This is a genomic window from Phormidium sp. CCY1219 (genome assembly GCF_055795085.1).
The window spans coordinates 1-57,671 of record NZ_JAYFEQ010000407.1 but is presented as its reverse complement, the minus strand read 5'-3'; the positions used below and the strand labels follow the sequence as shown (position 1 = coordinate 57,671).

Annotated in this window: 40 protein-coding genes (1 of these 40 running past the window's edge); 20 read left to right on the top strand and 20 right to left on the bottom strand. The window is 48.4% G+C overall.

What is annotated here, in order from left to right; genetic code table 11:
* The 7 genes from AC0QH1_RS08980 to AC0QH1_RS08950 all read right to left on the bottom strand — a co-directional run.
* Positions 1–1,005, bottom strand: the 5' portion of a protein-coding gene (locus AC0QH1_RS08980; protein WP_324630730.1) for an ATP-binding cassette domain-containing protein. Its footprint begins 1,026 nt before the window's first position; 1,005 of the gene's 2,031 nt are visible here — the first part of the coding sequence; its start codon is at positions 1,003–1,005; the stop codon falls past the left edge of the window.
* Between the two features lie 276 nt (positions 1,006–1,281).
* A complete protein-coding gene (locus AC0QH1_RS08975; RefSeq protein ID WP_324630729.1) occupies positions 1,282–2,529 on the bottom strand; it encodes a glycosyltransferase family 4 protein in 1,248 nt (415 codons plus the stop codon).
* Positions 2,529–3,716: a glycosyltransferase family 4 protein gene (locus AC0QH1_RS08970; RefSeq protein ID WP_324630728.1), complete on the bottom strand. Its 1,188-nt coding sequence runs from the start codon at positions 3,714–3,716 to the stop codon at positions 2,529–2,531. The genes AC0QH1_RS08975 and AC0QH1_RS08970 overlap by 1 nt, the downstream gene beginning before the upstream one ends.
* 246 nt (positions 3,717–3,962) lie before the next feature.
* On the bottom strand, positions 3,963–4,979 hold the full coding sequence (locus tag AC0QH1_RS08965; RefSeq protein WP_324630727.1) for a hypothetical protein: 1,017 nt from the start codon (positions 4,977–4,979) through the stop codon (positions 3,963–3,965).
* Positions 4,980–4,984: 5 nt separating this feature from the next.
* Positions 4,985–5,854 (bottom strand): asparagine synthetase B family protein, encoded by an 870-nt coding sequence (locus AC0QH1_RS08960; protein WP_324630726.1) that lies wholly within the window; start codon positions 5,852–5,854, stop codon positions 4,985–4,987.
* A gap of 245 nt (positions 5,855–6,099) precedes the next feature.
* Positions 6,100–7,104 carry a UDP-glucose 4-epimerase GalE gene (gene galE / locus AC0QH1_RS08955; protein WP_324630725.1) on the bottom strand — a complete coding sequence of 335 codons (1,005 nt, stop codon included), beginning with the start codon at positions 7,102–7,104 and terminating at the stop codon, positions 6,100–6,102.
* A 104-nt stretch (positions 7,105–7,208) separates the two neighbouring features.
* Entirely contained in the window at positions 7,209–7,412 is a 204-nt protein-coding gene (locus AC0QH1_RS08950) for a hypothetical protein (protein WP_324630724.1), read from the bottom strand.
* A 199-nt stretch (positions 7,413–7,611) separates the two neighbouring features.
* Between AC0QH1_RS08950 and gloB the strand changes: the two genes are divergently transcribed.
* Positions 7,612–8,385 carry a hydroxyacylglutathione hydrolase gene (gloB, locus tag AC0QH1_RS08945; protein ID WP_324630723.1) on the top strand — a complete coding sequence of 258 codons (774 nt, stop codon included), beginning with the start codon at positions 7,612–7,614 and terminating at the stop codon, positions 8,383–8,385.
* Between the two features lie 275 nt (positions 8,386–8,660).
* Here gloB and AC0QH1_RS08940 read toward each other — a convergent pair whose 3' ends face one another.
* The 3 genes from AC0QH1_RS08940 to AC0QH1_RS08930 all read right to left on the bottom strand — a co-directional run bounded on the left by AC0QH1_RS08940 (position 8,661) and on the right by AC0QH1_RS08930 (position 21,223).
* Entirely contained in the window at positions 8,661–15,215 is a 6,555-nt protein-coding gene (locus AC0QH1_RS08940; protein ID WP_324630722.1) for a Calx-beta domain-containing protein, read from the bottom strand.
* 615 nt (positions 15,216–15,830) lie between these two features.
* Positions 15,831–20,993 (bottom strand): hypothetical protein, encoded by a 5,163-nt coding sequence (locus tag AC0QH1_RS08935; RefSeq protein ID WP_324630721.1) that lies wholly within the window; start codon positions 20,991–20,993, stop codon positions 15,831–15,833.
* A gap of 38 nt (positions 20,994–21,031) precedes the next feature.
* The gene (locus AC0QH1_RS08930) at positions 21,032–21,223 is read right to left on the bottom strand and encodes a hypothetical protein (RefSeq protein ID WP_324630720.1); all 192 of its coding nucleotides are present in this window, start codon (positions 21,221–21,223) and stop codon (positions 21,032–21,034) included.
* Positions 21,224–21,860: 637 nt separating this feature from the next.
* On the opposite strand from AC0QH1_RS08930, the gene AC0QH1_RS08925 reads away from it, so the two are divergent.
* Positions 21,861–22,250, top strand: a complete 390-nt coding sequence (locus AC0QH1_RS08925; protein ID WP_324630719.1) for a GFA family protein — start codon at positions 21,861–21,863, stop codon at positions 22,248–22,250.
* Positions 22,251–22,318: 68 nt separating this feature from the next.
* On the opposite strand, the gene AC0QH1_RS08920 is transcribed toward AC0QH1_RS08925, so the two are convergent.
* Together AC0QH1_RS08920 and AC0QH1_RS08915 are read right to left on the bottom strand one after the other, a co-directional pair.
* Complete coding sequence (locus AC0QH1_RS08920; protein WP_324630718.1) at positions 22,319–24,226, bottom strand: hybrid sensor histidine kinase/response regulator; 1,908 nt, start codon at positions 24,224–24,226, stop codon at positions 22,319–22,321.
* A gap of 620 nt (positions 24,227–24,846) precedes the next feature.
* The gene (locus tag AC0QH1_RS08915; RefSeq protein WP_324630717.1) at positions 24,847–25,656 is read right to left on the bottom strand and encodes an SH3 domain-containing protein; all 810 of its coding nucleotides are present in this window, start codon (positions 25,654–25,656) and stop codon (positions 24,847–24,849) included.
* Between the two features lie 956 nt (positions 25,657–26,612).
* On the opposite strand from AC0QH1_RS08915, the gene glgP reads away from it, so the two are divergent.
* Entirely contained in the window at positions 26,613–29,219 is a 2,607-nt protein-coding gene (gene glgP / locus AC0QH1_RS08910) for an alpha-glucan family phosphorylase (RefSeq protein ID WP_324630716.1), read from the top strand.
* A gap of 60 nt (positions 29,220–29,279) precedes the next feature.
* Here glgP and AC0QH1_RS08905 read toward each other — a convergent pair whose 3' ends face one another.
* Positions 29,280–30,083: a DUF429 domain-containing protein gene (locus AC0QH1_RS08905; protein WP_324630715.1), complete on the bottom strand. Its 804-nt coding sequence runs from the start codon at positions 30,081–30,083 to the stop codon at positions 29,280–29,282.
* Positions 30,084–30,172: 89 nt separating this feature from the next.
* Positions 30,173–30,757, bottom strand: a complete 585-nt coding sequence (locus AC0QH1_RS08900) for a DUF6141 family protein (RefSeq protein WP_324630714.1) — start codon at positions 30,755–30,757, stop codon at positions 30,173–30,175.
* A gap of 380 nt (positions 30,758–31,137) precedes the next feature.
* On the opposite strand from AC0QH1_RS08900, the gene trpS reads away from it, so the two are divergent.
* The 3 genes from trpS to AC0QH1_RS08885 all read left to right on the top strand — a co-directional run bounded on the left by trpS (position 31,138) and on the right by AC0QH1_RS08885 (position 33,823).
* Positions 31,138–32,148 carry a tryptophan--tRNA ligase gene (trpS, locus tag AC0QH1_RS08895; protein ID WP_324630713.1) on the top strand — a complete coding sequence of 337 codons (1,011 nt, stop codon included), beginning with the start codon at positions 31,138–31,140 and terminating at the stop codon, positions 32,146–32,148.
* Between the two features lie 171 nt (positions 32,149–32,319).
* A complete protein-coding gene (locus AC0QH1_RS08890) occupies positions 32,320–33,252 on the top strand; it encodes a methylenetetrahydrofolate reductase (RefSeq protein WP_324630712.1) in 933 nt (310 codons plus the stop codon).
* Between the two features lie 343 nt (positions 33,253–33,595).
* Positions 33,596–33,823: a hypothetical protein gene (locus AC0QH1_RS08885; RefSeq protein ID WP_324630711.1), complete on the top strand. Its 228-nt coding sequence runs from the start codon at positions 33,596–33,598 to the stop codon at positions 33,821–33,823.
* A gap of 132 nt (positions 33,824–33,955) precedes the next feature.
* Here the strand turns inward: AC0QH1_RS08885 and AC0QH1_RS08880 are convergent, their stop codons facing one another.
* A complete protein-coding gene (locus AC0QH1_RS08880; protein WP_324630710.1) occupies positions 33,956–34,402 on the bottom strand; it encodes an IS630 family transposase in 447 nt (148 codons plus the stop codon).
* A 239-nt stretch (positions 34,403–34,641) separates the two neighbouring features.
* Positions 34,642–35,166: a pentapeptide repeat-containing protein gene (locus AC0QH1_RS08875; RefSeq protein WP_324630709.1), complete on the bottom strand. Its 525-nt coding sequence runs from the start codon at positions 35,164–35,166 to the stop codon at positions 34,642–34,644.
* A gap of 329 nt (positions 35,167–35,495) precedes the next feature.
* Between AC0QH1_RS08875 and AC0QH1_RS08870 the strand changes: the two genes are divergently transcribed.
* From AC0QH1_RS08870 to recA, 13 genes are all read left to right on the top strand, one after another.
* Positions 35,496–35,702 (top strand): hypothetical protein, encoded by a 207-nt coding sequence (locus tag AC0QH1_RS08870; RefSeq protein ID WP_324630708.1) that lies wholly within the window; start codon positions 35,496–35,498, stop codon positions 35,700–35,702.
* A 221-nt stretch (positions 35,703–35,923) separates the two neighbouring features.
* Positions 35,924–36,964: a cysteine hydrolase family protein gene (locus AC0QH1_RS08865; protein ID WP_324630707.1), complete on the top strand. Its 1,041-nt coding sequence runs from the start codon at positions 35,924–35,926 to the stop codon at positions 36,962–36,964.
* A gap of 515 nt (positions 36,965–37,479) precedes the next feature.
* Positions 37,480–38,010, top strand: a complete 531-nt coding sequence (locus AC0QH1_RS08860) for a DUF2808 domain-containing protein (protein ID WP_324630706.1) — start codon at positions 37,480–37,482, stop codon at positions 38,008–38,010.
* A gap of 183 nt (positions 38,011–38,193) precedes the next feature.
* Positions 38,194–38,331, top strand: coding sequence for a 50S ribosomal protein L34 (gene rpmH, locus AC0QH1_RS08855; protein WP_324630705.1), 138 nt, complete (start codon positions 38,194–38,196; stop codon positions 38,329–38,331).
* A 154-nt stretch (positions 38,332–38,485) separates the two neighbouring features.
* On the top strand, positions 38,486–38,914 hold the full coding sequence (gene rnpA / locus AC0QH1_RS08850) for a ribonuclease P protein component (protein WP_324630704.1): 429 nt from the start codon (positions 38,486–38,488) through the stop codon (positions 38,912–38,914).
* Positions 38,886–39,281: a PH domain-containing protein gene (locus AC0QH1_RS08845; RefSeq protein ID WP_324630703.1), complete on the top strand. Its 396-nt coding sequence runs from the start codon at positions 38,886–38,888 to the stop codon at positions 39,279–39,281. Before rnpA ends, AC0QH1_RS08845 begins: the two co-directional genes overlap by 29 nt.
* Before the next feature lie 162 nt (positions 39,282–39,443).
* The gene (yidC, locus tag AC0QH1_RS08840; protein ID WP_324630702.1) at positions 39,444–40,598 is read left to right on the top strand and encodes a membrane protein insertase YidC; all 1,155 of its coding nucleotides are present in this window, start codon (positions 39,444–39,446) and stop codon (positions 40,596–40,598) included.
* Positions 40,598–41,080: a Jag family protein gene (locus AC0QH1_RS08835; RefSeq protein WP_324630701.1), complete on the top strand. Its 483-nt coding sequence runs from the start codon at positions 40,598–40,600 to the stop codon at positions 41,078–41,080. Before yidC ends, AC0QH1_RS08835 begins: the two co-directional genes overlap by 1 nt.
* Before the next feature lie 139 nt (positions 41,081–41,219).
* Positions 41,220–41,735 (top strand): YceD family protein, encoded by a 516-nt coding sequence (locus AC0QH1_RS08830; protein ID WP_324630742.1) that lies wholly within the window; start codon positions 41,220–41,222, stop codon positions 41,733–41,735.
* Positions 41,736–41,810: 75 nt separating this feature from the next.
* On the top strand, positions 41,811–43,337 hold the full coding sequence (locus AC0QH1_RS08825; RefSeq protein WP_324630700.1) for an AAA family ATPase: 1,527 nt from the start codon (positions 41,811–41,813) through the stop codon (positions 43,335–43,337).
* A gap of 10 nt (positions 43,338–43,347) precedes the next feature.
* Positions 43,348–43,806: an SH3 domain-containing protein gene (locus tag AC0QH1_RS08820; RefSeq protein WP_324630699.1), complete on the top strand. Its 459-nt coding sequence runs from the start codon at positions 43,348–43,350 to the stop codon at positions 43,804–43,806.
* Positions 43,807–44,081: 275 nt separating this feature from the next.
* Positions 44,082–44,258, top strand: coding sequence for a hypothetical protein (locus tag AC0QH1_RS08815; RefSeq protein WP_324630698.1), 177 nt, complete (start codon positions 44,082–44,084; stop codon positions 44,256–44,258).
* Between the two features lie 243 nt (positions 44,259–44,501).
* The gene (recA, locus tag AC0QH1_RS08810; protein ID WP_324630697.1) at positions 44,502–45,560 is read left to right on the top strand and encodes a recombinase RecA; all 1,059 of its coding nucleotides are present in this window, start codon (positions 44,502–44,504) and stop codon (positions 45,558–45,560) included.
* Positions 45,561–45,784: 224 nt separating this feature from the next.
* Here the strand turns inward: recA and AC0QH1_RS08805 are convergent, their stop codons facing one another.
* Both AC0QH1_RS08805 and AC0QH1_RS08800 read right to left on the bottom strand, forming a co-directional pair.
* A complete protein-coding gene (locus AC0QH1_RS08805; protein WP_324630696.1) occupies positions 45,785–47,287 on the bottom strand; it encodes a hypothetical protein in 1,503 nt (500 codons plus the stop codon).
* Between the two features lie 202 nt (positions 47,288–47,489).
* The gene (locus AC0QH1_RS08800; RefSeq protein ID WP_324630695.1) at positions 47,490–47,984 is read right to left on the bottom strand and encodes a hypothetical protein; all 495 of its coding nucleotides are present in this window, start codon (positions 47,982–47,984) and stop codon (positions 47,490–47,492) included.
* A gap of 11 nt (positions 47,985–47,995) precedes the next feature.
* On the opposite strand from AC0QH1_RS08800, the gene AC0QH1_RS08795 reads away from it, so the two are divergent.
* Entirely contained in the window at positions 47,996–53,773 is a 5,778-nt protein-coding gene (locus AC0QH1_RS08795) for a tetratricopeptide repeat protein (RefSeq protein WP_324630694.1), read from the top strand.
* A gap of 393 nt (positions 53,774–54,166) precedes the next feature.
* On the opposite strand, the gene AC0QH1_RS08790 is transcribed toward AC0QH1_RS08795, so the two are convergent.
* Both AC0QH1_RS08790 and AC0QH1_RS08785 read right to left on the bottom strand, forming a co-directional pair.
* The gene (locus tag AC0QH1_RS08790) at positions 54,167–55,108 is read right to left on the bottom strand and encodes a response regulator (RefSeq protein WP_324630692.1); all 942 of its coding nucleotides are present in this window, start codon (positions 55,106–55,108) and stop codon (positions 54,167–54,169) included.
* Between the two features lie 501 nt (positions 55,109–55,609).
* Positions 55,610–57,178 (bottom strand): CHAT domain-containing protein, encoded by a 1,569-nt coding sequence (locus tag AC0QH1_RS08785; RefSeq protein ID WP_324630691.1) that lies wholly within the window; start codon positions 57,176–57,178, stop codon positions 55,610–55,612.
* Positions 57,179–57,671: the final 493 nt, after the last annotated feature.

Here is a 57,671-nt window from a genome sequence, read left to right as displayed (position 1 = left end):
CCGTAAAAATTCGCTGACAATCGTGGTACTCGGAATTGCATTCGCAAACTGACTGCGACTATTATTGAGCTGCCCGAGAATCGGCACGACTCTGGAAAGGACAAACAAATAAGTTAACAGAACGGTGGATAAAGATTCGAGGCGATCGGCAAAAACTAGCCTGCCGAAAAAAATTATCGCCAATATGACGGCGATTCCGCTTAATTCGTTGACAGGACTGATGATGGAATAGTTAATTTGCGATTTCATCTGCGCTTGTTCTCGCCCTTCAATCAGTCTGTAAATTTTTTGGTATTCCTGGTTTTCTTGACTGTTTGATTTAACCAGCCGAATCCCGTTTAACATTTCGATTAAAGAACTGGAATATTCCCGGGATTTCTCGGAAAGGAGCTGTCCGTATTTTTTAGAGCGTCGAATGATAAACTGAGACACGAAGGGCACGATTAATAACAAAACGGTTGAGACTAAAGTCAGCTCCCAAGAGATGAGTAGCAGAATCCCCACAAATATTAAAACGGTGATCGCCTGGGTCACGATCTGACCGCCAAGGCGAATGGCTCCCGCGCAACGATTCACTTCTTGGTTGACGCAGTTTATGATGTCTCCGACTTTGGTTTTCGTGTAAAAATCTATATCTATTTTTAACAGTAAGTCGATGGCGGTGCTGCGAATGTCTTTCACGAGCAACCGCGCCAGATGACCGGAGGCTAAAGAGCTAGCTACTGTTGCCGCATTCTTTAAAATAATTGCCAGGAGCACTAATCCCATCATCAACCACAGACGATACTCTGGATTTACTCCGTCAAAAATTGAGAGTGCTTGACGAATTATCGGGGGTCCTCCCTCAAATTCGACTTCTTGTCCGAGAAAGCCCAATAAAATGGGTACCAGCAGGGTCATGCCGACCCCATTGAACAATGCCCCTGACCAACCGAGTCCGATTGTCAGTACGATCCAAAATGGGCGTTGTTTGGCGTATTCAAGGAGAAACTGAGTGGGAGACATGGAAGAGTTCCTACCAGGTTAGGTTGCGGATGATATAGAAGCGATCGCGGACGGTTGCTAGATTGCTTCATCCGTAATAGTTTACCAGAAAACTGGTGTGGCTGGCTGTGCCACGCCGATCGCCGGGCTTGCTGGCGCATCCGGTTTACTTTTACTGAGTGGCTCGATTTTACCTTAAGGAGAACACCTGAGGTGTTGTTACTTTAACCATTGGCGATTTTGGGTTATCTTTCTTTAGCTGTCACTAGCATTGCCGATGGAATCAAGTGTGATTTGTTATTTTAATACCTGCGAAAGAATCTCGGACATAATCTCTGTCATTTTCTCAAAGCTATAATATTGTACGCATTTTTCCCTGGCTTTTTTTCCTTGCTCTATTGCCGAGTTCCAATGTTGGAAAATCCACTGAATTTTCTGGGCGATTTGCTCGGGACTACTCGGTTCGACGAGATAGCCCCTGTCTCCTAAAATTTCTGGAATGTCTCCGACTCGGGTCGCTAAAATCGGTTTGGCCATTGCCATGCCATCGGTGAGTTTGAGGGGAAATTGAGCCACGGCGGCGGGTTCATCTCGCTGGGGCACGACGACGATATGAGCGGCACTGACCACTTCTGGCATCAATTGAATGGGCATGGCGGGCAGTTTAATTATCCAACGCCCCCAGCGATCGAGCAGTTGATTGTCGTAGTCATCATAGGGACTCCCGCCAATAATCACCAGTCTTAAGTCTGGTTCGTTGAGGCGATCGAGTGCGATTAAAATGTCTTCTACTCCTTTGTAGGGTCTCGGGGCACCAGGAAACATTAAAACTCGATAGTCGGACAGTCCGTAGCGCTTTCGACTTGCGTCGGGATCGTAGGCACTCGGATCGAACAGGGACGTATCTTTTCCATTGGGCAAATAAACGCCGCCAAATCGATTTTGCAAAAATTTATTATGAAGCGTCACCACATCGGCTTTCGATACCCATTTTTCAATCCACTTCAAATAAAGGGGATGATCGGGATATCTCAATTGCCCGTTTTTTTTCAAAATATCCCGTGCGAATTGTTTCGGGTTTGGCGGACGATATCGCCAGCGATCGCCGCCATGCCAGCTCAATTCCCAATCATCGATATCGAGCAGCAAAGGGCGCTGGGTTCTAAACTTTTCGAGAAGTCCCAGCCCAAAACTGCTGGGTCTCAGTTTGTAGGCATAAATAATATCTCCGTTGATGCGATCGCGGAGTTGATTGGCAGCTTTGATAAATCCGGGATAGTTGCTTCCTGGTATCGTCTGAATGGGAATATCGTCAAAATAGGATAGCTCGGCAGTGTCTTTTTGAACGTTAAATCCAAGGATTTCTACGTCACAGTTTAGCCGTTTGAGAACCTGACTCAACAAGAAGGGCCGCACGGCACCGCCGCCCCATCGCCCGACTCCTCCTGTGGATAGATCGCTGACAATGATTGAAATTTTTGTGGGAGAAGTTAACCGTTTATCGTTCACAATTTTTTCCACTGTGTTTTCGCGATCGCCCTGCATTATTCATACTTTTGAAATAGGCTGCCTAACACCTTTTCAATGGCGTTCCAGCTATAGTTTTCGACGCACTTGAGGCGGGCTTTATGTCCGGCTTCTTCGGCTTCTTGTGGATGGTCTAAGACATATTCAATGGCGGTGGCGATCGCTTGCGGATTATCGGGTTCTACGATCCAGCCACATCCTTCCAAAACTTCGGGCAAATCCGAGACGTTTGAGGCAATAATCGGTTTGGCCATTGCCATCGCATCAAAGACCTTAATCGGCATTTGTCCCATTGTAGCGAAATTTTTCTGTTGCGGAATTACCGTGAGGTCGGCGGTGGCTAAAAATTCAGGCACGCGATCGAACGGTTGTAAGCCAAATGCCTGAAAGCGATCGCCAAGTTTTTCTTTCGCTCTCTTGACAAAATTGATAGAGTACCATTCCGCGTCGTTTCCCACTATCGCCAATACCACATCGGTATTCTTCACCAAACTGATTGCTTCAACTAAATCTTCTACTCCTTTATGCTTTCTCGGACTCCCACAAAACATGACGATTTTTTTACCTTCTTCAATTCCCAAATTTTCCCTAGCTTGCTTTTTATCTATTTTCTCCGGATCGAATAAATCCGTATCTTCCGCATGGCGCACCACTTCCCCGCCAAACTTTTGTTGTAAAAACCGATTGGACAAGGTGATGTCATTCGCCCATCCCGTTAGCTGTTCGCCTATCCAGTTATTCCAATAAGAAGTGGTGGTATGCGGCTGACGCGCTGATTTTTTTAAATCGTCAATTTTTTGCCCCAATGTCTTTTTTCGATAGGCTTCTTTCCGAAACCCCATTTGCCAATCATCGATATCCAAAATCACTGGTTTTTTCTCAACTGCTCTCACCCATAAACCAATACCAAAACTGGTTAACAGGGGTTTGCTTGCATACACCACATCCCCTTCTATTTTTTCGGCTACTTGTTTTAATTTTTGCGAAAGTTTAACCCCTTCTTTGAGCGTTATCCCTCTACAATCCACCCCTTTATAGTTCATATGTGAATCGCTCGCTACTGGCGTCCAAATTCCTTCCCCTAGTAGCGGCCCCACCATTTCTACTTCATATCTTCTTTGCAAGATTTTGGCAAATAAATAGCCTCGGCTCATGCAGTTGCCATAAGCGCAGGATAGATCGGGAATTACCACCGATATTTTCATAGTTCAATATACCTACAATTTCCTTATTTACTATAGTGAACTCTTTGGATGTAACTCATGGTAGCCACTCTCTCCGGTCATGCCAACCAGATCCTCTTTACCCTAAAGCGGGAATCAGATGCTCTTTTTCCGGGCAGGAGTTAGACTAGCTATCTGAGGGGGTTTTGTTCGCATTTTTCCTACTTTTAATAGCCTGATGAGTTGATTCCGATATTTTACCATACCATTCTTTTTCTCCAACGCTCCTCATCTATAATTTCCTTCAAGCACTTGTTGCAACCAAATTTCCACGGTGAATATTCGGCACAGTTTGTCCGACATATCCTCTCCTTGTAAATGGTGCTTCCAAAGCTTTACAATCTCTGGTTTCGATACATATTCCGCGTATAGAGCTGATGGATTGTTCAGCACTTCCTCAAATAAAGATAGGGAAGGCTCTTGGCGGAGCCAGTTTTGATGATCTGCATAATCGTTTGCGGTATAGCCCCCTTTTGACAAAGATTTTGATTCGATGTTCATTCCCAACCGCTTTAGTTTGTTATTCAATTTATTCTGAAACCGTTTTGAAGCCTCTGCTATTTTTCTTCCGAGGTCAGGTGGACCGATGGGAACGCCGGTGGTTTGCCAAGGTATTTTTTTGTAAAACCCTGGGAAAAATTCCAGCAGCATTATTTCATACAGTCGATTGTTCTGTTTCGTCTCATTGGGAACGGCATAAATCAATTCTTGAATAGAATTTGCTACAAATGGAAACCGATTTTCTATTCCTAGAAATTGATTCAGCTTAGCTGCTCTTATTCCAAAACTTCGATTGCGATTATCTAAGCATAAAATATGCGGATTTTTATCGATACTATTAAAATATTCACAGTAGCGTTCGATAAGCGCCTTGTTACTCTCGCCAATAATAAAGTAGTTTATTCCCAGTCTTTTTTCTAGATATTTTTTGACAAAATCCTCTGGTTTAAATAACAGGTCTCCGCCAATTACACCCCCTGCTCCCATGCCATGCAAGTTAAAATCAAACCATTGATTTTCTTGAATCGTTTGAAAAACGCTGATAAATTGTAGCTGTCTGACACTACACTCTCCATCGGTCCACCATATCCCCTTGGTGCAGTCAGTCAACCAATTCTGTGCATTAATTTCAATGGGATGAAATTTCGCACCTTTAACTTTTGCAACTCGCTGAGCAATTCTAAGGTCATCGCAACCTTTTTTGCCAAAACTTACCGCATGAATGGGGTTGAATCCCGCTGGCATTGCTGCTAAAATCGCTCGGGAGCTAGACCCCCACTCAAGGTTAATCCCACTGACTCAGCTTCAGCACTGCGACGCTCCACAGAGTCTATAAACAAGCGCCCTAATTCTGCTGCTATTTCTCGTTCATCAATTTTGCCGGTCACGGGTTCTATTTCATCCCACCACCAGTATCGCTGCTTGGAGATTGATTTTTCCCGAATATCCCACGTCAAGACTGTGGCAGCAGGCAGCAGTTCTACTCCTTCAAACCAGGTACGATCGCCGATGAAATAGCGAATAGCAAGAAACTCCTCTAGAGCCAACCGATCGATCTTTGGGGTAAAGTCGGGTAGAGCTAACATCACCTTTAGCTCAGAACTCCATACTAGGCAGCCTTTGTAAATCGTCCAGTACAGGTGCCTCCATCCGTATCTATCCGAGATCAAGTGCATTTTTTGGCCTTTGGAGTCGTAAATCACTGCTGCATAAATCCCCTCTATCTTTTTGAGGAATGAAAAGTTGTCACTTTCACTATAGAGCGCTCGCAAAATTTCTAGATCGCTGCTCGGTTTATTCTCGGCTTTTTTTCTGATTTCTGTTTGATTGTAAAATTCCCCTTCTAGCCAAATGTATATCCCATCTTTCCGATGAGGTTGTAAATCTTTTTGTAAAACATTAATATGAACCCTCGTTCCGGCGACATTCTCATCAACAAACAATTCCTCTTGTTTCCAAAAATTTTGATGAGTGAGTAGTTCTTGCATCCTTTTAAGTATCTGCCCTGCTTCAGATAAATATTCATTTTTTGTAAACCCGGCAACTCCTGGCATTCTGCGAGCCTCCTTTTTCAGTTTTTCCCTGCCAATTTTTGATGGTAAAAACGAGTTTTTCTTCAATCAATCTATCATTTCTATGCTCCTCAACGCAATTCCCTTCTGGAATCTGGTCGGCTCCTCAAGAGCTTTTATCCCTCCGTTTCATTGCAGCGTTCTTCCCTCTTTTGCCCCTTCTCTTCTATCATTTTACACTGCTCTAGGTTCCTGCCAATCACCGGATATTTGCGGATTCTGCTTGGTTCTGAGCTAACATCACTGACTCCTTCGGTTTGGGTTGGCACTGCAGGGGTTAAGATCGATTTGGCTCAGTTTTTTCCATGACGCTTTTGGTGCCACTGCCAAGCATGAGAGATGATATCTTTTAACTCAGAATATTCTGGATTCCACCCCAATATTTTGCGGGCTTTTTCGCTACTTCCCACTAACATTGGTGGGTCTCCAGGACGCCGATCGCTCACTTCTTTGTTAATCTCCTGCCCCACCACCTTTTCGGCAGTTGCTATCACCTCTTTCACGGAAAATCCGCTGCCGTTACCTAAATTCAAAAACTCCGTTTTCCCACCCTCCAACAAATATTCTAGACCCAAAATATGCGCTGAGGCTAAATCGTTCACGTGGATGTAGTCGCGAACGCAAGAACCGTCTGGGGTGGGATAATCGGTGCCGAATATGTAAATCGTATCCCGTTTTCCTAATGCCGTATGCAGCACTAGGGGAATCAAATGGGTCTCTGGATCGTGGTCTTCTCCGAGCATTCCACTGGGGTCGGCACCGGCTGCGTTAAAATAGCGGAAGCTCACGGATTTTAACCCATAGGCGGTATCGAAGTCTGCCAGCATCCGTTCCACCATTAATTTGGTCGCGCCATAGGGATTAATCGGATTTTGCGGATGTTCTTCAGTTAAGGGAATTTTTTCCGGCATTCCATAGGTGGCGCAGGTGGAAGAAAAGACCAATTTGTTCACCGAAGCCTCTACCATTGCTTCTAATAAACTCAGGGTGCCGCTGACGTTGTTGCGATAGTATTTCGCCGGATTGGTGACGGATTCTCCCACATAAGCATAAGCCGAAAAGTGCATGACGGCGGCAATGTCGTGGGTGGCAAAAAGGTTTTTCAAGAGTTCGCGATCGCTAATATCTCCTTCTATCAGCTCTACCTTTAAAACCTCTTCTACAATATCTCGATGGCCATACACTAAATTATCTAAAATAACCACCTGGTACCCGGCGCGTTTCAGTGCCAGCACTGCATGGGAGCCAATATATCCTGCTCCCCCCGTCACTAAAATCGTTGGTTTTCCCTCGCTCACCGTTTTATCCTTCCGTTTCTTAACTTTTTTCTTTGGTTCTAACTGTTCGCTGCCCTGGGGAGTTCGCCTTTAAATGGCTCTTTTCCCACCTCGAAGGTTTTATTCTAGACTATCTTAACCCGCCCTGCTTGGATCGAGTCAAAAATTCGGTTCATGTGACGTCGGTCTTCATCGGTAATCTGCTTCCCGGAGAGCATGGCAGTGGCAAGCTGGATATGCTCCTTCCGGCTAATTTCGCGGTTTTCCAATATCCGCTCGATGAGTTGATGAATGGTAAAGGTGGGTTTATTTGAGGTTGCGCGAGCCATAAAGTTTCATGTTTGGTCTCCTTTTCAATTCTATCCAGATGGGCTTGGCTTTAATTCTATCCTTAGTTCAATGGCAATTAAGTAAATTTTTGCTAAAAATATTATAAAGAGTTAATAAATTTTTGGCCAGGGTGTTCGGCTGGCAAAGCCAAGTCCCACTCAGCCATCGCAGGTATTTTACTACTACAGGAGGTTTTTAATGCAGGTTTATCGTTTACCCGCCCTTTCTGACAACTATATCTTTTTACTGCACGACCCAGAGCAAAATGTGGCGGCAGTGGTGGATCCGGCTGAGGCGGATCCGGTGCTGCGGCAATTGGACGCCCTCGGCGCTCAGTTGACGGTGATTTTCAACACCCACCATCATATGGACCATGTGGGGGGCAACCGCAAGCTGATAGAGCGCTTCCCGGATGCGATCGTCTACGGCGGCGAGGACGATCGCGGGCGGATCCCGGGTCAGCAGATTTTTTTGCGGGAGGGCGATCGCGTGGAGTTCGCCGATCGCGCCGGAGAGGTGTTCTTCGTTCCCGGGCATACCCGCGCCCATATCGCGTATTATTTCCCCCCCGCCGAAGGTGAAGAGATGGGCGATTTGTTCTGTGGCGACACTTTATTCGCCGGGGGGTGCGGTCGGTTGTTTGAAGGCACGCCGGCTCAAATGGTATCCTCTCTAACGAAGTTTCGCAAGTTACCGGATAATACCCGCATCTGGTGCGCCCACGAGTACACCCTGAAAAATCTCAAGTTTGCCTTGACGGTGGATGGGGAAAACCTCGATTTGCAACAACGCTTTGAGCAGGTGTTGGCGGCGCGGGAACGAAACGAGGCAACGGTGCCTTCTACACTCGGTGTGGAAAAACGCACCAATCCGTTTTTGCGCTGGGAGGTTCCGGCCCTCCAGAAGGCGGTGAAGAGTCAGGATCCGGTGGAAACGTTCGCCCGGGTGCGAAGTCGCAAGGATAATTTTTAAGCCTCCCTCACCGAACCCCCTCCCTAGGGGCAATCACCCAGGCATCGCTGCGGTTTTCTCGCCAAGGAGAAATCGCAGCGATCGCTTTTTTTCCTTCGCATCCAGTTGGCAATCTGCGATTATTTCGCTAACCTTGACAATTTACAGTTTTTGTGGTAAAAAAATTAACTTGTGGTGGCAAATTGCTAACTGCATGAAATCAGAGCGGATAAATTCTCGATTGCCGAGCGCGAAAGAGTTATCCCCCCGGAGTGGGGGGAAAAGTGGTGCGATCGCTATCCCACAGTGAAGAAATCATCTTGAGTGATGAGAGTGGCATCTACACCATTGAGAGCGGCTAGCACTTTGTCTCCCATGCTGAGAACCGTGGCGTTATCGCTTTGTGCGATTGCCAGTTGGTCAAAGGTCATACCCTCGCCTAAACCAATTAAATCCACGCCATCTGCAAAGTCAGTAATGACATCGGTGCCCATATCTGCTTGTAAGACAAAGCGATCGCGATCTGCGCCACCGGAGAGGATATCGGCCCCGAAGTCGCCAAATAGCCAATCCTCGCCAGCAGTACCGAACAAGAAGTCATCGTCTTTGCCACCGCGAATCACATCATCCCCTTCACCGCCATTGAGGGTATCATTGCCTTGGTTGCCGTTGAGGAAATCATTCCCTTGCTCACCAAAGATATTGTCATCGCCATTGTCGCCGCGAACTAAATCCGCGCCCAGATTGCCGTTAAGCAGATCGTCATCTTGGCCGCCATGTATAGTATCATCGCCAGCACCACCCTTTACGGTATCGTCGCCTTGATTGCCGTTGAGGAAGTCGTTGCCAGTGCCACCAAGCACAATATCCCGGGCGCGGTTGCCGAACAGAAGGTCATTGCCTTTGCGTCCGAGTAGGGCGTCGTTTTGTTTGCCCGCATGAAGGGTATCGTCTCCGGTCCCGCCATCGAGGAAGTCATTGCCTTGGTTGCCATGTAAGATATCGAACCCTGTGCCGCCGAATAAGTTATCCTCGGCACTCATACCTTTAATAAAGTCATTGCCTGCAAAGCCGTGCAGCGCTTCGGCAACAAAGGTTCCGATGAGGCGATCGCTCTCGAGAGTCCCAGTAAAAGTGCGAGTTACTGCGTTTGGGTTCGGGAAGGGAATATCGCTCTCGCTGACTTCCTCTGGCAGCAGGGGACTCGCGGGAGGTTCAGTGGGTTCGACCTCTGCGGTGGTGGTGAAGTCGAACGCCGTAGATTCGGTATCGGTGGTGTCAGTTACCTCAGCTTCCGTCTCCACTTCATCGGTGTCCGGAAGTGGGGGCAGGGAGGAAATGCCCTCTGGTTCTGTTGCAGGTATGGCGGGTTCGGTGTCGTTATCCACAATAGTGAGAGACGCAGTGGTAGAGGTTCCCAGTTCGTAGCCAGATCCGCTTTCCAGAGTAACTTCTACTGTTTCGTCCGCATCGACAATGCGATCGTCAATCGGCACCACATTCAGATTGACGCTGGTTTGTCCGGCGGCAATAAAAATCTCACTTTTTAGGGGATTGTAATCTTCCCCTTCAGTGGCACTGCCACCCACACTGTAATTCACCGTCAGACCTCCCACAGGTGCCGGGTTGCTTAACGTGAGTTCAAACGTTCCCGTGGTGGAATTTTTCTCGGTAGCATCTGTCACCGACTCGATGCTGACGGCGGTTAAGTCATTGTCTGCAACGGTGGCGCGGATATCGCCTACGCCGATTTCGTTGTAGTCGGTGTCGTCGCTGGTTACGGTGTGACTGATGGTGCTAGTGAGCTTGTCTTCGACTGCCTCATCGTCAACGGCGTTAACGGTGACGGTTTGGGGAGTATCCCAGTTGTCTGGGGTGAATGTGAGGGAGTCAGTGGCTTGAATTTGCTCATCAGTTTCGATGTCAATGGTGACATCGGCGGTGGGACGAGTGGTGAGTTCCACTTCGTAGGTATCCGGTTCGCCGCCTTCGGTGACGAAGGTGTTGCCCTCACTTTGGTCGATGAGGACGTTGGGACTGTCTTTGTCCACATTGACAATCGTGACATCGCTAGGGTCGAGTCCATCGTAGTTGGAGTCGGCGCTGCTGACAAGGGTTTCGATTTGATATTCGGTATTGCCGTCAGCAACGGCATCGTCAATGCCAGTTACGGTGACGGTTTGGGGTTGGTTCCAGTTGTCTGGGGTGAAGGTGAGGGAATTGGTAGAGAGGGTACCTTCGCTGGGTTCGGTGTTGGTGAGTTCGACGGTGACATCGGCAGTGGGTTGAGTGTCGAGAACGAAATCGAAGGTAGCAGTGGTGCCGTTTTCGTTGGTGTCGCCACTGGTGGGGGAGACGGTGACTCCGGCGGTATCGTTGTCGATGATGGTGAGGGTGGTAGTGGTGGAGTCACCGAGTTGGTAATTTTCTCCTGTCTGTAGGGTGAGTTCTACCGTTTCATCCCCCTCGGCGATCGCATCGTCAAAGGGAACCACGTCGATGGTGGCGGAGGTTTCACCGCCTTCTACAAAGATGCTACCAGAGAGTGCCTCGTAATCTTCCCCTTCGGTGGCAGTTCCGGCGACGCTGTAGTTGACCGTAACTCCGCCAGTGGGGGCTGGTTCTGTGAGATTGAGTTGGAATTGTCCTGCAGTGGGGCCGCTTTCACTGGGGTTATCGAGAGATTCGATGCGAACCGTAGTCGGTGGAACGGTTAGCTCGAAACTCTCGACAGTCCCAATGTTAAAAGAATCGGTTGCAGTAATTTCAATGGCGATTGTGCCTCGATTATCCTCAGTGGGAGTCCCGCTAAAGGTGCGGGTAGCGGGGTCGAAGTTTAACCAATCAGGTAGAGGATCGCCATTTGCCAAACTTGCGGTATAAGTCAGGCGATCGCCTGGATCGGGATCGACAAAGGTATTGGCAGGAAACGGGAAGTTAAAGGATTCCCCTTTAGGAGCAACTTGATTGGGAATGGGATTTTCTAGAGTCGGTATCGTGTTATCATCCCCGCCAATCGTTGCAGTGGGAACGAATCCGGTTACAACTGCGCCAGCAGAAGGATTACTAAGATTAACTCCAAACCGTTCATTTCCCTCTATTTCATTATCACCACTGACATTGATGGTAATTTGCTTTTCAGTTTCTCCATCTGCAAAAGTAACCGTTCCACTGGGTAGCGTTCCCCCAAAATCATTTGCGTCAGCAGGATTGTTGCCATTTCCAACTACTTCATAGCTAACTTCAACTTCACCAGTTGTATTGTCACTACGAGTGACAGTAAATGTGAAAGGTGTTGTACCGCTATCACCTTCTTGTAAGAAACTATCGGTTGCTTCAATGGACAAGAAAGCGGGATTGTCATTGTCTTCAATCAGTGCGGAAACAGTTTTTGTTTCTTCATTATCGTTAAAGGTTGCCCCAGATAGATTAGAGAGTTCTAAAGAAAATTCTTGATTCGGTTCAAAGGTTGTATCTCCAATAATTTCAACTTCGATAGTTGCGCTAGTCTCACCGCTTGGAATGGTAATCTGCCCTGAAGCGGAATTATAGTCAGAGCCAGCAGTGGCTCTGTCATCTTCTGTGGCATAAGAGACAACCACATCGCTATTTGCTGCACTGGATAAATTGAGGGAAAACTGAGCCAGACTTGTTCCTGCATCCCCTTCAGTCACCGTAATATCTGAAACACTGAGGAAAGGTACAGAGTCTAGAGTCTGAGTGCTAATCCGTTGGTCACTGAACTGAATATATTCAACGTTAGTTAGAGTATCTTTCCCCGTGCTGCTGTTAACGAGGATAACATCCCCAGGCTTTTGAATGGAAGCCTCAGATCGAGCGAAAGGATAAACGACTGTATCTGTTCCTTCCCCTCCATCAACGCGATCGTCACCTGGACTGTCATCGGGATGAATGGTATCATTTCCACCACTGGCTGAGATTCGGTCATTGCCTAACCCACCACGAATAGTGTTGTTTAGATAGTTCCCAATGATAGTATCGTTACCATCTCCAGCATCGACATCCGTATCTAATGCACCTAAAGTAATACGATCGTCGCCACTGGTGGCTGTTCCTGTGCCTTGACCACTGGTAACTGTGAAGTCAATGGTGCTTGTTTGACCACTAGATAAGATGACTTCGGCAGTTACTTGATTTTCTGTACTATCAGAGGTATCTAAACCACTCAAAGTGCCACTAAAAGTCTGTCCGAGGGCAGCATCTTGAAAGTCACTGGGGAGAATGGTTTCAACAACTGTGCCATCTAAGAGAATATTTACCTCGGAAATGTTACTTACAGAAAAGCCAGATTGGGCAAATTCGTCTGCTAGGTCTGCTGATGTTGTTCTTTCAACTGGGTCATCTCCTGAGTCAATTTCATTGAGAAGATTTAAGTCTGCTCCGCCAATTCCAAAGGCACGAACTTCTGCTACATCTTGCAGTGCATCTGCTTCGGGTCGGAAGTTCCCACCGACATTAGGTGCTCCATCGGAGAGGAAATAAGCAATGTTCTCTGCGCCAGTGGATAAGCCAGAAAAGAATTCATTGGCTTTATTCAGAGCAGCATTGTAGTTAGTTGAACCAAAAGCACTCAGGCTTTGAATTTCATTAATGGCATCATTTGGACTTAATGGATCTGTGAGGGTTGCATCATCTGAGAAAGGAATGACTGTAAAGGTACTATTAGCAGCAATACCTTCATTAATGAGGAAGTTGGTTAAATTGGTAAAGGCATCTTGAGCATTATCTAAGGCGGTACCGGATACACTTCCTGATGTATCAATGATGTAGGCAAAGTTAAATTGACCCAGCACATCTTGCCCCGCCGAGGAAAGAGTAACGGTGTAGTCAACTTCGCCATCGGTAGTGTAGGTGGGAAGCTCTAGTGAAGCGACACCGATTTGGTTTCCATTTTGGGTTAGGTCAGTTTCTTTGATTGTTTCTGGTCCATCACCATAAGGAATTTGATAATTTAATTCTATCGTGGGATTACCATTGTCTGTATCTGCCAGATCAATGGGTCGATCGAATAACTCTATGAAGGCTAGTTCTGCCCCACCTTCAGGAAATGTTTTAGAAATGAAAGGGCCAACATCTTGTGATACTATTTCGGGGATACTGAAGGTAAATCCAAGAGCATTAACATCAAATTGGAGATTAGGGGAAAGTCCAGAAACTATATTGATTTCACCCTCGAGTTTATACTCCGCATCAATTTCAAGAACATCCGATTGTTCTGAAGGAGCGGTAAAGTTAAACGATTCTCCTAAAGATTGAGTTATTGATGGCCCATCATTTAAGGACATTGTAACTTCTATATCTTCAGGATTAAACTCAAACTCTTGCTTAATAGGAAGAGTAAAGCGGGGGCCAGCACTTAAAGCCGTCCATTCAGCAGTCAAGAAATTACTAACAGGTGAAGGCAAGGGCAATTCACCACTCACAGGTGGTAGCTGAGGGATCGCTGTTGATGCTAATGTTGCCAAGTCTGCGAATATATCAAGAATTGGAGAACTTTCTGCACTAGCACTTAATGATGGGAATATACCAACATTCCCAAACCCATTTAAAGAATTATTTCCTTCACCTACACTTTGCGGTAAGGCAACACCCATTTCGAGGAAACTGAGATCGAGTCTATCTGTAAGATTTCCTTGATTATTACCACTACCAGAGCCACTACCAGAGCCACTATTAGAGCCACTACCAGAGCCACTACCAGAGCCACTATTAGAGCCACTACCAGAGCCACCGCTATTATTAAGTATGTCTTGAATTGTAAAACTAATTCCTCTGCTAGGGCTGGCACTACCCAAAGGTATTGTAAGTTTATTTGAATTAAAAACTACGTCGCCAATCTCAACTGGTCCACCACTGAAAGGAGCAGGATTATCGAATGAAGCATTTTTGATACCATACTCTCTCAATTCAACAACTAAATCGATGCCTATTTCTGGCAGATCCAATCCCGTTCCTTTAATATTAGCTGATGGATTAACTCTAAAATTAGATAATGTATTAATCGAAAAGTTACTACTAGGAGTAATTTCGGTCGGTAGTTCTACAGAAATATCAGTTGGGTAAAGTAACTCTTCTACCCTTCCAAGACCTCCTAAATTTATAAAAGGCACTAGCCCAAACGAACCATCAAACACCCAATCAAATTCTGCATATTGCGTACCTGTAACAGGAACTTTACCTACAAAGTTGCCAGATTCGTTAAAATCGGCTATGGCGAAATCTGGTCTATATTCTTTGGCATCAAATAATGGAACAATATCAGATGCAGTAAAGCCTAGAACTTGATCTATAGTCTCAACCTGCTCGATCGCAACTTCTTTCCCATCCAACAAAACCGTCGCCGTATCATCCTCAGCCTTCAACTGCGCCACATCTGACGAACCCAACTCATTCCCTCGCACAACTTCAGCAAAAATCGCCCCTTCATCCCCAGGCGCATCCCCAGGAGTCAGCAACGAATCCACATAATGACCATATTCTTCGAGAAATACCCGCGCCACCTGTTCAACAGACTCACTCAGCAACTCCTGCGCCAGATAAATCGTATTCGTTGCAGTAGCAAACGCGCCTCTCGCGCCATTAATCTCAGCAGCAGGGCGCACCTCTATCTCCGGCAAAGCCCCCAAACTGCCTCCTGCCCAAACATCCTGTAAATCCGCAATCTCAATCCCTTCGCCAAACGCAAGTTGCATCCATCCCGTGAAATTCGGGTCGCCTGCGAAGGTTTGCAATCTCTCCCGAACCACTTGCAACGCCGGTTGCAGCGCCGGATCTGCCGACAGTTCCTTGAAGAAAAGGCCGTTGGTTGCTTCAATTCGGTTATCCGTCATCACTATTCCTCGGTTGTCTACTGTGATTTCGCCGATCGCTGGCGCTGGAAATCATGGGAAGCAATGCTGTGTTTTTCACTGTCACTACCCGATGACTCTGCCATCCGTGCATCTTCTGCGTGGGCACACTTGCTGGAAGCATTGCTCTGCCAGAAGGAAGATGGCGGTGATGCTGGCGGGGATATGCGCCTGGGGAACTCTCCCTAACTACTGGGATGCGCCATTGCTTGCATTGCACCTACACATGACGCTTGTTCTTCTTTTATGATTCCACCTTACTCTCGCTTCGCTCTGTTCTCGCTCTATCGCTGGTTAGAAACACCCCACCTCTTTCTCTATCTATCGGAAGGTGCGATCGCATTTCCCGTTACCGATTTTCACCCTCATGTCTCGCGCCCTACATCGGCGGTAAGTACCTGACAGTGCCTTTTTCCGCCGTTAGGGCGGATGGTTCATTTTTGGGAAAACGATACAGCCGACTATTTTGCGCGCTCTTTGAATTGCTTTTTTGACAAGCCACGGTGACTACCACTTTTGCCATGAAAAAGCGATCGCATGACTGCGATCGCCCTGCCAAAAAATAGGGACAGAAAATCTGCCCCCAAAGTACCGTTCCTATCCCACAGTGAAGAAATCATCCTGTGCGATAAGACTGGCATCCACACCGTTGAGGGTGGCTAGCACTTCATCTCCCATGCTGATGACCGTGGTCGATCCGCTTGTGCGATGGATGGCCAGTTGGTCAAAGGTCAGACCCTCGGCCAAACCAATTAAATCCACACCATCTGCAAAGTCGGTAATCACATCGGTGCCCATATCTTCTTGTAAGACAAAGCGATCGCGATCTGCGCCACCGGCAAGCAAATCGTCACCCATTTCGCCAAATAGCCAGTCTTCGCCAGCGGTGCCGAACAAGAAGTCATCGGCTTTGCCACCGCGAATCACATCATCTCCTTCGCCGCCATTGAGGATGTCGCTGCCGCGATTGCCGTTAACGAAATCGTTGCCTTGCTCGCCAAAGATATTATCATCCCCATCGTCGCCGCTGACCTCATCCGCGCCGAGGTTGCCGTTGAGCAGGTCGCGGTCTTTGCCGCCATGTATGACATCATCGCCGTCGCCGCCTTCCACGGTATCGTCGCCTTGATTGCCGTTGAGGAAGTCGTTACCAGGTCCACCGAAGGCGATGTCGCGCGCTTTGTTCCCGAAAATGCGATCGCGCCCTTCGGCTCCAACTACGGCATCATTATCCTGACCGGCATGGAGGGTATCGTCTCCAATGCCGCCATCGAGGAAGTCGTGACCGGAGTTGCCATGTAAGACGTCATTGCCTACATTGCCGATGAGGTGGTCATTCTCACCGCTGCCTAACAGCATATCGCTGCCGGCAAAACCGTTGATGGCTTCGGCTACAGGGGTTCCCAAAAGGCGATCGCTCTCCTGTGTGCCATTCATCGTGCGAGCGACGGAATGCGGGTTGGGGAAGGGGAGATTTTCTGGCGGAAGTTCCTCTGATGCCGCCCTCGTGACGGGGACAGTGAGTTCGGGAATGTCAGGGTCAGTAAGTGTGGGGAGGGTGGATTCGCTGTCGGTGGATTCGGTATCGGTAGTGTCTGTAGCTGCATCGAGTGGAGGGATGAAAAGCTGGCTGGGGGACGCGATCGCTTCCTCACCAAAGTTAATGCTGACCGGCGCAATGTCTTCGAGTACCGAATCTGTGGCGAGAACACCCAGTCGGACATTCGCGCCGTTAATGTCGTCCCTGTCGGCAACTGTCAGTTCTCCGGTGTTATCGATGGCAATTCCTGGGGTTCCATCACCATCTACGTCGGGGTTGCCAGAGAAAATGGAGAAAGTGAGAGAATCGCCATCGGCATCGCTGGCAGGAACCGTTGCGATCGCATCACCTTCAGCCAGATTGCGATCGGCACTCAAGGAAATACTTTCCACGTTGGGCGGGAATAGATTTTCCAGTTCGGCGTTAGCGATTTGAGTAGCCAGGTTTTCATCTGTGTTATTGTTGACCACTGTCTCTGCTGTGCCGGGATTCTCACCCAAGCTTTGCAACCTATCGGCAACGTTACTTTGAGAAACCTTTTGAATTTTTGTGACTTGTGTGAGGAAGGTTTGGGGGTTGCTGGGTTCTAAATCGTCGATTTGTTCTTGTAGAGCAGCAATAATGGAGGCGACGTCATCAACTACATTACTTTGCTCGCTACTCAGGGAGATACCCGCAGAAGCAGCCGCCTGGTTAATCAGCGTTTCTAGGCTTGATTGTGCGGAAAGGTCAAAGTCAGAATTGTTCAACTGCTGCGACATTGCGTCAAAGACGGCATTTCCTAATTCGGCTAGTGATGCGGAGGACGCACTTTGTAAGAAGTCAGCAATTTGTGTGACGGCATTTTGGACACTTTCCCCACTAGCAAACACAGCAGAAGCAAGGGAATTTCCCTGATTGGCTTCTCGGATGGGAGCGAAGTTGAGGAGGTCGATTTCTTCATCAAGTCCAAAGGTGGTTTTGACCGTGTTTTCTGCCTCACTCAAGTTCTGCCCTCGCTCCATGAGGGAGCTGACTAATGTGGTGAGGGGGGTAATAACTGTGGCGCTAGCAGGGGCAGTCAGTGAGAGTTGAAAAGGTAGCCCGGTGGCAAGGGCGGTAGTTTCTGCGCCACTGTCTAACACTAGGGTTCCCTCACTGGGATCAAGTTCGCCATTTCCGTTGCTATCAAAGGATTGAATTTCGCTGCTGGGAAAGGAAAAGCTGCCATCAGAACCAGTGGTGGTGGAGATTTCATTCTGATTCAGGGTGCGGTCTTGATTTGCATCTAAAAAGACTGTGCCATTGGCGATGAAGCCATCTGCATCCGTAACCGGTTGAGCGTTCTTCCATAATCGGACCATTTCTTGTAGTTTATCCAGTCCAATGGTCTTATTAGTACCAGGAACAGGTTCGCCATTAGACCACAAATCAATGGCCTGTTGAAGCTCCCCAAGCTGGATTGTATTTTCATCCGTACTGTTATCTAGCTGAGCAACTGCCTCTACTACGCTAGTTGAGGAAGATTGATTATCGTCGTTGAGGATTTCTCCAGTGGCAAAGCGCTGTTCAATTGTTGCATTATCGGAGGGATTTGAGAGTCTAAATTGAAAAATATCCCGGTTTTGAGTTGGTCCGTGCTGTTCAATTTCCGGCGTTCGATCTCCGGTTACATTGACGGTAACGTTTTTGCTGCTTTCTCCTGGTGCAAAGGTTACTGTTCCACTGGGGAACATTCCACCAAAGTCATCCGCATTAGCCGAGAGTCTCCCATCAACAACTGCGGTCAATATGGCACCGGAAACTGTATAATCTACCGTCAGTTCTTCGGTGGTATTCCCAGTGCGGGTAACTTCAAAGGTGAAGGGAGTTGTCCCGCTATCTCCTTCTTCTTTGACTGCGTTAATGGCACTAACTGATACAGTAGGGTTGAAAAATTCTTCAAACGCCTCATTAAAGGAGGTTAAAAGTGGGTCTGGGGCTAATTCCTCTGCAAAATCCTGAAAACTATCCGGAAGCTCTTCGGGAATCAAATCCGTAAATTCTTCAGGATTGTTAAGCAGGTCAGAGAATGAAAAATCCCCATCGGCTAAAATACCATCTGGCAATTCTTGAATAAACCCATCGACTAACTCTTGGATCGGCTCTGGAACCAGGGTGCCAAGATTAAGATTATTAATATCTGCTGCGCTTAAGTTCAAAGAATCTGCTATATTGTCTACGCCGTTTTGTAACAATGAAATAGAATCTTCAATTGTCTCAATAGCATTTTCACTTGTCTCAGAATCCGCCAGACTCGCTACTTCCTCGATAAGCTCACCTGAAAGTCCATTATTCAGCTCATCTGGGAGTGTGAAATCTTCAATATCGCTAAGAGAAAAGTCAACATCCGGCAGTAGAGCTTCTCCTAAATCTTTGGTTGCTTCTTGAGCTGATGAAAGAAAATCTTCAGGATTGAAAGAAAAATCATCGATGTCAGGAACTTCTTCAGCTATTTGTGCGATAACTTGATTGGGATTTGCAAAAACATCGTCTGCAATATTATCCAGGTTGGAAAAAACATCCGTGCCGAATTCAATTGCACCAGTAATTGCTTGGATACCCTCAGAGCCTAATTCTGTTAAAGTGTCTTCTAGATCGGAAAGCGAACTCGTGATGGCGGTATAACTGCCTTCTGCGAAATCAAGGGCATCGTCGAGCAATGATTCGGGTACAGGAATATAAGGAGCAGAAATAGGTAAAGTGGAACTAACTGGAATAGTAATAGCCTTGAATCCTGTATCCACAGTTTTACTCAGTGCTTTAGAAAAGATGCTACCTTCAGGACCTATCCCTGTTGGAAATGTTGCTCCTGTTCCTATACCAGCACCCGCGCCTACTGAAGGTGTTGTTGTCCCACTAGCATTAAGTGAAACCTCACCAAGAGCCTTTACAGAGCCTGAAAGACTGACTCCGCTGGGGATACTCAAACCATCGCGCATGAAACCACCGTCACCATCGTCAGCAAGAAGAGCTTCTTCTACAGTTCCATTGCCTGCTACTTTCTTGCCTTCAATGGATGCGCTAAAGTCAAGCGGCACACTTACACCTATACTCAGCGAACCTTCTGCTAAAATGTCTGGGAATATATCCAATACTCCCCTTATATCTGTATCATTGATTGTTTTAATATTCCCGCCGACTGAGAAGAAAGCTGCGGTTCCGCCAACACCAACTTCATTACCAAAGAAGAAGTCTGGAATATCTAGATTTGAAATTAGTGTCTCTGCGTCGCTAATTGCTGTGGCAAGTCCATTTAAAGCATCCTTAACTGGATCGCTTAAGCTTTCCAGCAGATCGAAAGCACCACCAATTATGTCACTGCCGATATCGACACCACCACCAATTATGTCACTGCCGGTATCGATCGCATCATCAACTATGTCACCGCCGGTATCGATCGCATCATCAACTATGCTACTTCCGGTGTTGATAGTATCGTTAACTATGTCGCTGCCGGTATCTATGGTATCGTCAACTATATCGCCTCCGGTATCCACGGCATCATCAACTATGTCACCGCCGATATCCACGGCATCATCAACCGCGTCAGTGCCAGTATCGACGGCATCATCAACTATGTCAGTACCGGTATCCACGGCATCATCAACTATGTCAGTGCCGGTATCCACGGCATCATCAACTGCGTCATCAACCGTGTCATGCAAGAAAGTCTCTAACGCTAGAGTTTTTCCATTAACCTTACTAATTATTGTATCATCAACTTCTTTGAGCCTCGTTAGCTCACTTTTGCTAACTTCCTGACCTAAAGCAAGTTTTGAAAATAACTTTCCCTCATCTCCAGGCGCATCCCCAGGAGTCAGCACCGAGTCCAGATAGTGACCGTATTCCTCCAGAAATACCTGCGCCACCTGCGCAACACTCTCATTTAGCAACTCCTGCGTCAGATAAATCGTATTCGTCGCCGCAGCAAACGCGCCATGTGCGCCATTAATTTCAGCAGCGGGACGCACTTCTATCTCAGGCAAACTGTCCAATTTGCCACTCGCCCAAGTATCTTGCAAATCCGCAATCTCAATACCTTGCCCAAAGGCAAGTTGCATCCATCCCCCGAAATTGGGGTCGCCGGCGAAGGCTTGCAATCTCTCCCGAACGACTTGCAGCGCTGGTCGCAACGCCGGATCTGCCGGCAGTTCCTCTAGGAAAATGCCGTTTGTTGTTTTAACTGGATTATCTGTCATCACTATTCCTCAATTGTCTACTGTGATTTCGCTTCTCTTCAGCGCTGAAAGTCATGGAAGGCAATGCTGTCAAAAAGACAGTCACTACCCGGTGAAGCTGCCATCCCTACATCTTCTCCGTTGGTACACTTGCTGGAAGCATTGCTCTGGCAGAAAATGGCGGTGATGCTGGCGGGGGTAGTCCCCTGGGGCAACTCTCCCAAACCACTGGGATGTGCTATTACTTCCATTGCGCTGGCAAATGGAGCTGGTTTTTTTGTGACGATTCCACTTTAGCCTAAACCAAGTGGTTATTTTTCTCTCGTCAGTTAGAAATCACTGGAGGCTCTCTCTACCTATCGGAAGGTGCGATCGCATTTCCCGTTACCGATTTTCACCCTCATGTCTCGCGCCATACATCGGCGGTAAGCACGTGACAGTGCCTTGTTCCGCCGTTAGGGCGGATGGTTCATTTTTGGGAAAACGATACTGCCGACTATTTTGCGCGCTCTTTGGATTGGTTTTTTGACAAGCCACATTGACTACCACTTTTCCCATAAAAAAGCGTTCGCATGACTGCGATCGCCCTGCCAAAAAAAATTGAAAAAAGGGACAGAAAATCTGCCCCCAAGTACCCTTTTTATCCCACAGGGAAAAAAGCTATTTTCAATATAAAAACGGCATCCACATCGTGGGGTAGTGTTATCTAATCTACTGGAGTAGGGAAAAGCATCCTGGACATGGGTATCTTGTTCCAGACAGGCAATCCTCGGGCTGCTGCTGAAGCGTCCACCAAGGGCGATCGCAGCCACTTGTCAAATTTAACCCAATCGTCATAAAATAGGTTTTAAATCAGCGTTCATCTTCCACCTTTACCCCTCCCTCTACATGACCCACAACCCAGAACAACCCATCACTTACGAAGGCGGCTGTCATTGTGGCGCGGTGCGATTTCGCGTGACGGTGGACAAGCACGAAGCTGTGGATTGTAATTGCTCGATTTGCAGCAAAAAAGGATTTCTACATCTAATCGTGCCCGAACATCAATTTACCCTATTGCAGGGAGAAGAGATGCTGCAACTGTACACCTTCAATACCGAAATTGCCAAGCATCTGTTTTGCAAACGCTGTGGGATTCATTCCTTTTACCGACCGCGATCGCATCCCGACTGCTTCGACATCAACCTGCGCTGTCTCGATGGCGATATCTTGTCTCGATTTCGGGTTATTCCTTTTGATGGACAACATTGGGAGGACAACGTGCAAAAAATTCGCTAAGAGTGGCGAATCACCCGCCATAAATTTTCCCTAGGAGTTGCCCTTTCTTCTCTCACCCATACACTTTGTTACTTCAATTTCAAAACCTTGTGCAACAGTCGGAGTAATCTTTCGGCGGTGTAAGGTTTGGGTAAAAACGCTTGTACGTTTACCCCACTAGCTTTGGCAATTTTGCGGCTGGCGGTCAATCCGCTAGTAGTAATAATCTTCAGTTTCGGATTAATTTTTCGCAGAGCGCGAATTGTGGCCACCCCATCCATATAGGGCATTCTCATATCCGTCAAAACCACTTGCACCTCCTGGATATTTTGCGCGTAAAGTGCCACTGCTTCCGTGCCATCCTGCGCCCCCAAAACGCGGTAGCCGAAGCTTTCCAGGGTTTCCTGAGTAATCTCGCGGATAGACACTTCATCATCGACCACGAGAATTAATTCGCCATTTCCAGTGGGCAATTTAGGGAGTTTCGTGGCTTTTTTCTTCGGTTCGGGTTTCACGATCGCCGGGAAATAGATTTTAAAGCAAGTTCCCTCTCCCACCTCGCTATACACATTCACAAAACCGCCGTAGCTTTTCACGATCGCAATCGCCGTAGAAAGACCCAACCCGGTTCCTTTTCCCACTTCTTTTGTAGTAAAAAACGGGTCGAAAATTTTATTGAGAATCCCTTCCGGAATACCAGTGCCGGTATCCGACACCGTAATCATCACATAAGACCCCACTTTCGCATCGATATTCATGCGAACGTAATTTTCATCGAGTACCACATTTTCTGCGGAAATTTTTAACAACCCGCCATTGGGCATGGCATCGCGGGCGTTGACGCACAGATTGAGCAACACCTGTTCGAGTTGAGTGGCATCCCCAGAAATCGTCCACAGATTCTTATGAAATTCGGTAACAATCTCGATTGATTTGGGAAACGTTTCCTGAATCATTTTTTTGATTTCTTTAATCAGATATCGCGGTTGAAGTTGGACGTGCTTGCCTTCGAGTCCCCGTCCAAACGCCAGCACTTGTTTGACGATATCTGCGCCGCGCCTGACGCTGGTTTCTACCATGTCTAAAATCCGCTTGCCCGAGTCGTCGGATAACTTTTGTTCCAGGATTGGCAAGGCTAACAACACGGGGGTGAGAACATTATTTAGATCGTGAGCGATGCCACTGGCGAGAGTGCCGATACTTTCCAGGCGTTGCGATCGCAGAAATTGTGCTTCTAATTTTTTCTTCTCGGTAATATCTGTATTCACCACAAAAATCGATCGCGGATGACCTTTCTCATCGCGAATTAACTTCCAGCGACTTTCTACCGTCACTTCATGGCCCGACTTCGCGATTTGTTGTAACTCGCCGCACCATTCCCCTTGCGTGGCTAGCATCTGCCTTGCACCATCCATCTGTGGCGCAGTTTTGCCAAACAGCAGTTCTTCGGCTAAGCGCTCGATAGCTTCTTCTGCACTCCAGCCATACAAGCGTTCCGCACTTTTGTTCCAAAAGCAAATCCGCCCCTCCAAGTCTTGCACGATTATCGCATCTTGTGCGATATCGAGCAAAGCAGCTTGTTGGCGAATTTGCTCTTGTGCTTTCTCTCGCGATCGCCGCATTTCTGCCTCCGCCAATTCCCGCCCGATCGCCGGGGCCAGTCGCGTCAGGTTATCTTTCATCAAATAATCTTGGGCACCTGCTTTCATCGCCCCCACTGCCAAATCTTCCCCGATCGCCCCCGACACGATAATAAACGGTACATCCGGTTCGCGCCGTTTCATCACCTCCAGCGCCTTAATTCCGCTAAAACTCGGTAAGGAATAATCTGCAATCACCACATCCCACCCCTGTCTGTCGAGAGCGGCTTTCATCGCTTTTTCGGTCTCCACCCTTTCATACTGCGGGTTATAGCCCCCATGCCGCAAGGCACGCAGTAGCAACAGGGTGTCATCTTCTGAATCCTCGACAATTAATACGCGAAGTGGTATATTCACTTGTGTTCTCCTTGTCCGACGCGGAGATGGGTTTCACAGAGCCAGTTGTATTGTCCTACCCACCGGGTTGGCCAACATTTCAGTTAAGATGACGATTGCCAGTGGGTTTCAGTCTGCCTAGCTAGGCTCCTCGCTAGTTTTTCCCCTTCCTCCTTGTCTGGCGCGCAGCACCACAGGAACAACTCCCATCGGTGACGCTTCACCTTCAAGGCGGAGGGAACGGTTTCTTATTGAGTGTCAATCACAGTAAAGATAGGGAAAACTCTATCGATCCTCTCGATTCGGGCCATCTCTAATATAAAGATTTCGTGAAAGTCTTATCCAGAGAATGTTTCATAAATTAATCATTGAAACCGTTGAGTTTGATATTTCTAGAATACATGAAATGGACAACCCGTGTCAGTGACTTAGATTACATTTTGCCCTTCTCTCGCCACACACTCGTCCCCCGGGGAATAGCGCGGCGATCGCCCGCGCCAACCCAAGCGGGAGAAGGAGTTGAGAGGCTTGCGGGTCAAGGACTTGTCCTGAGAAGCGATAAAAACCTGAAGACGAAGGAGAGATGCGAAAAGTTCCCTCCCTCCAGGTGTGCCTCCTTCCATCGCCCAAACCCCTGAGCGTTAGTCCCCCCCTGGCATACCCAGTAATTGCCAGTTGGACTCCACCTGACCGATAAATAGGCGGTAATCTAATGGGGAATACACATAACGATTATAAACGTAACCTTGCCTGTCATCCGACAAGAGTATAGGCGTCCAGCCAGCGATCGGATTGAGATTTGACTCGGACTCGCGGGCGGGATCGCGCTTCACCACTTGATTGGAAAGGGAAGCGATCGCCGCCCCGGACAAGTTGGGCTGCGATCGCACGTTAACATTTTCCCCCACAATCACCACCGAATTAACTTCCCAAGAAAGACCCGATTCCGCATCAGATGGGGGCATTTGACGCTTGAGAGCTTGCGTCACATTCGGACAGACCCAAATTGCCGTTGCGGGGTCTGTATTGTAAGGGGGCGGATTTTCGGCGATCGCGCAACCCGTAGCGATCGCTTTTTCCAACAAAGACCAAATTCGCGCCTCCGGATCCTCCACCTGTAGTGCCTCGGGCGATCGGGGCACAGAAAACCCAATTCTCAGTCCCTCGTCTGGCAAAACCGAAGCCACAAATCCCGCATTCCGTTCCTCAACTGCCTGCCGCAATTGTTCCCGAAACTCGTAAAACTCGCTTCCCGGTTCTGCTTCATCTTCTAGATCCAGTTCTCTATTGAGATCCGTGAGAGTAATCTCCCGGGGAATCGTAGCTTTCCCGGGCAATCTTTGCACTTTATTTTGGGAAACACTGCGGATCGTCGCCGCCACAGACGCACCGATCGCCAATCCAATCGCCACCGCGCCGAGAATCAGCCAGGGTAGTCTTTGCTTCATCATTTTATTCCCCCTATCTTGAATCGTTGTCGATCGTCATATTTTATCCTACCAATTTACCTTCACCTTCTTTTCATTTGGCTTTCTTTTATAACCGCTAATTTACCTCGGTGGATTTCCCATCATTTAGGGTAGACAAACCCTGCAAATATAACGAGTTTCAGTTAACCTTTTCCTTGTTGGCAAATTGGATATTTTTTAGCTAAAAACTCGCCAATTTTTCCCAGTTAAATAGAGAGAATAGACTCAGAGGGTGGTAGACAGGGAATAGAAGCGAGCGATAACAGCTTGCGACCCCAGACAAGGGGAAAGAAAAGCATCGGTTTTGAGAGAAAAGGGATACAACCGGCCAAAGCGGGTTGCATTTCAACTCCGGGTTTGATGTATAGTCAGGGGAGTGACGAGGGCGAATTTGTAGGCAGATGCATGAGGCTGTGCGAAAGCAGCAAAGGGTTGAGAAACAGGCAGAGGGTAAGTCCCGAGTCAAAGTGCGATCGCCCGGGTGGGACGCCGAGCGAAATTTAACCCGAGATGCGACTCTATCCGCAGGTAGATTGACTTTGACAATTGAGTATGATAGAGAAAACCCATGCCGAGATTCACAAACCCATAACCCGCTTTAGCATAAAACCACCCACTTTGGAAAGACGCAAGTCATCAAACATTAAAAAACCGAGACAATCAGCCGAGAATTAATCCCTAGCCGTGGTATCTTGCCAAAATAAAGATGCCCGAGCCAAAGCCAGTGGATTCATTCCCGGCCAGCGGGTCGGTGAATCAACCCCAAAACCGATCCCATAACCGAAGTCAATTTCGACCTCAATCGGGGAAAAGTATTAAGAGAACTTAACGTCCCGGTCGATCGGCTCGAAAATAAGCTATAGAAAAAAGCAGAAGGCAAAAATTTTATTTGTCACTGTCTACTATCGAGCGTACAATCCCAAAATTGACTGTAGCCTATGCAACCAATTCGCACCTTTAACGTCTCTCCGTCCTTACCTTCCCAACTCGAACCCTTACGCAAACTTGCCTATAACCTTCATTGGGATTGGAACCTAGAGACCAAAGACCTATTTCGGCGACTCGATCGCGACTTGTGGGAATCCAGTCGCCACAATCCAGTATTGATGTTGGGAACCATTTCCCAAGAAAGGCTCCAAGAAGTAGCCGAAGACGAAGGATTTCTCGCCCAAATCGATCGTGCGGCGCGCGAACTCGAAGACTACCTAAACGAACGAACCTGGTACCGCAAACATCGGGAAAAGAACGCCCAGAAAGACTGCTACGCCTACTTTTCCGCAGAATTTGGCTTAACCGATTGTTTGCCGATTTACTCCGGAGGTTTGGGAGTCCTCGCCGGGGATCACCTAAAATCCGCCAGCGATCGCGGCTTGCCCCTTGTCGGGGTCGGCTTACTTTACCAAGAAGGCTACTTCAGCCAATATCTCAACGCCGATGGATGGCAACAGGAGCGTTATCCGATTAACGACTTCTACAACATGCCCCTGCATCTAGAGCGCGACGAAAACGGCAACGAACTGCGAATCGCCGTAGACTATCCCGGTCGTCAAGTGTACGCTCGCGTCTGGCGCGTCCAGGTGGGCACCATCCCCCTGTACATGCTCGACACCAACATCGAACCCAACAATCCCTACGACCACGATATCACCGACAAACTCTATGGCGGCGACATCGACATGCGGATTCACCAAGAAATCATGCTCGGGGTTGGCGGGATGCGGATGCTCAAAGCCCTCGGCTACGAACCCACCGCTTACCACATGAACGAAGGGCACTCCGCCTTCCTCGCCCTAGAACGCATGCGGGAATTAATTCAAGACCGGGGTCTGAGCTTCCTAGAAGCCAAAGAAGTGGTCGCCGCCAGCAACGTTTTCACCACCCACACCCCGGTTGCCGCCGGCTTCGACTTATTCCCCTACGACAAGGTGATGTACTATCTCGGGCACTATGCCGAAATTTTCGGCTTGAGTCGAGAAGAATTTCTCGCCCTGGGTCGGGAAAACACCGGGGATCTCGAATCCCCCTTTAGCATGGCCACCCTAGCCATCAAAATGGCCAGTTTCGTCAATGGCGTCGCCAAGCTGCATGGGGAAGTCTCCCGGGTCCTGTTCAAAAACCTCTGGCCCGCCTTACCCCCCTCGGAAGTGCCGATTACCTCGATTACCAACGGCGTCCACGCTCGCAGTTGCGTGGCAAAATTTACCCAAGAACTCTACGATCGCTATCTCGGCCCGAAATGGTCCACCAGTCCCGAGGACAATCCCTTGTGGGAGCGGGTTTATGCGATTCCCGATCACGAACTCTGGCGCAATCAGGAAATTTGCCGTTCCGAATTAGTGGTTTTCGTGCGAGAACGCCTGCAAAAATACCTGCGCGAACGGGCCGCCTCTTTGAGCGAACTCGCCGCTGCTCAGGAAGTCCTCGATCCCACCGTGCTGACCATCGGCTTTGCCCGTCGCTTTGCAACCTACAAACGGGCAACCTTGTTCCTGCGCGACATCGAACGCATCAAGCGGATTTTACAGGGTCTCGATAACAGTCGCATTCCCGGTGCTAAATTGGGGGGCACTAAACCGATGGTGCAGTTTGTCATCGCCGGCAAAGCCCACCCCCACGACATTCCCGGAAAAGAAATGATCCGTCACATCACCCATTTCATTCGCGAACAAGGGTGCGAAAAACATGTGGTGTTCATTCCCGACTACGATATTAATGTGGCGCGGATGATGGTCTCCGGTTGCGATGTGTGGCTGAATACTCCCCGTCGTCCCCGGGAAGCCTCCGGTACCAGTGGCATGAAAGCGGCAATGAACGGATTGCTGAATTTGAGCATTCTCGATGGATGGTGGGATGAAGCGGATTACGTTCGCACCGGTTGGCCCATCGGGCATGGCGAATTCTACGACGACCCGAACTATCAAGATGATGTGGAAGCCAATGCCTTGTACGATTTGCTGGAAAAAGAAGTGATCCCGCTGTTCTACGATCGCGACGAGGAAGGGATTCCGCACAAGTGGGTGGCGAAAACAAAAGACGCGATCCGCCTAAATTGTCCCCGCTTTAATACGGCGCGGATGGTCAGCGAATATGCCACGCGCGCCTATTTCCCGGCGAGCGATCGCTTCTATGCCATGCATGCCGATAACTACAAACCGGCCAAGGAATTAGCCCACTGGAAAGAATACTTGTACGAACATTGGTACGATATCAAGATTCTCGATGTGGATATCTCTAAGGCAGATGATGTCAAGGTGAATGAAAATATTGCGGTAAAAGCTCGCATTCACCTCGCCGGCTTGCAACCCTCAGATCTCGAAGTCCAACTCTATCAAGGACCGATGGATGCCGATGGCAATATTATCAATGGCGTCCCGGTGGTGATGGATCTCCAAGGGATGGATGCCAATAACGACAGCATCTACACCGCCAACATCACCTATACTTCTTCCGGTTTGCAAGGTCTGTCTCTGCGGGTATTGCCAAAACACCCCTATCTGAGCAGTCCTTTCCAACCGGGTCTCCAGATCCTCTGGGCGAATGAATAGAAACCGCTTGGGCAATGGTGGGGAATCTAGTGGGACTCGGTTGGGTTCCCACTGTCATCCTTAACCGTTACCATTCTGCCCTGTCTCCATCTGCGCGATGGGAATGACGATATAACCGATGGAGCGATCGCCCAATACTTGGTTGCGATCGCTCCCCCAATACCACCAGTACGCCCCAATATAGGCACACAGCAGCGCATCTAACTGGTCTTCTACCGCTTTTAACTCTTTCCCCGAATACCCCTTCACTTTGCCGTTAAATACCTCTGACGAGTCACCGCAAATCCAAAACCCTTCACTTAAACCCAAACTCGGTGACAACCCGGGCAATATCTCTACCATATATTGCCGCAGTTTCATCAACTCTAAGCGCCGCTGGGCTAACTTTCCTTTTTTATATTTTAAAATTCGCTCTAACTTGAATAAGTTAATCGTCGCCGGGTGAGGAAATACTTCGATTTGATAGCGATCGCGCTTTTTCGGCACCATTTCTGCCCCATGGGCAAACCCCCTCGCCTCTAAACTCTTCCCTAACCCTACCGTCCTCTGGGCAAATTTACTCTGCAAAGATGCCGGATAACACCCCGCATGATATCGCCCAAAGTATTTATGGGTTAGCTTATCCGCTACTCTCATTCCCGTGGCATTCGGAATAATCGTCGGCGCATCTACCGCCACCATCCCCGCTTCCCCTTCGGGCACCATTCTATCCACCCATTTTAATATCTCCTCCATCTCCGTTTCTCTACCTAAATCTAAGAGTCTCAATCCCTCCCTTTCCCATTCCAAACAACACAACCCACTCGCCCCCGAACTCCACCCCAAATCAATGCCGATAAATTTCATTTGTTGGTCATTGGTCATTGGTCAATAGTCATTGGTCATTGGTCATTGGTCATTGGTCAATAGTCATTGGTCATTGGTCATTGGTCATTGGTCAATGACAACCCCCATTATCGGGCTAATTTGAGGAGACTGGCGAGTTGTTCGGGTTGATGGGAACCGATTAAAATGCGATCGCCATTGGTCAGTTCTAAAAGCACGCCGCGATCGCCGCTAACATTGAAAGCTTTTGCATTGGAACCATAGCGAATGCCCCAACCGCCGTAATCGCGCAGGGGGTGATAGGTGGTCACTTCACAGTTGACCACAGTTTCAAAGGGAATTTTTATCCGATGAAACAACAGGGGATAAAAGCTCAAATACAAGCCATCGCTCCGCACTTCGGTGACTAATTTTGTCGTATAGAACAGAATCGGAAAAAAGATGCCAAAAATCAGGCCAAATCCGATTAAAATGATATTAACAACCACATTTTCTGACCAAGAGTCTTTTAAAAAAAAGGGCATCAGCGCTGCATAGAGGGCACTGAGGGAACTACAGGCAAGCACCCCCCAAATCCAAAGCTGACGAAATTGCTGCACCTCGCGAAATAAAAGCGTGGTGTCAATGACATCGTGCATGTCAACTTCTGCCGTATTCGGCACCCGCGAGAGTTTTTCCACAACCACCTCCAGTATGCTCCCCTGGGGAGACATTGGGTTAAGGGGGGGGTCTACTGGGGAGGGGCGATCGCATCGCTCCTGGGTCAGCGCCAGGAAATGCCCGCCAATTCAGACCCCCTACCTGATACACTAAAGTATTCCCACCCGGGTAATTTATTCCGACAGCCCCGGAAAAAAAAAGGGGGTGACCGGGTGCAGGGGTGACGGGGTACAGGGGTGCTGACATGCAGGGGCGACGGGCGGTTCGGGTGTAGGCGAACCGGAATAATCATCCCAGAATAATTAACAACCGTCCCCAGATTTGTTAAGATAATTTGAAATTTTGTCAAAAAAATTCAACAATATTCATAAAGGAAGGACTACCTCAAACCGCGCCTTCCATTGTTTTAGCAGGGGGATTAGTAGAGCAAGCGATGAGCAAGCAGCGAATTTTATCCGGCGTTCAACCCACGGGGAATCTGCACTTGGGAAACTATCTGGGTGCGATTCGCAACTGGGTAGAAGCGCAGAGTCAGTATGAAAATTTCTTCTGTGTGGTAGACTTACATGCGATTACCGTCCCGCATAACCCAGCAACTCTGGCGCAAGACACCTACACCATTGCGGCCCTTTATTTAGCCTGTGGAATCGACCTGCAACATGCGACGATTTTCGTGCAGTCCCACATTTCGGCGCATTCGGAACTCACCTGGTTGCTCAACTGCATCACGCCGCTCAACTGGCTTGAAGACATGATCCAGTTTAAAGAAAAAGCGGTGCGCCAAGGGGAAAACGTCAACGTGGGGTTGCTCGATTATCCGGTGTTGATGGCGGCGGATATTTTACTTTACGATGCCGATAAGGTGCCGGTGGGCGAGGACCAAAAGCAGCATTTAGAATTAACCCGCGATATTGCGGTTCGGATCAATCACCAATTTGGCAAAGAAGAGAATCCGGTGCTGAAATTGCCCGAACCCATGATTCGCAAAGAAGGAGCGCGGGTGATGAGTTTGAGCGATGGCACCAAGAAAATGTCCAAATCGGATCCATCAGAACTGAGTCGGATTAATTTGCTCGATCCGCCAGATACGATCGCCAAAAAAATCAAGCGATCGAAAACCGATCCGATTCGCGGATTGACCTTTGACGATCCAGAACGACCCGAGTGCCATAATTTACTAACCCTTTACATGTTGCTCTCGGGTAAAACCAAACAAGAGGTGGCCAATGAATGTGAAAATATGGGTTGGGGTCAATTTAAACCCTTACTGACTGAAACCACCATCGAAGCCCTCAAACCGATTCAGGAAAAATACAAATCGGTAATGGAGGATAGAGCTTATTTAGAATCGGTTTTGCGATCGGGCAGAGAAAAGGCAGAAGAAATTGCCAATCAAACCTTGCATCGGGTGAAAACTGCCCTGGGTTATTCCATGCCCGTTTAACCGACGACCGGAAAAAGCAAACCCGGGACAATGGAAAACCCAGGGCGATCGCCGAACGATTCAGTCAGTGAATTAAGGAAAATTTTCGCTTAATTTTTGCGAAACCGTTCGTAGTTTATCGTCTTTCCCTTTCCCAGTCCCCAGTAAAGCGTTAACAACAAATCGGATTTTATGATTGCACAACAGCCCCAGACATACTCTCGCTTCCGAAGTGCTGCCAAAGCGGGTGAATTTTTGATTACCGCCGAGGTGATGCCTCCCAAGGGAAGCGATCCGACCCACATGATAAAGATGGCCGAGGGTCTAAAAAATCGCGTTCATGCGGTGAACGTCACCGATGGATCCCGGGCGGTGGTGCGGATGTCTTCCCTCGCCGCGTCCACGATATTGCTGCAACGCGGCATCGAACCGATTTGCCAAGTGGCTTGTCGCGATCGCAACGGCATCGGTCTGCAAGCGGACTTGATGGGCGCACATGCCCTGGGAATTCAGAATATCCTCGCCTTAACCGGCGACCCGGTGAAAGCCGGCGATCACCCTCATTGCAAATCCGTTTTTGAATTAGAATCGGTTCGTTTGCTCAAGCTGATTGACAAGCTCAATCGGGGGATTGATGCCAACGATAAACCCCTACCCGATCGCGCCACGAATTTGTTTGTAGGCGCTGCTGTGGATCCCCAGCTTAAGAGTTGGTCCGGCTTACAGCGTCGGTTTGAGAAAAAACTCGAAGCAGGCGCTCAATTTTTCCAAAGTCAGCTTATTTGCGATTTTGATAAACTCGACAAGTTTATGAGTCAAGTGGCTGTAGGGTGTAATAAGCCAGTTTTAGCGGGGATTTTTCTGCTCAAATCTGCAAAAAATGCTCAATTTATCAATCGCTGCGTGCCGGGAGTGGATATTCCGGAGTATATTATCGAGCGTTTGGCCAAGGCAAAAGATCCCTTGCGCGAAGGGGTGGCGATCGCCGCAGAACAGGTAAAAATGGCGCGATCGCTCTGTGATGGCGTCCACATGATGGCAGTTCGTCGGGAAGACCTGATTCCGGAAATCTTGGATTTGGCCGATGTTGCCCCAGTCAATTCTGCACCTGCCCTATCGGTGTAATTTGCGATCGCCTCCATCACCCCCGCCGATATGGGGGTGAGACCCCTAGGGGGGAAGGTTCATCTTGTCAAATTTCGCCAGATGATGTATCTCTAATAAAAGTGGATGGATGCAAGGGGAAAACCTCTGTCACCCTTCATCCCTGCCATCAGGGTGTATTTTCTACTCACAGAACGGTCAAAATTTGACATTAGCACGAGTAGATGCAAGAAAAAAGATCCTCCAGCCGAAGGCTGGAGGCTCTTTTTTTGAAGGGTTAGAGCGGGCGGGAGAACCCAGAAATGAAAAACCCCCCTAGGGCTGGGGGGGCGGTGCAACACTCAGGGTGTCGAACAAATTCAGGGTGATCGTTACTTTCATTATCAGTGGCGCGATCGCTTCTCGGCATCAGCCAAATGGCTTAATTTTCCCTAAGCCATTTGTCGCAGGGTGTTCCGGCAGTGCAGTGACATCCGAACGCCGCGAGGCAGTGGCGTCACAGATAACAACCGGGCGCGATCGTCTCACCGATGCGATCGGTGAAGATTTCCCGAAGCGGCAAATTGTTTTTCCAGGTTATAAATACATCTAACTTGCAGGTTGTACCTGAGACGGAATTGGGGGCAGATTCGCGAAGCTCGATTTCCCGTCATGGGAGAATCCGCCTGAGCGTTTGAGCGGTTATCGCTTTTTTCTTTCCATCCAGGATTATTTCAGCGCTAACTTATACCCGGCTCATCGGTAAGCGGACTTTGTGCTTTCTCAAAATCCGAATCAGTTGCGTCCCACTCAGGTGAATCCCGGTTTCTTGCGTCATATGTTCGGCTAATCGCTGACTGGTCCACAGGTCAAAGTCATATCCCAGTTGCCTCGGCGGTTGTTTGACCACTTCGAGCAATAATTTAATATAGGCATCTGAGGCTTTGCGATAGTTCCCCCGTTCTCTTCGATCTTTGAGGCTGTCTAGATTGTCGGGGTCGCCATGTACGCACCAATAGGCAACGGTTCTGTAGGAACATCCGAGAAAATCGGCGATTTCTTCGTAGGTCTTGCCGTCGTTCTGTAATAACAAAATTAAGGCATGTTCGCGAAATCGCGGGCACTCGCTCTGTCGAATGGCTTTTTGCAGCCGTTTTTTTTGAGTAGGGGTCAGAAAATTTTTGGCAGGCATGAGCAGGGGGATGAGAACTATATCTTTTTCATATTATGATATTTAGATGTAAACTGACTGGGCGGTTAGCGCCACTATCGCTCCTTGCCCAGGGGTTGTTGACGCTCTGGCAAGGGATAAGCCAGCGATCGCCTCCCCAAAAGTCCCAGAGGCGATAAATCTGCCTCTCTACAGGAGATAGGGTGGGCACCGCCCACCCTACCCCTACTGATTTACAATGCCGATGGATTCGAGACTGCTCACTGCTGCGGTTGGCGATCGGGGGGCAAGTTTTCCACCACCAATCCCACTGCACCTTCGATTTGAGCGTTTGCCAGATTCGCACCCTTGAGAAACGCACCATCTAACTGGGCATTCAATAAATTTGCATTGGATAAATCCGCATTTTCCAGAGAAGCACCTCTGAGATCGGCATTCCTTAAATCTGCACTACTGAGATCGGCACTGCTGAGATCCGCATTGTTGAGCTTTGCACCTTTTAAATTCGCCGCTCTCAAATCCGCTCCTCTGATACGAGCTTTCACCAAGGAGGCGGCGTTGAGATCCGCATAAAACAGATTAGACAGGGTTAGATCCACTCGATCGAGATTGGATCCTCTGAGGTTGGCACCCCCTAAAACTTGCTCCCTCAGATTCGCACCCACTAAATTGCACCCCTGACATTGTTTCGTTTCCAGCAACCGTCTAACGTGTCCTTGATTTGCCCAACAACCAGAACAGAAGGTGAGCAGCAGTGCCGAGATCGCGAGGATTTTTACGTTCACATTCGTTTTCCTTTTCGTGCCAGCAAGTCACCGGATTTCTCCGCTCCGGCTTCCAATACATACAGATGCACGTTTGTCAAAGGGGGTGTAACCCCTTATTGCTAAAATAGCAAAAGTTGAGAAAAATCGATCGAGCGGGAACCAGAAGCAGGCTTCTGGTTCGCGATCGCTTCTTTTCTCAAAAAAAGAATTGACAATATGTCATACACCATCGGCGATCGCGACTCAGCATAAACTCATGGGAAAATAGACCCTCGTCTCGAAAGCCTCCCATTGATTCTTTTCTATCGAGAAAGTATAATTTCCCCCTAGTCCCTCCGAGAGTCCCAGTGCCACGGTTGCGCGCCGCAAACGTTAACCTGCGATCGCCAAGGGCGGCATTTTCCCCCACCAGTTTGCCAATCGCTTCTGCAATTTTATCCCCTCACCCCCCAAACCATTCCCCCAGATTAGCTTTCGCCAACCAAGACCGCGATCGCCGCTTCTGGCGCTTTCCCCACTCTGGGTATCTCTCACATCCCGCAACCTGGGAATAAAGGCATCCTGTCAATTCAGCAACAAAATGGCAAAATAGAAAACATCACAGACTTTCCCGACACCGAATCGGTAAGGGATGCCCACTGTCCATGATTTGCCAAGTGGGTGGATTGGCTAACCCCCAGAAATTCTCGGGCTTCAAATCAACATTACCGATGAGTGGGCGAATATCAATCCCCCGTCAATTCTCGATGACCAAATTCATTAAAGGAGAACAAGAATGACCCAAGCAACCCAACTGCCAATTCCCGAACACTTCGATGCCAAAAAGGTGGGAGAAGTTTGGCGCGTACCCTATTTAGAGCGTGCTGCAGGGGCGAAAAAGTGGGCAAAACAGCACGATATTGCCCCCGCAGCTACGGACAAAACCCGCATTTGCTTATTGGCAATTGACGTGCAGAATACCTTCTGCATTCCGGATTTTGAATTATTTGTCGCGGGACGCAGTGGCACCGGTGCAGTGGATGATAACCTGCGGTTGTGCGAGTTTATTTATCGGAATTTAGGGAGGATTACCGCGATCGCGCCTACGATGGATACCCACACCGCCATGCAAATCTTTCATCCGTTTTTTTGGATCGATAAGGAAGGAAACAATCCGCCGCCCCTGACGCAAATTTCTATCGAAGATGTGGAACAAGGTAAGTGGAAAGTCAATCCAGCGGTGGCGCACAGCATTGCGGGCGGGAACGAGGTCTGGCTGCAAAAATACGCCCACCACTACGTTAAAACTTTGAATCTCGATAGTAAGTATCCGCTCACGGTGTGGCCCTATCATGCAATTCTCGGGGGTATTAGTCACGCCCTGGTTTCTGCACTGGAAGAGGCGATGTTTTTCCACAACCACGTTCGTCACAGTCAAACCCAGTTTGAAGTCAAAGGCGGTAATCCCCTGACGGAAAATTATTCGGTGTTGCGTCCGGAAGTGTTGGAAGACCATGAAGGTCGGGCGATCGCGCAAAAAAATACCCCCTTAATTGACCAGTTGTTGGCGTTTGATGCGGTGATTATTGCCGGTCAAGCGAAGAGTCACTGCGTCGCTTGGACAATCGAGGATTTGCTGACGGATATTCAGGAACGAGACCCAAGTTTAGCCCGGAAAATCTATTTGTTGTCCGATTGTACCTCTCCCGTGGTGGTTCCCGATGTGGTAGACTTCACCGAGGCAGCGGATGCGGCGTTTCAGCGTTTTGCTGATGCGGGAATGAATATCGTGCAATCCACCGAGGCGATCGCCGCTTGGCCGGGAATTTCTTTGTAGCCTCACTATTTGGCACAAGTTCCTTGTAGCGACGCGATTTATCGCGTCGCTACAAGGGTTTATGTATAAATTCTCTCGCGCACTGAATGATAGCTCGCACATTGTCGCTACTGCATATAGAGCGCTATACATAATGCAATCTCCCAATTGCCCTCGGCTTGCTTGCCCAGGCGCGGGTGAAAGGGGATGGAGCCTTTGCCATCCCACAAATATCTCTAGTTGTCAATTTAGGATTGAGAAAAAATAACCCCGAGCGGGTGGGGAGCGATCGCGGGGGAGAAAGCAATTGCCACAGATGGGGGACCAGGAGTGCCCCGGATGGAACCGGAGAAAAGCAGAAAGGGTCTAGCAGAATTGGCATGCAGACGAGCGAGAAATCGGGTATATTAACCTAATATCCTGTTTTCGCTGGTCTCAGGCGTTCACACAGGGGAGGCGGCGGCCAATAATAGCGGCGGCGGCCAAAAAATCTACCGCTCGGCCAAAATTAGCTGGTAAATGAGGGATTGAGTTTTATGATGTCTGCGGGTTGTGCTTTGCGACGGATGTTTTCTGCTTTAGCGGTTACGGGGTTGCTCCTGACGGGGATGCCCCAACCAAGCGAGGCGCTACAGTGTTCCGGGTTAACGATTTTTGGAGGACCCGGGCGCGACAATGAGCTGAAATACTGTTTGGACAATGGGCGAGAAAATAGAAGAGATACCTATTGGTTGAAAATCCCCAAAGATAAAGTGGATGTAGCGATTCTCGAACTGAAAATCGAGTATCCGGAGAACTATCGAGGGGAATTTGATGAAGAGCAGATCGAAGTGAAAGTCAACGACGAGACGATCGCCGTGCAAGAAGTCTTCTGGGATCGAGAAAATCGCTTCATATCGATTTATCCCGTCGAACCGATTGCGGCGGATAACGAGATTGAAATCGTCTTAGACGACGTAGAGAATCCTCGGCGAGGGGGAATGTTTTACTTTAACTGCAAAGTCGTCACCCGTGGAGGTCCGCCCCTACCCCTTTACCTAGGGACCTGGGTTCTCAATATCGACTAGAGGTCAGTGAGGGGTGAAACCCAGCGCCCCGGATGAGCGTGGCCCCGGGGGAGGAGTCAAAGGGGAGCAGAGGTTCCAGTTTGGATGGTTGCATCCGAACTGGAATTTTTTAACATTGAATGATACAATCAGAATTTGTGACTTTTTTTTAGACATTAGAGTAGCAAGTCAGGAGTAATTGCTATGACACAGCGCACCCTGCATGGCACCAGCCGCAAAAGAAAGAGAGTATCCGGTTTTAGGAAACGCATGAGAACGAAAAATGGCCGGAGAGTGATTAAAGCGCGCCGCAGCAAGGGACGCCATCGGTTAGCCGTCTAGTAGCGCGGCGATCGCCCGTCAGTGGCCCAAAAAGAACGAACCGCCAGCGGGAAGCCAAAGCGATCGCAGCGGGGAGTTCTGATGCAGCGATGAGACGAGAAATTGCGAGCCAAACCAGTGGGACTGGGTTGATAGAGTTGCCGAAAAAAGCACCGTGTTGCCCCAAAAAAATCGCTTAAAGCACCCGAAAGAGTTTAAAGTCGTCTACCGGACTGGAATCACCAGAAAAACCAGTCATTTAATTTTGAGAGGGAGACGGCGCGAAGAAAATTCGCAAGTAGCGAAATCGGGGGAGCGATCGCAAGCGGAGGCAGAAGGGAAGGAATTTTATCAACCCACTCGCATTGGGATCGCGATCGCTCAGAAAGTCAGCAAGAGAGCGGTAATCCGCAATCGAATCAAGCGGCGGATCCGGGCCGGATTGAGAGAGCTGCTGCCCCGAATCGAAGCCGGGTGGGACTTAGTATTTATCGTGCGTCCCGCCGCAGTGGAGTGCAATTATCGCCAACTTCTGCAAGAATTAGAGCAGTTGTTGGCAAAAGCAGAGGTTCTCAATGGCGATTCGAGAAGAGATTTATTATGAAGGCGGACCCCACATCGGGGACTTAATCGTAAATATTTTGTTAGGATTCACGGTGATTTGCATTCCCCTAACCGTGGGAGCGATCGTGCGGGCGCTGTGGTTGCGCTACCGGATCACCAATCGGCGAATTACAGTAATTGGCGGATGGATGGGGCGCGATCGCACCGACATCGTGTACTCCGAAATCAGCAAAATAACCAGCGTACCGCGAGGTTTGGGACTGTGGGGAGATATGGTCGTCACCCTAAAAAACGGGTCGCGACTAGAAATGCGAGCCTTGCCGAAATTTCGCGACCTTTATGCCTATATCGAGGACAAATTGTCATCGAGAGCCAAACAAGCCAGCGGGACAATCGGCACTCGTTAGGGGGTGACAAGCGCGTTGCCGCGCGAAGCGCCAGACCACAACATGCAAACCCAACCCGATGGTGCCCCCACAGTTGGGAGGCGGACACAACATTGGGAAAGATAGTTAGTATTTAACTACGTAAACACAACATCTCAGCACGCACAGGTTGACATAAAACGAATGGACTTTGGAGTCGGATTTCTTTCCAACAACGTTATGCTGCCGATCCTGGATTTTTTCTACGGGATCGTGCCGAGTTACGGTTTAGCGATCGTAGCGCTGACGTTAGTAATTCGCTTTGCCCTCTATCCCCTGAGTGCAGGCTCAATTCGCAGTATGCGACGAATGAAAGTCGCCCAACCCGTGATGCAAAAGCGGGTCAAAGAAGTACAAGAACGCTATAAAGACGATCCTGCCAAACAGCAGGAAGAAATGAGCAAGGTTTACAAAGAATTTGGCAATCCCCTATCCGGGTGCTTGCCCATATTGGTACAGATGCCGGTACTGTTTGCCTTATTCGCCACCTTGCGGGGATCGCCGTTTGCCGACATCAGCTACAGCATTAACCTGGACATCTTTCCGCAAGAACAGATGGAACGGATCGTCCCGCAAGCCTTTGCCACCGAACCGAAGAATATTTACATCACCGATGGAGTTCACGTTCCCTTAGTTGCCCTGCTTCCCGGCGGGAATAAACTGAGCGTCGGCGAAAAAACCAAAGTAGAATTTCAGACCGTGGAAGGCAAACCCTTATCCCAACTGATCTCCGACTATGACAATACCGAGGTAGTGCCCCAGTGGGAAGTCACCAAAGGGGAAGATCGGGTGAGGGTGAATGAAGACGGAACCCTAGAAGCCCTGCAACCCGGTCAAGTGACCATTGAAGGGAAAATTCCGGGACTGGCAGCCAATAAAGGATTTTTGTTTATTGAAGCCCTGGGACGAGTGGGTGCCGTAGATCCCGAAGGAAATATCCATTGGGATATTGTAGGCATGGTACTGTTCTTTGGCATCAGCTTGTACGTCAACCAACTGCTCTCCGGTCAAAGTGGGCCGAGTGCCAGCGATAACCCGCAGCAGTCCACCATCAACAAACTGACCCCAGTGCTATTTTCAGGGATGTTTTTGTTCTTTCCACTGCCGGCAGGGGTACTGATGTACATGGTGATTGCCAACGTGTTTCAGACCTTGCAGACCTTCATTCTCTCCCGCGAACCCTTACCGGAAAATCTCCAGAAAGTGGTAGAAGCGCAGGAAAAAGAAGCCGCAAAAAGCAGTGGGAAAGGACGGGATGCACTTCCCTTTGAACCCGGACGGAGTAAGAAAAAAGTCTAATGGGATTGCCACATGAGAATTTAATGGAGCGAGGGCAGCAGTGGGTCGAAGAACTGCTGCATTTAGCTCGCATTTCCGGATCGGTCAGCGCCGAAAAACAAACGGACTGCTATTGGTTGACCATTGAGCCGGACAACCTGAGACCCGAACAACTCGAAATCCTCATCGGACCTTCCGGTTCAGCGCTCGATGCGATTCAGTATCTAGCCAACGCCATACTCAACCTCCGCCAGCCGAGCGATTCTCAAGCGGCGTACACCATCGAATTAGATGGGTACCGGGTGCGCCGAGAAGCCCAATTGAAAGCAATGGCAGAAGAAGCGGTGCGATCGGTGCGCGAAAGCGGGGAAGAGTTTGAAATGAAATCGCTCTCCTCTGCAGAGCGCCGTCAGGTTCATACCTTCTTGAAGGAATATGAGGATTTAGAAACCTACAGTCGGGGACAAGAACCAAATCGACGTCTCGTCGTGCGTCGTCGGTGAATCCAGCCCGGGGCATCGGATGCAGGCTAGGGAACCACCGGATCCAGACAACCCGCAGCAGGGGGTAGCGCTCGAACCCGCCGATCGCAAGGCTGGGGTGCTGTGTGCTGAGTGCTTGAAACCAGGAGGCTTTAGAACTATGCTCGAGGAAATTTACATCCCTCAATTAACCAAGGCACCGGAACGAACCGAAACGATCGCCTTTCAACAGACGATCCCGGAGCTAGACACCCTGACTCCGGTTCGAGGTCGTCTGAGCGTCGCCCATCGCGGTAACTATCTGGAAGTCTCAGCCGAAGCGGAAACCATCATCACCTTGACCTGCTATCGGTGCCTGCAACAGTACAATCACCGGCTCAAAATCAAAGCGTCGGAAATTATTTGGCTTGACGAGGAAGCCGATCGCCCCGATGACGGCCCGTTGGAACGAGAAACCCCCTTGGAAGAGTTAGTGGAAAGCCTTTCCCCTTACGGCTATTTCGACCCGCAAGAATGGCTTTACCAACAGCTATGTCTGGAAATTCCGTCTCGGCAGTTGTGCGATCGCGCCTGTTCGGGGATCGAGCCAACCCCTGACAATGCCGGGGGGTCTCAACCTGCCATCGACCGCCGTTGGGCTGCACTCGAACAACTGAAAAACCAACTGTCTAGCTAGCAGATTTTGGATGGGGGAATTGAGCGGTTAAATTAATCCAAAATCATCAAAATATCGGACCACACCTAAAGCCCTATGACTTTCCGAGAAGATTTCGAACTGCTCGTGCGAGCGCGCTATCCCATCATCTACGTTTCCACCCGAGAAGAAGAGCGCCTCGAAACTGCGATCGCGCATCTTGCCAGGGATTTGGGCAACCGAGGGGTCTATATCTGGGATTTTGTCGATGGCTACCAAGGCAACCCCAATGACGCCGGGTTCGCCCGTCGCAATCCCCTACAAGCCTTGGAACTGGTGGAAAAATTACCCGCCAGCGCCCCCGCTATCTTCATCCTGCGCGACTTTCATCGCTTCCTCGAGGATATTTCCGTATCGCGCAAACTTCGCAATCTGGCGCGTACGCTCAAATCCCAACCCAAAAATCTAGTCATCATTTCCCCTCAACTGGCGATTCCAGAGGACCTCACCGAAGTGCTGAGCGTATTGGAATTTCCCTTACCCAATGGGGCAGAAATTAAAGCCGAAGTCGAACGCCTCCTCTCGGCAATCGGGCAAACCCCAGACAACAAATTCCTCGATGAAATCGTCCGCTCTTGCCAAGGACTTTCCCTGGAACGGATTCGCAAAGTCCTCGCCAAAGCGATCGCCACTCACGGACAACTCGAACCCGATGATGTGGAACTCATCCTGGAAGAAAAACGCACCATCATCCGCCAAACCCAAATCCTCGACTTCTACCCCACTCACGAAAAAATTTCCGATATCGGCGGCTTAGACAACCTCAAAGATTGGCTCCTGCGCCGAGGCGGGTCTTTCTCCGAACGCGCCCGCCAATACGGCTTGCCCCATCCGCGCGGACTGCTGTTAGTCGGCATCCAAGGCACCGGCAAATCCTTAACCGCTAAAGCCATTTCCCACCACTGGCACCTCCCCCTCCTGCGTCTCGATGTGGGACGCCTGTTTGGGGGCTTGGTGGGAGAATCGGAATCTCGCACTCGTCAGATGATTCAGGTGGCAGAAGCTTTAGCCCCCTGCGTCCTCTGGATCGACGAAATCGATAAGGCATTTTCCGGCTTCGATAGCAAAGGCGACGGAGGTACCACCAGCCGCGTCTTCGGCACCTTTATCACTTGGTTGGCAGAAAAAACCTCCCCCGTGTTTGTCGTCGCCACCGCTAACAACATCCAAGCTTTGCCCCCGGAAATGTTACGCAAAGGTCGATTTGATGAAATCTTCTTCGTCGGATTGCCCAACCAAAAAGAACGCTCGGCCATCTTTACCGTCCATCTCTCCCGATTGCGTCCTCACAATTTGAAAAACTATGATATCGATCGCCTCGCTTATGAAACCCCCGATTTCTCAGGGGCGGAAATCGAACAAGCGCTGATCGAAGCGATGCATATTGGGTTTAGTCAAAATCGCGATTTCACCACTGATGATATTTTAGAGGCAGCCAGTCAAATCGTTCCCCTGGCTCGTACCGCCCAAGAACAAATTCAGTTGTTGAAAGATTGGGCAGCCGCCGGGAAAGCTCGTCTGGCTTCGCGATACAGTACATTAAGTAGTCGGATGCAACGTCAACTGCAACAGCCTGAATCTTAAACAAGTAGCTATGAGTATTGCGGGTATATTTAAGTTCCTGCTCGGTTTTATCTTGGCACTGGCGATCCTGGCAGGGGGCGGGGTCGCCGCTACCTTGTATTTTGTTACCAAGTTAACGGCACTGCCAGCCAGACCCACGTTTTCTAACGATAAACCCCCGGTAACGGCAACCACTTCGGCGGATAAGGACAGCCAATCCCAAGGCTCTAATGCGAGCAACCCGGGAGGGAATCAGTCTAGCGAAAACAAGCTCGAACCGGGAGCCTATCGCGCGCGCGTCACCTGGCCCGATGGCTTGATCCTGCGCGATCGCCCCAGCTATGATGCCAATTCTATCGGCGGGATCGAATTCCGGGGCGAAGTGGTCGTCCTGGAAGAAAGCTCCGATAAGGAATGGGAAAAGGTGCGCGTGGAAGGCAGCAATCAACAAGGTTGGGTCAAAGGCGGTAATACCGAGCGCATCAATTAAATCCTTGGCCACTCCCTCGGGAAGCGCCCCCGCGCAAGCGCAGTAGGGTGGAATCCACCACAAGTAGCCTGTAGGGCGGAACCCACCACACACCGCATAGCCCCAGTCTTGCAACCTGCGGGCTTTTTTCTCTTGGGGCCTTTTTAGGCATTTTATGTTAAGAAATTTAACAAAATTCAAATAAAAATTGCAAAATCGGGCAATTGGGTTTGACTAGAAAAATAAACATGCTACCGTAACATATCAACTCAAAAAATTCATTCCCAATTGCAAATATGTACGACAAAAATTCAAATACCGATTTAGCAACAGCCGCCGTTACTGCCGCTTTGGGTGCCGGTGTTGTCACCTCTTTTGCCGTCAGTCAAGGTCAGCATCCGTTGGTTGCCTTGGGCATTACCGGTTTTGCCGTAGTGGTGGCGTTATTAATCGATCGCGCGGGTTTAATTTAATCCACAATTTCTGGCACTTGGGTGGGTGGGCAAAAGCGATCGCCTTCGGTTAAGCCCACCGCCTCTCTGGGTCTGTGGTTCCCCATTCCGGGGGGTTGCCCGGGAACTGAGAAACCCGCGTTGGCTCGATAATGTTGCTACGCAGCAGGAGCTAGCAGACCGACAGGGAGGTTGAATCGAGGGGAAGGGTTAGACTAGAATAAGCTATCCTTGCTGACCCTGACGTAGCTCTTTGAGGTAAAAATGGCTATCGCGATCGCGCAAAACGAGCAAAAGCAAAAAGCGCTGAACGTAGCGCTAAACCAAATCGAGCGAAATTTTGGTAAAGGGGCGATCGTGCGCCTCGGAGATTCCCCGAACACCACAGTTGAAACCATACCCACCGGGGCACTGACGTTAGACTTAGCCCTCGGTGGCGGTTTCCCGAAGGGGCGGGTGATGGAAATTTACGGCCCTGAGAGTTCCGGGAAAACCACTGTCGCCCTCCACGCGATCGCTGAAGTGCAAAAAGCCGGCGGAATTGCCGCATTTATCGATGCCGAACATGCCCTCGACCCCACCTATGCCGCGAAATTGGGGGTGGATATCGAGAATTTGCTCGTTTCTCAACCGGATATGGGAGAAATTGCCCTAGAAATTTGCGATCGCCTGGTTCGTTCCTCCGCCGTGGATTTAGTCGTCATCGACTCCGTAGCCGCACTGGTGCCTCGCGCGGAAATCGAAGGACAGATGGGAAACCCCACCATCGGCTTGCAAGCGCGGTTAATGAGCCACGCCTTGCGCAAGATTACCGGCAATATCGGCAAATCCAACTGCAGCGTCATTTTCCTCAACCAACTGCGGCAAAAAATTGGCGTCGTCTACGGTTCCCCGGAAACCACCTCCGGCGGACAAGCCCTCAAGTTCTACGCTTCGGTTCGTCTGGACATCCGCCGCATTCAAACCCTGAAAAAAGGCACGGAACAATATGGCATCCGCGTCAAAGGGAAGGTGGCAAAGAATAAAGTCGCCCCGCCATTTAGAATTGCTGAATTTGATATTTTGTTCGGAAAAGGCATTTCTCAACTGGGCTGTTTGTTAGATATCGCCGAACAAACCGAAGTTATCCAGCGTAAAGGCTCTTGGTATAGTTATCGTGGCGATAAAATCGGACAAGGCCGCGATAATGTGGTACAATATCTGTCCGATAATCCGGAAGTGAGCCAAAAAATCGACGCCGAAGTGCGCGAAAAACTGGAACTCGGGGTCGCCGTTGACGCCAATTCCGTAGGAGGCGCGCGCAAGAAGAAGGCATCCAAATAAATCGAACTCGTTCTAACTAACTCGTTCCTAGGCTCCGCCTGGGAACGCCGCTCCCGAGGCCCCGCCTCCCTCCAGTGAATCGGCAAAATAAGCAGCACCCCGGATTGGGGCAGTTCATCTCGCCCATACCCAAAGTGCTATATTTTCCCTCGCCGCAACCAGGATATTATCGGAAAAAGGTGGGTACTGTCCACCTTTTTTTTGTGCGGACTTCCGGTTTTGGTTTAGCGCGATCGCCCCTGGCACAACCGAATAATAATCGCAGTCAGAACCGCAAATATAACTGCGGCCAAAATTGTCATTCCCGTGGCAATTGTCGGGGTTAACCAAGGCTCTGTTACCCCGAGTTCCAACAAGTACGGAGTTAAAAAATGCTCGTTGGGATCGTTTTCTTGATTCGCCGCTACGGTGGGCACCACTACGATGGGAAATTGGCTGGAAATCGAGGCAGCAATTGAACCCGCCGCCAGTCCAATGCCCCAAATGGCAACTTTGTTTTGGAAGTGGCGATCGCCCTGTACTTGCACAGTTTCTACGAGCACCCGTAACGAGGCGATCGCATTCATTAACCCATCCAGTAATTCCATCCCCGGCGCGAAACTTTCATAATCCTTTTTCAGTTGTCGCAGGTATTTTTGTGCCACCCTCTCCCGAAATCCTTCTAAAAATCCTAACTCGTTCGCCGCCTTCAGGGAAGTCAACCGAGTGGGTAACAGAACTAAGCCTTTGTTCCCTTCCGCTTTTTCCCGCAGAGAAATCAGCCGCTTTTGGTAATTTTCTAGATTCACTTCCAGTGTCTGGATTTGATACAAAAAATTGCTTAGATGAATGCCATACCGCGATTGAACCCCCTGAGCTTTTTCTAGCATCTCCTGAATTTGATAGAGCTTCGGTCTTGTTTTGCTCGCCGCTTCTATTTCTTCCAAACGCCCTTGAATCGCGACAAAATCTTGTTGCAGTTGGGCTTTTAAATACCGACTTTGACCATACGCCCACATGATTTTTGCCCGATAGCTAAACAAGCGCATCCACTCTTGGAAATTATATCTCGCCGCTTCTTTTGCCGCTCCAGCATTGGGATAAATGGCGATAATCACGTGATGATTGTCTTGAATTTCTTCAATCTTCGGCGGTGATTCGGATTCCGAGTTTTTCCCCAACTCTTGCAGTCGCAATTGGTAACGCCACAGTTCAACGATATAGCCGCCCTGAAATCGTCCTTCCCCGCACCAGTCCTGCTGCCAATTTCCATCGGGCATTAAGTTATTATAACAGGCTTTGGCAATTTCTTGCGGGCTTTTTTTCGCTGACGGGGGCAATTCCGCAGAAATCATCCAGGTTTGCCCGAGAGAGGGAGGAAGATGATGAATTTTTTCGGCGAGATAGCGTTGCAGCTTTTTCACGCAAAAGAGAGGATGAGGTTGGCTGGTATTTTTTACTGAAGTGTTGACCAACAGCCCGTAAGTATCCCCGAGGCGCACGGGATAGTAACATCCTTCTAACTCTTGTGAATTATCGACAAATCGCGCGATACCTTTTTTTTTGAGTAAGGGAACGTACTCGGCTTCAAAATCCCTGTCTTGTTTGAACAGATGGGCGTGTAAGTCGTTGGGTAGTTTGGCTTTAAAATAGGCTTGATTTTGCGCGATCGCCTGTTGGTTTTGCCCTAAACCATCGCGCAAGTCGTACAAATACAAATCCAGGGTTGGGTAAACGATTTGATTCATTTGATGCTGGGTGTTAATTTGAGTTTCTCGTTCTTAGGAGATGCCTGTAAACCTATAACCAGAGGTTCTGCCTCCATGTGCCGCGACCTCGGAATTAGTTTATCGTTAGCAGCATGAGTTGGGAACGCACAACCAGAGTTTTGGCCTTAGTGTGCCTCTCCCTCCCCCGATAATTACCGGGTTTTAATTGCCAGTAATATCATCAAAAAAACCGCTGTTGTAAAAATTGCCAAACCCGCTGAATTCCGCTAATTTTTTTAGAAGTTTGAACGGGATTGGGAGTAGATAAAACCTGAATTGCCGCGTTGAGAATTTCTTGACTGTTAACATCCGGTTCGAGTTCGGGGTTATCTTCCGTTGCCAAATCGATAAAGTGACTAAAATCTGTCGGTTCATGGATAGAGTTCGGTATTTCGCGCCCTAACTCCGCCTGAGTTGGCAGCAGGTTGGGCGGAAAGTTGCCATTGCGCTCCTGAATGTCTGTGAGGAATTCTTGATATAATGACCGCAAGTCCGGATTGCCCTCCAGAATTGCCATTAGATCCGGTTCGATGATATCCTCCCAAGTGTCGGGGGAGTACATCAGTTGTTCGCCGATATCGACCAAAGCGGTACTTTCGTCTTCAGTGAGGGGCACCTCCAGACGATTCAGCGCCAGTAACAGGGAAAGTAAACTATTGTTAAGAGAGGTGGTCATAGGACACAGAGGTGGTTTATAGTGGGAAAATCAATATTTTATTGTACTGCGTTGGGGGCATGATAGCCATGCAGCGAGAAGCGTTAGCGATCGGGATTAATCGCTATCCTTTTTTGAAGGATAGGCAGAGGAAACTGACCAAGCATCTCACCACACCGGCAGGGGATGCGGAAGCGATCGCACGACTGCTGGAAAAACATGGAGACTTCCACGTGGAACGGTTTCCGAAAAAATGGAGCGAGGGGGCGTGGCAAGTGGATCCACAGCCGCGCCTACGGTATCCACGCCAAAACTGGACTGTAGAGCATTTACAAAATGCCATTACCCAGTTGTTTCATCCGCCAAAAGAAGATTCACCGCAAACGGCGCTGCTGTTTTTTGCCGGTCATGGGTTGCGAAAACGGGAATCCGGGAGTGAGGTTTTTTTGGCAACCAGTGATGTAGTTGAGGAAAAAGGACGGTTGGGGATTTCCCTGCAGTGGTTGCGGGAATTGTTAGAAAACAGTCCGGTGAGACAGCAGATCGTGTGGTTGGATTGCTGTTTTGGCGGGGAATTGTTCCATTTTGCAGAAGCAGAGCTGGGCATTAACGGGGAAACGCGCGATCGCTTTTTTATTACCGCATCCCGCTCGGACGAGCCAGCACATCCAGAATGGAGCGGAGAACATGGGGTGCTGAGTGGGGCGCTGTTGCAGGCACTTGACCCGACCCAGAAAGCGGATGGTTTGGTGACGAATTATAGTTTAGCGCATGACATCGAGAGTTATATCGAGAGCCAACGGCAATCGGCACAGCAGGGTCAGTGCCCAGTGTGTAAAAACTGGGGCGGGTTAATTACTCTCACGAAAACAAGGGAAAACCCCGATCCACCGATATCATCATCCTACAATCCACGAGATTATCAAGACTTCTATGGAAGGCAGGGCGAATTGGAGCAGCTTGAAACTTTAGTTCAGGCATCCCGCGTTCTAGTAATGTGGGGCGAATCGGGAGTGGGAAAAACTTATTTAGCAGCGCAACTTGCAAAGCAATTCAATGGAAGGTACAAAGTGTGTTGGCTAGAAGATAAAGAGGAAGGCTTTTCCTTGGATGAACTACTCTTACAGGTCAACGACTTTTTCAAGAACAATCGGGAGTATGGCTTTGACAACACTTATGCGGAAGATAAAATTAAAAATATCGACAAGAGCAACAGATTAGTGGAATTTCTCTCCCAACGGGAAAGCCCCTATGCTTTTTTCCTAGATGGATTTCAGCGAGCTAAGCATCAAGAATTTCTTCCTCTAATTAGTAGATTTACCACCACAAAATCTTGCCATAAAATCATATTAATTGACCATGCTCCAGAAAGATCGTTAGGCCCCTTACTGGCTGGGCAAGTGAAACAATTCCCAGTTAAGGGATTTCAACGCTCAGAAGCAGTTGAATATATCGATCGAGAATGCCAAGAAACAGGCTACTGCTCGCCATCGGATATCGATGCAATTTTTGAAAAGACATCAGGGCATCCGTTAGCTATCAATCTGATTATCCAGTATCGCCGTTTACTGGGGGTACCAATGAAAACGGTGCTGGATCGTCTTGTAGAGTATGACCAACGGTATGGAAAAGAGCTAAGTAAAAGACTCTTAGAAAATGTTAAAGTCCATCTGAATGAAGAGGAACAACAAGCTTTGATGCGTCTATCGGTGTTTCGGACTCCGGTTCAACGTTCAGCGTGGTCGTATTTGGATATTTCAGAGCCTGTGGGAGACTCCCTATTGCACAACCGCTTGCTAGCCCGAATGGAGGGAGATCGGTTTCAGATGCATCCCTTAATTGCCGAGTTTTGGCGTCAAGAACCGTCTTCCGATGAAATGCTGACCTGGAGGCACAAACAAGCTGCTCTTTATTACTGGAATTTGGCAATTCAAGGTCAGTTAGAAAGCTTAGATCGTTTTATTTATCTCGAATCCTATCACCACTGGCGGGAAAGTCGAGATGAGGAAAAGGCAGCGCAAGTGGTCAACGAGCTAGTGAGTCGCATCCACGAAAAAGAAAGGCTTCCTTCAGAACGATTACTCGGATTAACATCATGGCTTCTTAGTCTTCCAGATAATGTTGTTAAGGGTAAACCCTGGCTGTTGCTAGAAAAAGGCCGCAAGCTAGAGAAACAGTTTCGTCATCAAGACGCTGAAAAGCTTTTTCAGCAAGCTTCCGATGAATTTAAGGGAGAGAATCCTAATCCACTCGGCGCTTCTGTTGCCTTGTTTTATGTAGGAAAAATGCGCGCGCTGAGGGAAGATCCGGAAGCGGCTTTGCAAGCTTTGCACTTTGTTTTGGACATGGCAGTCCAGAGAGACGATATTCCGATGCAAATCAGGACGTTAGGCAAAATGATTGGCTGCTATAACGATATTGGGAACCGTCGTGAAGCTGAAGAGGCTGCAACCGTTGCTGAAAAGTTAGCGGATCGGATTGACGATCGCTTGGGTTTAGCTTGGCTCTTATATCGCAAAGGGAGTATTGAGCGACATCAAAGCAATTACTCAAAAGCCGAGAAATTATTTGGAAAGAGTGCGGAGAGCTTCGAGGAGTTGAAAGATGTCTATAGGCAGTCGAAATCCTTGTCTCGTTTGGGGATTTGCCAAAAATTCCAGGGCAAATTTGAAGAAGCGATTGTCAGTCTAGAACGGGCAATCAAGCTTAAGGAAGCGATTCGCGATCGCCACGGCTTGGCTCGCGATCGGGATTATTTAGCAGACATATATACCATACTAGGTAACTTTTCAGAAGCGGAAAGCCTTTACATCGAGTCCTTGAAGATAAAGGAAGGAGATAATAATAAGAGCGACCCTGACTTATACGGACAAATTAAAACTTGTAACAATTTGGCCAGATTGAATTTATCGAAAGGTCGTCTAGACAAAGCGGAACATTTTATTCAAGAATCAGCGAAACGAATCGAAAAACATAACCAAGAGTATAGCGTCAATGGAGCAATTGGCCTCAACGGAGCGAGATTAATGATTCAAGGAGATCTTGAATATAGTCGAGGTCAATATAAGCGTTCGTTAGAATCTTATGAAGAAGCGGCTACTTGTTTCACCTCGCCGCATCCAGAAGTTCATAACAGCTATTCCCGGGTGGTATGGAGTAGAGGCCGTACCTATCTGGCTATGGCAAATATGACAGGTGCAAAAGAATATCTTCAACAATCTCTGGAGAATTTCAAAACATACAAGATGGAGTACCATCAGGCACTTGCCCTTACCTATTTGGCAAGATGCGAGGTTTGGGAAGATTCCGACCGAGCAGACGCTTGCGATCGGGAAGCACGGGAAATTGCTAGCAGAATAAACTCTAATTCACTTCTCGCCGTTTGTCTTGAAACGCAAGCATTGTTAGCACAACATAAGCTGTTGCCAACCTTAGACCAAAGCATCGAAGAAACCGAAAAGGTAATTCATCCAATTTTACAGTATTTTGATGAGGCTAAAGCCAGGTGTTCGGAACAGCAATTTTTAGATATTGCTAGATTAAAGAACGACAAAATACTATGGCAGCTAGCTGTAAAATACTTCTGTCAAAAACCCATTCATCCAGAGGATGCTTATGGTCTGTTAAAAAAAGAAGAATTGGCTCCAGATATTCTTCGTCTTGAATTGCTTAATGTTAAATATTTGATTTCTAGCTGCCCTCTATCCTCCTGGTCTAATTTTATTGTCCATAAACTAGCAGAGTACGCTCGGGACGTTCTTTGTCCATTGGCGGTGCGATTTGGATTTAACCAGTTGCGAGAAGAGTTGGAAGAATTGGCTTTTGCCTTTTTGGAACCCGACGATTATGAGGAGATTGAGCGCAGGATAAAAAGCCGATTTTCTAACCAGGACTGCTTCCTAGAAAAATTGACTGAAGAACTTAAAGACGAACTAGAAGAAGCTACAATAGATGCGGAACTTCAGGCTAGAATTAAAAGCAATTACAGCATCTATAAAAAAATGAAGGCTCGTCAAGTTTCTTTAGAACAAATTTTGGACATTGTGGGAGTGCGGATTATTACTAAAACCGAAAGTGAATGTTACCAAGCGCTGGCGGTAGTTCAGAAGATGGGATCGTTTTTCCAAGGTGAAGGCATTCTGACGGAAAGCCTACGCGATTATATTAAAAACCCCAAAAAAGCTACTGGATATCAATCGATTCATGTTAACATTCAATACGGAGAACCCGAACCACAAATTGTAGAATTTCAAATCAGAACGCAAACAATGCACTGGGCAGCAGAATATGGTATCAGTGTATTGGGATTAGATAGCTCCGCTCATCGTCATTACAAAGAACCAGCACATTATGCCCGACTGTCATCGCAGCACGACTACGAACAAGCGCAGCGAAAACGAGTACATCTATCAGTAGAATGCGAAGCCGACTGTGTTGAAAAAATTGGCAATTTACTTCAAAAGGGACAATTAAAACTAGATCGGGTAGTCGGCGTCGATCGAGCAGAAAATCGGCGAATTATTTTGCTGTTGGAAATGGTTGGAAAAAGACAAAACTCTTCTGCATATCAACCGGGTGAAATAGAAGCAGCGACCCGTAAACTGGTCGATCGCTTAACTCAAATCAATGGCGAAGTTAAAGTAAAAATATTGAATTTCCAAGGACAAAAGCGAACCAGCAATATACCGTTGGCCGAAAAACAGAAAATCATCCAAAACCTTACGGAAAAATCCAGTCAAGAGGAGAACTACATTTATGTATTCACACCAAAAGGAGATGTGAAAAAAATATTGAAAGCCGAGGAATTGAAAAAAACAACAGCAGAGGAATTGAAAAAAACAACAGCAGTTGATTTTGCGTATAAGATACACGAGGAGGTGGGCAACCACTGTACTGGTGCGAAAGTTAATGGAAAAATGGTTAAACTCCACACGCCGCTTCAGAATGGCGATATTGTGGAAATCATCACTGATAAAAATGGCCATCCGAGTTTAGACTGGCTGAAGTTTGTGATTACACCTACAGCCAAAAGTCGGATTCGGCGATGGTATAGGCGAGTCCATCGGCAAGAAAATATTGCCACAGGTCGAGAAAAGCTACAAAAAGAGCTGGGTAAAAATGGGTTCACATCCCTGCTCGAGTCTGAGGAAATGCAAACAGTAGCGAAGCAATGTAATTATCACAGCGTTGACGATCTACTTGCTGCCTTAGGATATGGAGATCTATCTCTTAACTCTGTGGTTAATCGCATCCGAGAAGCGACACAAATTCAACCAACTCAACCAAACGGGGCAGAAACTTCTGACCCTCAATTCCCTCATTCTGGAACATCCGGGAGGCGAAATACTTTAGACTCATCAGCCATTGTGGGAATAGAAGGAATGCCCTATCGTCTTGCAGGTTGTTGCAACCCGGTTCCAGGTCAACCCATTATTGGCATTGTTACTCGTGGTGGGGATAGAGCTATTGCGATCCACACTCAAGCATGCGCTCGAGCTAAAAATGTGTCAAAGGAACAAGTGATGCCTGTGGAATGGAATAAAGAACACAACCAGAAATACACTACTTGGATTGAAGTTGAAGTGATAGATCGACCGGGAGAACTTAACAAGATCGCAAATATTTTAGCGGAAGACAATATTAATATCCAAAATTTGCGGGCTTTAGACAGGAGATCGGACTCGGGTAAGGCTACGGCTCTCATTCCCTTATGTATTGAAGTTAATGATGTAAAACAACTCGATCGCGTATTATCGCGAATGAAAAAACTGGAAAGCTGTTTGAGTGTAAAGCGTCAACGAGTTGACTGATGCTCGCGAAGAAAAGGGGTTTTTTGAGTGAATCAGAGGATATTGACATCCACTGACAAGAAAACCAGGAACCTGCAAAAAAATTATTAGCTGGAGAATAAATGCGATCGCGCTTTTGACTGGAGAACTGCGATCGCGCTTGTGAGAAAAATCCCATTGAGGGCAGGGCAAAGCATTGCCTTGTTGTTCCTACGGGGTAAAAACAGCCGTTTTATATTCAACGTAAAACCATAGCAGGAACAACAATGAGTTTCGAGTAGGCAAACAATCAGAAGCGGAGGCACGATTTCAATCCCCCACCACCGCTCACCACAGAGGATTCACTGCGTCAATCGGGGGCGGTGAAAAACTGATGACGTAGGTAGGGCTATAGCCCCGCCTACTCACTTATCCTTACTGTTTCACTTGAATCCCGATCGCGATTAAATTCACCAAATCTGCCATTAAATCCAATTCTGTCGGTTCCCACTCTCTCGCCTGGGGGTGATGAACTTCCATCGCCCCCCACAACTGCGGGGTCTTGTGGCGACGAGTGAAAATCGGAGCCACGATCGCCGCTTTGATCTGGTGTTTTTCGCTGAATTTGCGCGCCTTCTCGGGCACCTGTGGATCTGCAGTATCGGCGATCGCGATAATTTTCCCCGCCTGAAACTCCCTTTTATACTCTGCAAACCACCCCAAACAAGGCTCTAAGTCATCCAGACAGAATTGCACGCAAAAATTTTCCTCAGTTTGGCGGCCCACAAGGGTCAAACTGCCACTTTTATGGTATAATGCCACAAACTCTACCCCCAAACACTGGGCGATGTCTGGCATCGAGCTACCAAGCACATCCTCGAGCAACTCCTCGCCGCTCAATCGGCGCAACATGCCGCGCAACAGCAGCTCTCGGGCGGTTTGTTGGCGAAAGGCGCGCGCCATGTAGGTAACTTTGTGCTGTTGTCGATGGGTTTCCAGCAGGCGACTGACGCGCTGACGCAACACCGCCCAGTGAATCGGTTTGGTGATATAATCGGTAGCACCGGCTTCAAAGGCGCGATCGACCGCTTCGCGATCGTCGAGGACGGTAATCATCAGCACCGGGATATCTTTTCCCTGGGGGAGACTCCGCAACCGACTACAGCAGGTGAAGCCATCCATCCCCGGCATCACCCCATCTAACAATACCATATCGGGACGCATCCGGAGGAATTCAGCCACCCCCCCTTCGCCATTTTTCGCCTCTACCAATTGATAGCCTTGTTCCTGCAAAGCAAGACGCAGGAGCGATCGCAGTTCATCGTCATCATTTACCACCAAAATTAAAGGCGTAACCGATTTATCATCAGCCATCATACTTCACTCTCTTTCAGTTAAAGTTCTAACGCTGGTTTTACTTTCTCATATTCCACTACCCAGTTCCATCTACCTTTTGGATTGCATTGGGGTAAAAATTGGGCGGGCGGAGATTCGCGGGTAACTCTCACCCCCTGCATTTGCAGTATTTCCAGAAGAGCCATCAGAACCGCATCCCGTGAAGGTACCGCCTCAACGGCTTTCCAACCATTCTTTGTCAAATCCTCGCCGCCTTGTCACAACCTCAGCAGTACCTCTTGCTGATTTACCGGACTATTTATAGGTATAAAAAACGCCGAACGACCTGTTGTGAGATTTTTGCCATCCTGAACGTTACGCAAGGCGTAAAAAAGCCCCAAAATTGACAATTTGTTTGGCTATTTTTTCCAGTAGCAGCCTCTTTAACAACTTCATAATAATTTCGATGGCTGATTTTATTCTAACCAGTGGAAAGAAAATTTTCCGCGATAGTAGCTGGCGATCGCCGTTGCCAAATCGCCCTTACCAGGGCACGCCAATCATCGTAAATCCCGCCCAATAATAGGGATGAGAAAGATTGTCGCTCTCTGCTTCATGCAGTTCTGGGGGCAAAGGGACTTCCTCCCCTCTTTCGGTGAGGAGTTCGCCTTCTTTTAACCTGACTTTGCCCTGAATTAAAGCAAGCTGAGCTTGTCGCAGGGCTTCGGCTTTAATTATCGAGCGATCGCTTTCCACTGAAGTTCTTAAGGTGGCGTAAAATTCACTCATCAGCGCCAAGGTGCCCGCATCGCTAACATACCACAAACTCGCGAGGGCTGAGGGCACGCCACTGTGAATCGCCAAACCCGCAAACCCCATTTCTGCTTCTACATTTCCCAACGCCGTATTGCAAGCACTCAGCACCAACAGACCCACCGAACTATCCTCGAAGCGGATCTGGTTCATCGCATCTAAAAACAGTTTTTCATCCCAAAACTGAATGTAGGAATTGTGCGGTTTTCCCGGTAAGAAATCCGCATGAGTTGCCAGGTGGACGATGGCATATTGTCCTTGCTGAAGTTGCGATCGCAGGTTGTCTAAAGTAAAAGCGCGATTGAGAAATATTTCTCCGTTGAATAACTGATTGGCAATGGTATTTAATTCCACGGGCACGGCGGGCAAGGGATTTAACTCTTGGAAAATTGACGCCCCCATTGCCAATACATCAGAACTAGTCAAGGGGTTCGTTTCCACATCGATCATATTAAAAGCTGGAATCAATCCAATGCTATAGTTTTCCACGAGAAACTTGTCCCCATCATGCAATGCAGCAAAGGGCAGCGATCGCAATCCACCCCCCACGCAAAATATCAAGGTGGCAATATTCTGTTCTTTTAATTTCGATTCTAACGGTGCGATCGCCCAGTTATAGAGTCCCTGCGCCGCACTTAAATAAGAGGTGCTATTTCGCTTGATGGGATTGGTGATTTCCCCGCGCAATTCTGCGATTAAATCCACCAGCGCCGCCCGGTTGGCATCGGGTACGCTATGGTGCATAAATTCCCCATCTGGCGTCACCAATACCACTTCCAGGCGATCGGATTGCGGAATCATATAAATTAGCGCCGGGTTTTTCCCGGTTTTTCGCCCCATCAGCGCTAGCGCATCGCCAATTTCATCTCCTAATGTGGTGACTTCAGACAAATTTCTGTCAAAGTAATTTTCGTAGTTTTTTTCCCAATCGCGTTCGAGTTGAGTAATCGCCTCGGAAAAATTTCCCAGCTCTATATGTTCTCTGACGTCTTGTTTGTGCCCGATCGCGATACCTGGTGAAGGGCGTTTTCCCCCGGGCGGGACTAAGTAATTTTTCCCAACGGGATTCGGGGCAGTTATCCCCTGAGAAATATTACTCAGCTCCATAGGCTCTTTTGCTTCTATTTCTACGCCATTTTCTAGTCTTGTTGGGGTGTTTGGCATCTGAGAAAAATTGCCATTGGTTTCCTTAGCCGCAATCGAGGATCCGGAGGCGATCGCACTTAACCCAAATAAGACTAACGGAAAAATGAATAGTTTTTTAGAGAAAAATAATGTTCCTTTCGATATTAATTTCATTTGGCTTGGTTCTCCCTTCGCAATTTAATTGTTGTCCCCGATCCTTTTCACTATAGCGGTTCTCAAGGCAATCGCCGGATTGATTGCTTTATTGTTATTATTTTATCGCCACGTCACTTTTTGCAAGTTGGCGATTGACTATAATTAATTACTAACTTTTTTAAAACAATCTTGACAATTATTCATTGCAAATTGTGGATTGTTATCTGGCAAGACCCTATCCAGGCTCTTCCAGGAGTCGGTCATTTATCGCTTTCGGAAAATATATAGGAGCAAATACAGGCCCTCGCATTAACAAAAATTCATAATGTCATCAGTCGGTGACATTATGAATGTGTTCTAAATCACATTTTCCTGAAAAAAAATCACAATTTTTTAATGTTTTCTGTCACAATGGAAGAAAGACATGCAAGGCATAGTCAGCACCCCGCTCTAAAGAGACGGGGCTTCTAGCCCCTGACTTTAGGTAGCTGACCAGCCTAAGCCCTACGAG

Excerpts from the sequence above, each read along its gene's own strand:
- AC0QH1_RS08975 (WP_324630729.1), bottom strand. The coding sequence starts at position 2,529 with ATGCAGGGCGATCGCGAAAACACAGTGGAAAAAATTGTGAACGATAAA.
- AC0QH1_RS08970 (WP_324630728.1), bottom strand. The coding sequence starts at position 3,716 with ATGAAAATATCGGTGGTAATTCCCGATCTATCCTGCGCTTATGGCAAC.
- AC0QH1_RS08965 (WP_324630727.1), bottom strand. The coding sequence starts at position 4,979 with ATGCCAGCGGGATTCAACCCCATTCATGCGGTAAGTTTTGGCAAAAAA.
- AC0QH1_RS08950 (WP_324630724.1), bottom strand. The coding sequence starts at position 7,412 with ATGGCTCGCGCAACCTCAAATAAACCCACCTTTACCATTCATCAACTC.
- gloB (WP_324630723.1), top strand. The coding sequence starts at position 7,612 with ATGCAGGTTTATCGTTTACCCGCCCTTTCTGACAACTATATCTTTTTA.
- AC0QH1_RS08940 (WP_324630722.1), bottom strand. The coding sequence starts at position 15,215 with ATGACGGATAACCGAATTGAAGCAACCAACGGCCTTTTCTTCAAGGAA.
- AC0QH1_RS08935 (WP_324630721.1), bottom strand. The coding sequence starts at position 20,993 with ATGACAGATAATCCAGTTAAAACAACAAACGGCATTTTCCTAGAGGAA.
- AC0QH1_RS08930 (WP_324630720.1), bottom strand. The coding sequence starts at position 21,223 with ATGGAAGTAATAGCACATCCCAGTGGTTTGGGAGAGTTGCCCCAGGGG.
- AC0QH1_RS08925 (WP_324630719.1), top strand. The coding sequence starts at position 21,861 with ATGACCCACAACCCAGAACAACCCATCACTTACGAAGGCGGCTGTCAT.
- AC0QH1_RS08915 (WP_324630717.1), bottom strand. The coding sequence starts at position 25,656 with ATGATGAAGCAAAGACTACCCTGGCTGATTCTCGGCGCGGTGGCGATT.
- glgP (WP_324630716.1), top strand. The coding sequence starts at position 26,613 with ATGCAACCAATTCGCACCTTTAACGTCTCTCCGTCCTTACCTTCCCAA.
- AC0QH1_RS08905 (WP_324630715.1), bottom strand. The coding sequence starts at position 30,083 with ATGACCAATGACCAACAAATGAAATTTATCGGCATTGATTTGGGGTGG.
- AC0QH1_RS08900 (WP_324630714.1), bottom strand. The coding sequence starts at position 30,757 with ATGTCTCCCCAGGGGAGCATACTGGAGGTGGTTGTGGAAAAACTCTCG.
- trpS (WP_324630713.1), top strand. The coding sequence starts at position 31,138 with ATGAGCAAGCAGCGAATTTTATCCGGCGTTCAACCCACGGGGAATCTG.
- AC0QH1_RS08890 (WP_324630712.1), top strand. The coding sequence starts at position 32,320 with ATGATTGCACAACAGCCCCAGACATACTCTCGCTTCCGAAGTGCTGCC.
- AC0QH1_RS08880 (WP_324630710.1), bottom strand. The coding sequence starts at position 34,402 with ATGCCTGCCAAAAATTTTCTGACCCCTACTCAAAAAAAACGGCTGCAA.
- AC0QH1_RS08865 (WP_324630707.1), top strand. The coding sequence starts at position 35,924 with ATGACCCAAGCAACCCAACTGCCAATTCCCGAACACTTCGATGCCAAA.
- AC0QH1_RS08860 (WP_324630706.1), top strand. The coding sequence starts at position 37,480 with ATGATGTCTGCGGGTTGTGCTTTGCGACGGATGTTTTCTGCTTTAGCG.
- rpmH (WP_324630705.1), top strand. The coding sequence starts at position 38,194 with ATGACACAGCGCACCCTGCATGGCACCAGCCGCAAAAGAAAGAGAGTA.
- AC0QH1_RS08845 (WP_324630703.1), top strand. The coding sequence starts at position 38,886 with ATGGCGATTCGAGAAGAGATTTATTATGAAGGCGGACCCCACATCGGG.
- yidC (WP_324630702.1), top strand. The coding sequence starts at position 39,444 with ATGGACTTTGGAGTCGGATTTCTTTCCAACAACGTTATGCTGCCGATC.
- AC0QH1_RS08835 (WP_324630701.1), top strand. The coding sequence starts at position 40,598 with ATGGGATTGCCACATGAGAATTTAATGGAGCGAGGGCAGCAGTGGGTC.
- AC0QH1_RS08830 (WP_324630742.1), top strand. The coding sequence starts at position 41,220 with ATGCTCGAGGAAATTTACATCCCTCAATTAACCAAGGCACCGGAACGA.
- AC0QH1_RS08825 (WP_324630700.1), top strand. The coding sequence starts at position 41,811 with ATGACTTTCCGAGAAGATTTCGAACTGCTCGTGCGAGCGCGCTATCCC.
- AC0QH1_RS08820 (WP_324630699.1), top strand. The coding sequence starts at position 43,348 with ATGAGTATTGCGGGTATATTTAAGTTCCTGCTCGGTTTTATCTTGGCA.
- AC0QH1_RS08815 (WP_324630698.1), top strand. The coding sequence starts at position 44,082 with ATGTACGACAAAAATTCAAATACCGATTTAGCAACAGCCGCCGTTACT.
- recA (WP_324630697.1), top strand. The coding sequence starts at position 44,502 with ATGGCTATCGCGATCGCGCAAAACGAGCAAAAGCAAAAAGCGCTGAAC.
- AC0QH1_RS08805 (WP_324630696.1), bottom strand. The coding sequence starts at position 47,287 with ATGAATCAAATCGTTTACCCAACCCTGGATTTGTATTTGTACGACTTG.
- AC0QH1_RS08800 (WP_324630695.1), bottom strand. The coding sequence starts at position 47,984 with ATGACCACCTCTCTTAACAATAGTTTACTTTCCCTGTTACTGGCGCTG.
- AC0QH1_RS08790 (WP_324630692.1), bottom strand. The coding sequence starts at position 55,108 with ATGATGGCTGATGATAAATCGGTTACGCCTTTAATTTTGGTGGTAAAT.
- AC0QH1_RS08785 (WP_324630691.1), bottom strand. The coding sequence starts at position 57,178 with ATGAAATTAATATCGAAAGGAACATTATTTTTCTCTAAAAAACTATTC.